Annotated in this window: 52 protein-coding genes and 1 riboswitch (2 of these 53 cut by a window edge); of the genes, 36 read left to right on the top strand and 16 right to left on the bottom strand. The window is 70.4% G+C overall.

Annotation, left to right across the window (positions count from 1 at the left end; translation table 11 throughout):
• Window positions 1–176, bottom strand: partial view of a hypothetical protein gene (locus tag ABD655_RS00785; protein ID WP_344710663.1) — the 5' end (the start) only. 367 nt of this gene lie to the left of the window's left edge; 176 of the gene's 543 nt are visible here — the first part of the coding sequence; the start codon lies at window positions 174–176; its stop codon lies beyond the left edge, outside the window.
• Window positions 177–221: 45 nt separating this feature from the next.
• On the opposite strand from ABD655_RS00785, the gene ABD655_RS00780 reads away from it, so the two are divergent.
• Both ABD655_RS00780 and ABD655_RS00775 read left to right on the top strand, forming a co-directional pair.
• Window positions 222–674, top strand: a complete 453-nt coding sequence (locus ABD655_RS00780) for a group III truncated hemoglobin (protein WP_344710661.1) — start codon at window positions 222–224, stop codon at window positions 672–674.
• Window positions 671–1,342 (top strand): helix-turn-helix transcriptional regulator, encoded by a 672-nt coding sequence (locus ABD655_RS00775; RefSeq protein WP_344710659.1) that lies wholly within the window; start codon window positions 671–673, stop codon window positions 1,340–1,342. Before ABD655_RS00780 ends, ABD655_RS00775 begins: the two co-directional genes overlap by 4 nt.
• Before the next feature lie 5 nt (window positions 1,343–1,347).
• Here ABD655_RS00775 and ABD655_RS00770 read toward each other — a convergent pair whose 3' ends face one another.
• Together ABD655_RS00770 and ABD655_RS00765 are read right to left on the bottom strand one after the other, a co-directional pair.
• Window positions 1,348–2,883 (bottom strand): peptide MFS transporter, encoded by a 1,536-nt coding sequence (locus ABD655_RS00770; protein WP_344710657.1) that lies wholly within the window; start codon window positions 2,881–2,883, stop codon window positions 1,348–1,350.
• A 20-nt stretch (window positions 2,884–2,903) separates the two neighbouring features.
• A complete protein-coding gene (locus tag ABD655_RS00765; protein WP_344715621.1) occupies window positions 2,904–4,307 on the bottom strand; it encodes an MFS transporter in 1,404 nt (467 codons plus the stop codon).
• Between the two features lie 118 nt (window positions 4,308–4,425).
• On the opposite strand from ABD655_RS00765, the gene ABD655_RS00760 reads away from it, so the two are divergent.
• The 6 genes from ABD655_RS00760 to ABD655_RS00735 all read left to right on the top strand — a co-directional run bounded on the left by ABD655_RS00760 (window position 4,426) and on the right by ABD655_RS00735 (window position 12,140).
• The gene (locus ABD655_RS00760) at window positions 4,426–5,160 is read left to right on the top strand and encodes a GNAT family N-acetyltransferase (protein ID WP_344710655.1); all 735 of its coding nucleotides are present in this window, start codon (window positions 4,426–4,428) and stop codon (window positions 5,158–5,160) included.
• Window positions 5,161–5,258: 98 nt separating this feature from the next.
• Window positions 5,259–6,170, top strand: a complete 912-nt coding sequence (locus tag ABD655_RS00755) for a cyclase family protein (protein WP_344710653.1) — start codon at window positions 5,259–5,261, stop codon at window positions 6,168–6,170.
• A 373-nt stretch (window positions 6,171–6,543) separates the two neighbouring features.
• Window positions 6,544–7,677, top strand: coding sequence for an o-succinylbenzoate synthase (menC, locus tag ABD655_RS00750; RefSeq protein WP_344710651.1), 1,134 nt, complete (start codon window positions 6,544–6,546; stop codon window positions 7,675–7,677).
• A 111-nt stretch (window positions 7,678–7,788) separates the two neighbouring features.
• Window positions 7,789–8,715, top strand: coding sequence for a putative periplasmic lipoprotein (locus ABD655_RS00745; protein ID WP_344710649.1), 927 nt, complete (start codon window positions 7,789–7,791; stop codon window positions 8,713–8,715).
• Between the two features lie 80 nt (window positions 8,716–8,795).
• Entirely contained in the window at window positions 8,796–10,628 is a 1,833-nt protein-coding gene (locus ABD655_RS00740) for a glycoside hydrolase family 15 protein (protein ID WP_344710647.1), read from the top strand.
• Window positions 10,629–10,754: 126 nt separating this feature from the next.
• Window positions 10,755–12,140: a glycine--tRNA ligase gene (locus ABD655_RS00735; protein WP_344710645.1), complete on the top strand. Its 1,386-nt coding sequence runs from the start codon at window positions 10,755–10,757 to the stop codon at window positions 12,138–12,140.
• 138 nt (window positions 12,141–12,278) lie between these two features.
• Here ABD655_RS00735 and ABD655_RS00730 read toward each other — a convergent pair whose 3' ends face one another.
• Both ABD655_RS00730 and ABD655_RS00725 read right to left on the bottom strand, forming a co-directional pair.
• Window positions 12,279–12,713, bottom strand: a complete 435-nt coding sequence (locus tag ABD655_RS00730; protein WP_344710643.1) for a DUF1801 domain-containing protein — start codon at window positions 12,711–12,713, stop codon at window positions 12,279–12,281.
• Window positions 12,713–13,291 carry an HhH-GPD-type base excision DNA repair protein gene (locus ABD655_RS00725; protein WP_344710641.1) on the bottom strand — a complete coding sequence of 193 codons (579 nt, stop codon included), beginning with the start codon at window positions 13,289–13,291 and terminating at the stop codon, window positions 12,713–12,715. The genes ABD655_RS00730 and ABD655_RS00725 overlap by 1 nt, the downstream gene beginning before the upstream one ends.
• A 232-nt stretch (window positions 13,292–13,523) precedes the next feature.
• Between ABD655_RS00725 and ABD655_RS00720 the strand changes: the two genes are divergently transcribed.
• The 11 genes from ABD655_RS00720 to ABD655_RS00670 all read left to right on the top strand — a co-directional run bounded on the left by ABD655_RS00720 (window position 13,524) and on the right by ABD655_RS00670 (window position 26,015).
• On the top strand, window positions 13,524–15,884 hold the full coding sequence (locus tag ABD655_RS00720; protein ID WP_344710639.1) for an FtsX-like permease family protein: 2,361 nt from the start codon (window positions 13,524–13,526) through the stop codon (window positions 15,882–15,884).
• Window positions 15,881–18,565: an ABC transporter permease family protein gene (locus ABD655_RS00715; protein ID WP_344710637.1), complete on the top strand. Its 2,685-nt coding sequence runs from the start codon at window positions 15,881–15,883 to the stop codon at window positions 18,563–18,565. The genes ABD655_RS00720 and ABD655_RS00715 overlap by 4 nt, the downstream gene beginning before the upstream one ends.
• Window positions 18,566–18,571: 6 nt before the next feature.
• On the top strand, window positions 18,572–19,657 hold the full coding sequence (locus ABD655_RS00710; protein WP_378720721.1) for an ABC transporter ATP-binding protein: 1,086 nt from the start codon (window positions 18,572–18,574) through the stop codon (window positions 19,655–19,657).
• Window positions 19,654–20,460 carry an ABC transporter ATP-binding protein gene (locus tag ABD655_RS00705; protein ID WP_344710633.1) on the top strand — a complete coding sequence of 269 codons (807 nt, stop codon included), beginning with the start codon at window positions 19,654–19,656 and terminating at the stop codon, window positions 20,458–20,460. Before ABD655_RS00710 ends, ABD655_RS00705 begins: the two co-directional genes overlap by 4 nt.
• Before the next feature lie 53 nt (window positions 20,461–20,513).
• On the top strand, window positions 20,514–22,052 hold the full coding sequence (locus ABD655_RS00700) for a protoporphyrinogen/coproporphyrinogen oxidase (protein WP_344710631.1): 1,539 nt from the start codon (window positions 20,514–20,516) through the stop codon (window positions 22,050–22,052).
• 132 nt (window positions 22,053–22,184) lie between these two features.
• Window positions 22,185–22,583 carry a hypothetical protein gene (locus ABD655_RS00695; RefSeq protein WP_344710629.1) on the top strand — a complete coding sequence of 133 codons (399 nt, stop codon included), beginning with the start codon at window positions 22,185–22,187 and terminating at the stop codon, window positions 22,581–22,583.
• A 1-nt stretch (window position 22,584) separates the two neighbouring features.
• Complete coding sequence (locus tag ABD655_RS00690; RefSeq protein WP_344710627.1) at window positions 22,585–22,986, top strand: phage holin family protein; 402 nt, start codon at window positions 22,585–22,587, stop codon at window positions 22,984–22,986.
• A complete protein-coding gene (locus tag ABD655_RS00685; RefSeq protein ID WP_344710625.1) occupies window positions 22,976–23,275 on the top strand; it encodes a hypothetical protein in 300 nt (99 codons plus the stop codon). The genes ABD655_RS00690 and ABD655_RS00685 overlap by 11 nt, the downstream gene beginning before the upstream one ends.
• A gap of 190 nt (window positions 23,276–23,465) precedes the next feature.
• Window positions 23,466–24,260 (top strand): uroporphyrinogen-III synthase, encoded by a 795-nt coding sequence (locus ABD655_RS00680; RefSeq protein ID WP_344710623.1) that lies wholly within the window; start codon window positions 23,466–23,468, stop codon window positions 24,258–24,260.
• A gap of 29 nt (window positions 24,261–24,289) precedes the next feature.
• Entirely contained in the window at window positions 24,290–25,273 is a 984-nt protein-coding gene (gene cofD, locus ABD655_RS00675) for a 2-phospho-L-lactate transferase (protein ID WP_344715619.1), read from the top strand.
• 1 nt (window position 25,274) lies between these two features.
• A complete protein-coding gene (locus ABD655_RS00670; RefSeq protein WP_378720717.1) occupies window positions 25,275–26,015 on the top strand; it encodes a sulfite exporter TauE/SafE family protein in 741 nt (246 codons plus the stop codon).
• On the opposite strand, the gene cofC is transcribed toward ABD655_RS00670, so the two are convergent.
• The 4 genes from cofC to cofG are packed head-to-tail and all read right to left on the bottom strand — an operon-like array spanning window position 26,000 to window position 31,588.
• The gene (gene cofC, locus ABD655_RS00665) at window positions 26,000–26,671 is read right to left on the bottom strand and encodes a 2-phospho-L-lactate guanylyltransferase (protein ID WP_344710621.1); all 672 of its coding nucleotides are present in this window, start codon (window positions 26,669–26,671) and stop codon (window positions 26,000–26,002) included. The two genes, ABD655_RS00670 and cofC, sit on opposite strands and share 16 nt — an antisense overlap.
• Complete coding sequence (fgd, locus tag ABD655_RS00660) at window positions 26,668–27,681, bottom strand: glucose-6-phosphate dehydrogenase (coenzyme-F420) (protein ID WP_344710619.1); 1,014 nt, start codon at window positions 27,679–27,681, stop codon at window positions 26,668–26,670. The genes cofC and fgd overlap by 4 nt, the downstream gene beginning before the upstream one ends.
• Complete coding sequence (locus tag ABD655_RS00655) at window positions 27,678–29,204, bottom strand: flavin-containing monooxygenase (protein WP_344710617.1); 1,527 nt, start codon at window positions 29,202–29,204, stop codon at window positions 27,678–27,680. Before ABD655_RS00655 ends, fgd begins: the two co-directional genes overlap by 4 nt.
• Window positions 29,201–31,588 carry a 7,8-didemethyl-8-hydroxy-5-deazariboflavin synthase CofG gene (gene cofG, locus ABD655_RS00650; RefSeq protein WP_378720992.1) on the bottom strand — a complete coding sequence of 796 codons (2,388 nt, stop codon included), beginning with the start codon at window positions 31,586–31,588 and terminating at the stop codon, window positions 29,201–29,203. Before cofG ends, ABD655_RS00655 begins: the two co-directional genes overlap by 4 nt.
• 142 nt (window positions 31,589–31,730) lie before the next feature.
• Between cofG and ABD655_RS00645 the strand changes: the two genes are divergently transcribed.
• On the top strand, window positions 31,731–32,192 hold the full coding sequence (locus ABD655_RS00645; protein WP_344710614.1) for a hypothetical protein: 462 nt from the start codon (window positions 31,731–31,733) through the stop codon (window positions 32,190–32,192).
• Window positions 32,193–32,221: 29 nt separating this feature from the next.
• On the opposite strand, the gene ABD655_RS00640 is transcribed toward ABD655_RS00645, so the two are convergent.
• Both ABD655_RS00640 and ABD655_RS00635 read right to left on the bottom strand, forming a co-directional pair.
• Window positions 32,222–33,046, bottom strand: coding sequence for an ABC transporter permease (locus ABD655_RS00640; protein WP_344710613.1), 825 nt, complete (start codon window positions 33,044–33,046; stop codon window positions 32,222–32,224).
• Window positions 33,043–34,662, bottom strand: coding sequence for an ATP-binding cassette domain-containing protein (locus tag ABD655_RS00635; RefSeq protein ID WP_344710612.1), 1,620 nt, complete (start codon window positions 34,660–34,662; stop codon window positions 33,043–33,045). Before ABD655_RS00635 ends, ABD655_RS00640 begins: the two co-directional genes overlap by 4 nt.
• Before the next feature lie 135 nt (window positions 34,663–34,797).
• Between ABD655_RS00635 and ABD655_RS00630 the strand changes: the two genes are divergently transcribed.
• The 6 genes from ABD655_RS00630 to ABD655_RS00605 all read left to right on the top strand — a co-directional run bounded on the left by ABD655_RS00630 (window position 34,798) and on the right by ABD655_RS00605 (window position 42,283).
• The gene (locus ABD655_RS00630; protein WP_344710611.1) at window positions 34,798–35,880 is read left to right on the top strand and encodes an enoyl-CoA hydratase/isomerase family protein; all 1,083 of its coding nucleotides are present in this window, start codon (window positions 34,798–34,800) and stop codon (window positions 35,878–35,880) included.
• Window positions 35,881–35,896: 16 nt separating this feature from the next.
• Complete coding sequence (locus ABD655_RS00625) at window positions 35,897–36,721, top strand: LssY C-terminal domain-containing protein (protein ID WP_378720991.1); 825 nt, start codon at window positions 35,897–35,899, stop codon at window positions 36,719–36,721.
• A complete protein-coding gene (locus ABD655_RS00620) occupies window positions 36,718–37,254 on the top strand; it encodes a hypothetical protein (RefSeq protein WP_344710607.1) in 537 nt (178 codons plus the stop codon). The genes ABD655_RS00625 and ABD655_RS00620 overlap by 4 nt, the downstream gene beginning before the upstream one ends.
• 147 nt (window positions 37,255–37,401) lie before the next feature.
• Window positions 37,402–38,328, top strand: a complete 927-nt coding sequence (locus tag ABD655_RS00615) for a DnaJ domain-containing protein (protein ID WP_344710605.1) — start codon at window positions 37,402–37,404, stop codon at window positions 38,326–38,328.
• 128 nt (window positions 38,329–38,456) lie between these two features.
• Entirely contained in the window at window positions 38,457–40,184 is a 1,728-nt protein-coding gene (locus ABD655_RS00610) for an ABC transporter ATP-binding protein (protein WP_344710603.1), read from the top strand.
• Window positions 40,181–42,283: an ABC transporter ATP-binding protein gene (locus ABD655_RS00605; RefSeq protein WP_344710601.1), complete on the top strand. Its 2,103-nt coding sequence runs from the start codon at window positions 40,181–40,183 to the stop codon at window positions 42,281–42,283. The genes ABD655_RS00610 and ABD655_RS00605 overlap by 4 nt, the downstream gene beginning before the upstream one ends.
• 30 nt (window positions 42,284–42,313) lie before the next feature.
• Here ABD655_RS00605 and ABD655_RS00600 read toward each other — a convergent pair whose 3' ends face one another.
• On the bottom strand, window positions 42,314–42,664 hold the full coding sequence (locus ABD655_RS00600; protein ID WP_344710599.1) for an SHOCT domain-containing protein: 351 nt from the start codon (window positions 42,662–42,664) through the stop codon (window positions 42,314–42,316).
• 10 nt (window positions 42,665–42,674) lie between these two features.
• Window positions 42,675–43,103: a DUF6325 family protein gene (locus ABD655_RS00595; protein ID WP_344710597.1), complete on the bottom strand. Its 429-nt coding sequence runs from the start codon at window positions 43,101–43,103 to the stop codon at window positions 42,675–42,677.
• Between the two features lie 238 nt (window positions 43,104–43,341).
• Between ABD655_RS00595 and ABD655_RS00590 the strand changes: the two genes are divergently transcribed.
• Window positions 43,342–43,971 (top strand): hypothetical protein, encoded by a 630-nt coding sequence (locus ABD655_RS00590; protein WP_344710595.1) that lies wholly within the window; start codon window positions 43,342–43,344, stop codon window positions 43,969–43,971.
• 1 nt (window position 43,972) lies between these two features.
• Here ABD655_RS00590 and ABD655_RS00585 read toward each other — a convergent pair whose 3' ends face one another.
• Window positions 43,973–45,415: a DUF2252 domain-containing protein gene (locus tag ABD655_RS00585; RefSeq protein ID WP_344710593.1), complete on the bottom strand. Its 1,443-nt coding sequence runs from the start codon at window positions 45,413–45,415 to the stop codon at window positions 43,973–43,975.
• A gap of 129 nt (window positions 45,416–45,544) precedes the next feature.
• Here ABD655_RS00585 and ABD655_RS00580 point away from each other — a divergent pair, with 129 nt between their 5' ends.
• The gene (locus ABD655_RS00580) at window positions 45,545–46,225 is read left to right on the top strand and encodes a hypothetical protein (protein ID WP_344710591.1); all 681 of its coding nucleotides are present in this window, start codon (window positions 45,545–45,547) and stop codon (window positions 46,223–46,225) included.
• Between the two features lie 6 nt (window positions 46,226–46,231).
• On the opposite strand, the gene ABD655_RS00575 is transcribed toward ABD655_RS00580, so the two are convergent.
• On the bottom strand, window positions 46,232–47,845 hold the full coding sequence (locus ABD655_RS00575) for a D-alanyl-D-alanine carboxypeptidase family protein (RefSeq protein ID WP_344710589.1): 1,614 nt from the start codon (window positions 47,843–47,845) through the stop codon (window positions 46,232–46,234).
• Window positions 47,846–47,885: 40 nt separating this feature from the next.
• A riboswitch (TPP riboswitch) is annotated at window positions 47,886–47,994 on the top strand.
• Here ABD655_RS00575 and ABD655_RS00570 point away from each other — a divergent pair.
• The 6 genes from ABD655_RS00570 to ABD655_RS00545 all read left to right on the top strand — a co-directional run bounded on the left by ABD655_RS00570 (window position 47,988) and on the right by ABD655_RS00545 (window position 53,788).
• Window positions 47,988–48,620 carry an ECF transporter S component gene (locus tag ABD655_RS00570; protein WP_344710587.1) on the top strand — a complete coding sequence of 211 codons (633 nt, stop codon included), beginning with the start codon at window positions 47,988–47,990 and terminating at the stop codon, window positions 48,618–48,620. It overlaps the preceding riboswitch by 7 nt.
• A 15-nt stretch (window positions 48,621–48,635) precedes the next feature.
• Window positions 48,636–50,129: an ABC transporter ATP-binding protein gene (locus ABD655_RS00565; protein WP_344710585.1), complete on the top strand. Its 1,494-nt coding sequence runs from the start codon at window positions 48,636–48,638 to the stop codon at window positions 50,127–50,129.
• Window positions 50,126–50,956, top strand: a complete 831-nt coding sequence (locus tag ABD655_RS00560) for an energy-coupling factor transporter transmembrane component T family protein (protein WP_344710583.1) — start codon at window positions 50,126–50,128, stop codon at window positions 50,954–50,956. The genes ABD655_RS00565 and ABD655_RS00560 overlap by 4 nt, the downstream gene beginning before the upstream one ends.
• A gap of 340 nt (window positions 50,957–51,296) precedes the next feature.
• Complete coding sequence (locus ABD655_RS00555) at window positions 51,297–52,076, top strand: SDR family NAD(P)-dependent oxidoreductase (protein WP_344710581.1); 780 nt, start codon at window positions 51,297–51,299, stop codon at window positions 52,074–52,076.
• 29 nt (window positions 52,077–52,105) lie between these two features.
• The gene (locus ABD655_RS00550) at window positions 52,106–52,912 is read left to right on the top strand and encodes an enoyl-CoA hydratase/isomerase family protein (RefSeq protein ID WP_344710579.1); all 807 of its coding nucleotides are present in this window, start codon (window positions 52,106–52,108) and stop codon (window positions 52,910–52,912) included.
• Window positions 52,913–52,951: 39 nt separating this feature from the next.
• Window positions 52,952–53,788 carry an SDR family oxidoreductase gene (locus tag ABD655_RS00545; protein WP_344710577.1) on the top strand — a complete coding sequence of 279 codons (837 nt, stop codon included), beginning with the start codon at window positions 52,952–52,954 and terminating at the stop codon, window positions 53,786–53,788.
• A 99-nt stretch (window positions 53,789–53,887) separates the two neighbouring features.
• Here ABD655_RS00545 and ABD655_RS00540 read toward each other — a convergent pair whose 3' ends face one another.
• A complete protein-coding gene (locus tag ABD655_RS00540; protein WP_344710575.1) occupies window positions 53,888–54,526 on the bottom strand; it encodes a LysE family translocator in 639 nt (212 codons plus the stop codon).
• Window positions 54,527–54,605: 79 nt separating this feature from the next.
• On the opposite strand from ABD655_RS00540, the gene rlmN reads away from it, so the two are divergent.
• Complete coding sequence (rlmN, locus tag ABD655_RS00535; RefSeq protein WP_344710573.1) at window positions 54,606–55,880, top strand: dual-specificity RNA methyltransferase RlmN; 1,275 nt, start codon at window positions 54,606–54,608, stop codon at window positions 55,878–55,880.
• Between the two features lie 45 nt (window positions 55,881–55,925).
• Window positions 55,926–57,308, top strand: the 5' portion of a protein-coding gene (locus tag ABD655_RS00530; protein ID WP_344710568.1) for an ABC1 kinase family protein. Its footprint extends 585 nt past the window's final position; the window shows 1,383 of its 1,968 coding nt (coding positions 1–1,383); it begins with the start codon at window positions 55,926–55,928; its stop codon lies beyond the right edge, outside the window.

Here is a 57,308-nt window from a genome sequence, read left to right as displayed (position 1 = left end):
GGACCGGTGACGGCCGCGATGAGCCCCCCGAGCACGATCAGCGAGACGCCGGTGGTGAATCCGACCTGCCGGGGACTCGGGGGTGTGACGGTGTCACGTTCCGGGCGTCGTTCCGCGTCGCCGGTGGCAGCAGAGCTTTCGCCGGCCGTCCCCGATTTCCGGATCGGGCTGCTCATGTTTTTACCGTATAAGTCTCCGGTTTAATCATCTAGAGTGGTGGCGTGCGAGATCTTGAAGGCCGGGACGATGTCTCCGCGCTGGTCGAGGCGTTCTACCACCGTGCGTTCCTGGACCCGCAGATCGGCCCGATCTTCACCGATGTCGCCAAGATGGATCTCGCGCACCACCTGCCGATCATGTGCGACTTCTGGGAGACGGTGCTGTTCCGCGCCGGCACCTACCGGCGCAATGCGCTCCAGGTGCATCTCGCACTGAACGGCCGATTTCCGTTGACCGAGCAGCACTTCGAGCGCTGGCTGGCGCTGTGGGTCTCCGCGGTGGACGAGTCGTTCGCGGGCGAGAAGGCGGAGCTGGCCAAAGTGCAGGCAACCCGTATCGCCGGGTCGATGCATCGCCGAATGAAGGGCGGGTCGGCGAGTCAGTTCGAGACGATCCGCAACCGCGGAGAATTCGAGGCCGAGTCAGCGACTCTCGGGGGTTCGGTCGCGCCGTGAGCGGACGAGGGAACGAACCCGTGGATGACGGGGCCGACGCCGCGTACTACTCGGCGCTGGCATCGCCCGCGCGCCGGCGGGTGCTGGACGCGCTGACCCGCTCGCCCGCTCCGCGGGACGCGCACGCGATCGCCGCGGAACTCGGCCTTCACGTCACGACGGTGCGCTTCCATCTGGAGCACCTCTGCGAGGCGCGCCTCGTGCGCCGCTCCGCCGATGTGCAGAAGCGGCGGGGACGGCCCCGCATGCTGTTCGCCGCGGTGGGAGATGCCACGCGCGACCGGAGCGCGCAGGAGCAGCTCATCGACACGCTCGCGACGGCGTTCGCACGTGGCGATGACGACGGCGGGCGCGGGCGGGCCGTCGAAGCGGGAAGGTCATGGGGTCGCGGGCTCGTAGGCGCGGCACCCGGTGACAGCGGAGCCGTGCTGATGGACGTGCTCGACGGGCTGGGCTTCGATCCGAGACGCGACGGCGAGATCGTCCAGCTGCGAGCCTGCCCCTTCCGCGACGCGGCGCGGCGGCACTCCGACGTGATCTGCTCGGTGCACCAGGGTCTCGTGGAGCAGATCCTCGCGGGAGATCAGGGCGATGACGACGGATCGCCGCGCGGGCGGCTGCTGCCGTTCGTGCAGCCCGACCTCTGCCTCATCGACTTGGGCGGCTGAGCCGCTCAGCGAACGCCCTTCATGAGCGCCAGCACCGGCTTCACCGCGAACAGCAGCGCGGCCCCGAGCCCGATCGCGACGAAGCCGAGGAACGTGAAGTACGGCACTTCGTTCTCGGGGTCGTAGAACTGGGCGAGCCAGCCGGCCAGCGCCGTCCCGAGCGCGACGGACAAGAAGAACAGCGCGATCATCTGCGTGTGGAACACCTTGGGCGCGAGCTTGGTGGTCACCGACAGCCCCACCGGCGAGATGAGCAGCTCGGCGATCGTGAAGACGAGCAGGATGCCGATGATCGCCAGCAGCGGCGTGCTGTTGGGCGCGCCGTTCGCCCACGGCAGGAACAGCAGGAACGCCGCCCCCATGATGATGGAGCCGAGCCCGAACTTGATCGGCGTCGACGGCTGGCGGGTGCCGAGCTTGGTCCACAGCGCGGCGAAGACGCCCGAGAGCACGATGATGAACACCGGGTTGATCGACTGGACCCATGAGACCGGCATCTCCCAGCCGAAGATCGTGCGGTCGAGGCGCTTGTCGGAGTACACGGTCAGCACGGTGAACTGCTGCTGGTACAGCGACCAGAATCCGACGCTGACGATGAACAGCGGGATGAAGCCGAAGACGCGCGACCGCTCGACGGATGTGATCCGGCGGCTGGAGAGGATCACCGCGAAGTAGGCGATGGCTGCCACGATCGTCGCGATGATCACGACACCGGCGAGGTTGTCGGCCCGGATCACCCCGACGAGCACGAGAATCACGACGACGACGACCGCCGCGATCGCGATGCCGATGACCGGACCATAGCGCGCGGGTGGCAACGGGTTGGGAACGGCACGGGATGCCGCGGGCAGCTGCTTGCGGCCGAACGAATACTGCAGCAGCCCCAGCCCCATACCGACGGCCGCGAGAGCGAAGCCCCAGTGGAATCCCCACGTCGACTGGAGCAGACCGGTCAGCAGGGGACCGAAGAACGCGCCGAGGTTGATGCCGAGATAGAACAGGGAGAAGCCGGCATCCCGTCGCGGATCATCCTCTTTGTAGAGGGTCCCGACGACCGAGGTCGCGTTGGCCTTCAGGCCGCCCGAACCGACCGCCACCAGCACGAGTCCGATGCCGAGACCCCAGTATCCGGGCACCAGCGCGAGCGCGATGTGCCCGCACATGATCACGATCGCGCTGACGAACAGCACGCGCTCCGACCCGAAGAGGCGGTCCGCGAGCCACGCGCCCAGGATGGTGGAGAGGTACACCGCCCCGCCATAGGCGCCCACGATGCCCGTGGCGATCGCCTCCGGCATCCCCAGACCGCCCTCGGCGACAGAGTAGTACATGTAGATGAGCAGGATGCCCTGCATGCCGTAGAAGCTGAACCGCTCCCACATCTCGACGCCGAACACGTGCGCCAGCGCCCAGGGCTGGCCGAAGAATCGGGTGTCGTGATCGGCACCGCCATCCGCCGCAGTGTCGACATCCGTGGTGGGCTGCGACCCGCCGTCCGGGGGGCCGACGGGGACCTGCTCGACGCCGTCGTCAGTGCTCATGGCGCCAGGCTATTCCTCACTCAGTCGCGAAGGGAGGGGTGCCGTTCCTGCGGCGCGCGTTTGGCGGGGATGAAGAGCGCGACGACGAGCGCGATGACGGCGGCCGTCCCGCCGAGGATGAACGACAGCGTGAAGCCCGTCTCGGTCGGCACCCGCGCCCCCTCGAATTCCACCGAATAGCTGGCCAGCACCGCACCGACCACCGCGGCCGCCGAGCTGGTTCCCAGCGACCGGAACAGCGCGTTCAGTCCGTTGGAGGCGCCTGTCTCGCTCTGCGGAACCGAGCGCATGATCAGCATGGGCATGGAGGCGAAGCCGAAACCGATGCCCACGCCGATCAGAAGGTTCGCGACCAGGATGTGCCACACCTCGGAGGAGAAGAGCAGGGTGAAGCCGTAGGCGATGACGATCGCGATGGCTCCGATCACCAGCAGCAGCTTCGGCCCGGTGCGGCGCGAGAGGCGACCGGCGACCGGGGAGAGCACCATCATCACGATTCCGGAGGGCATGATGATGAAGCTCGCGGCCAGAAGCGACAGTCCGAAGCCCGCGCCCGTGGCAACCGGCAGCTCCAGGATCTGCGGGTAGATGACGTTCGAGGCGAACAGCGAGAACCCCATCGCGACCGAGGCGATGTTGGTCAGCAGCACCGCCGGGCGCGCGGCGACGCGCAGATCCAGCAGCGGTTCCGGGATGCGCAGCTCGAACCACCCCCACGCCAGCAGGACGACGAGCCCGCCGAGACCCGTGGCGAGTGTGGCGGGGGATCCCCAGCCCCATTCGTTGCCCCGTGAGATCGCGAGCAGGATGCCGATCAGACCGACCGCGAGTCCGGCGGCGCCGATGAAGTCGAAGCGACCCGCGGTGCGCAGCACGCTCACCGGCACGATCCACAGGACGAGCACGAAGACGAGGGTGCCGAGGCCGGCCGCGAACCAGAAGAGCAGATGCCAGTCGCTGCGCTCCGTGATCAGTGCGCTGATCGGCAGGCCGAGGGCCCCGCCGACGCCGAGGGTCGCGCTGATCAGCGCGATCGCCGAGTCGACCCGCTTCTCGTGCAGCACGTCGCGGAGGATCGCGATGCCGAGCGGGATGACGCCGGTGACGGCGCCCTGGAGTGCGCGACCGATGATGACGCCGACGATTCCGGTCGACAGGGCGGCGATGACCGAGCCGGTGATCATCACGGCCATCAGCACCAGGACGATCCGCCGTTTGCCGTACATGTCGCCCAGTCGTCCGGCGATCGGGGTGATCACGGCCGCGGCGAGCAGGGTCGAGGTGACCACCCACGCGGTGTCCTCGCGGCTCGCGTTCAGCAGCTCGGGCAGTCGCGCCTGGATCGGCACGACCAGTGTGAACATGAACGAGGAGCACAGGCCGGCAACGGCCAGGACCGCGACGATGGCCCCCTGCCGGGGCATTCGGGTGAGGCGCCTGCGGTCGTCCTCATCCGATCTCATCACTTCAGGCTATCCGCGCACGGGCGGACCCCGGACCGCCGGCCTCCCGCGGACGCATCGCGCGCGGCAGACTGAGCCCATGGCACACGACGATCGGGACACGGCATCCGAACCTCTCCCGCCTGGCATCGAGATCCGGCCGCTCGAGACGATCGCGCAGATCCAGGAGGCCGAGGTCGTCCTGCGCCGAGTGTGGGCGGGCGATCGTGATGCGATGCCGCCGAACCTCATCCGTGCGCTGGAGCACTCCGGCAACTACGTGGTCGGCCTCTATGACGGTGAGCGGATGGTGGGGGCATCCATCGCCTTCTTCGCGGCGCCGGCGTCGCGCTCGATGCACTCCCACATCACCGGCGTGCTTCCCGGGCTGCAGAGCCAGGGCCTCGGCCGCGTACTGAAGCGTCATCAGCGCCAGTGGGCGTTGGAGCATGACGTCGGTCACATCACCTGGACCTTCGATCCGCTCGTCGCGCGCAACGCGCACTTCAACCTGCGGGTCCTCGGCGCACGCGTGACGGAGTATCTGGTCGATCACTACGGACCCATGGACGACGAAGTCAACCGGGGCGACGAGACCGACCGGCTCATGGTGTCGTGGGCGCTCGCCGCACCGCCCGTTCCGACGCCGCCCGACGAGCACGTCGTCGCAACGGTGGCGGTGCCGCGCGACATCGAGACGATGCGCCGTGAGGCGCCGACGGATGCCGCGGTCTGGCGTATCCGCACCCGCGACGGGTTTCTGGCCCGGCTGGGCGAGGGACTCGTTGTGGGCGGCTTCGACGACGCGCGCGGGTACCTGTTCGTGCGACGGTAGGCGCGCGGTCGGGCGCGCACTGCCACACGCCGGCGCACGACTGCCGACCTCGGCGGAATCCGTGGCACGCGGCATCCCGGCTCCCTATGCTGACCCGCATGCCCGACTACCGCGCCCACTTCGACTTCGACATCCGCTTCGCCAATGGGGGTGGACTGCGCGGTGAGGGATTCCGACTCGATGTGTCGTCGGCCGACATCTCGTCGGACGACCTCGAGTTGCTGCTCGTCTCGCACCTGGGTCTTGCCCTCGTCGGTTCGGTCGCGATCAGCGACGTGCGGATCGTGGAAGAGCCGCACCGCGGCAGCCGGGGCGTGGAGGCGGTCGATCCTCACCGGCCGCATCGCATCGTCGACCTCAGCCACCCGATCCGCGCCGGCCTCGTGACGTACCCCGGCCTGCCCGCCCCGACCATCACCCCGCACCTGACACGCGAGGATTCACGCGCGAAGTACGCGCCCGGCACGGAATTCGCGATGGACATCCTCACGATGATCGGCAACACGGGCACGTACCTCGACAGTCCCTTCCATCGCTACGCCGGCGGCACCGACCTCGCCGGACTCGAGCTGTCGAGCCTCGTGGGGCTGCGGGCGGAGGTCTTCCACCTCGAGGACGCGTGGGATGCCGCGAACCGGGGCATCCGGCCCGAGATGCTCGCCGACCGCGACGTGCGGGGCGCCGCGGTGCTGCTGCACACCGGCTGGGATCGCTGGTTCGGGCAGCCGGAGTACGGCTCCGGAGCTCCGTTCCTGACCGGCGAGGGCGCGCAGTGGCTCGTCGAGGCGGGCGCCGCGCTGGTCGGGATCGACTCGGTCAACATCGACGACACCGAGTCGGGCGGCGAGCGTCCGGCGCATTCGCTGCTGCTCGGTGCGGGGGTGCACGTGGTCGAGCACCTCACGAACCTCGGCGAGGTGCCCGCACGTGGCGCCCGATTCACCGCCGCCCCGCCCGCCGTCGAGGGGTTCGGGACATTTCCCGTGCGGGCGTTCGCCGAGATCGGGTGACGGGGCGTTCGCCGAGATCGGGTGACGGGGCGTTCGTTCCCGAGGGTGTGGTCACTCCTGAGGGCCGGGGGCCGCCAGATCGCCCTCAGGGGTGACCAGCCCCTCAGCACGCAACCGCGCCATGCGCTGCTCGATCCGTTCGGCTGAGCATGTATCTGGGCGGCGGGCCCCCACTCTTCGCTGGAGAAGTCGCGTTGACGCGGCGCAGAGGAGGCAGAGATGCGTGGATACATCGGCAGGGTCGCGGAAGCGCTCCATCGCCGCTTTCCGCGCAGGCAGCAGCCGCGTCGTCGTCGCGCGACATTCGTCCCGGTCCGTCGCGACGCCGCGTTCGCCCCCTGATCCGCACGGGCGCCCGCACTACCCTGGGCGCATGCCCATCGCCCGACCCGCTGCCACCGTCACGCTCGAGGGTTTCGAGCTCCGCGTCCTGCAGATCCCGCTCGTCTCACCGTTCACGACCTCGTTCGGCACCGAGACCGTGCGCGAGGTCATCATCGTCCGCGCGCTCGCGGCCGGCGGCGAAGGATGGGGCGAGATCGTCACGGGTGCGGCGCCGCTGTACTCGAGCGAGTACACGCAGGGAGCCTGGGACGCCGCGCTGCGCTGGCTGATCCCCGCGCTTCTGGACCGGCACACGCTGGCACCCGAAGAGGTGGCCGGCGTGCTCGGCCCGTTCATCGGACACCGGATGGCCAAGGCCGGCATCGAACTCGCGGTGCTGGATGCGGCGCTGCGCAGCGAGGGGCGGGCGTTCGGCGAGTACCTCGGCGCCGTGCGGGATCGGGTTCCGTCGGGGGTGTCGGTGGGAATCCAGCGCGACCCGGTCGCGCTCGTCGAGGTCGTCCGCGGATACCTCGATGAGGGGTACGTGCGCATCAAGATCAAGATCAAACCGGGCCGCGATGTCGCCGAGACCGCTGCGGTGCGGGACGCGTTCGGCCCGATCCCGCTGCAGGTCGACGCGAACTCGGCCTACACGCTGGCCGATGTCGACACCCTCGCCGAGTTGGACCGCTTCGATCTGCTCCTGATCGAGCAGCCGCTGCAGGAGGACGACCTCGTCGATCATGCGACACTGGCCCGGCATCTGCGGACCCCGGTGTGCTTGGACGAGTCGATCGTGTCCGAGAAGGCCGCCGTCGACGCGCTCGCTCTGGGCGCGGCATCCGTCATCAACATCAAGGCCGGACGGGTGGGTGGCTACCTCGAGGCGGTGCGCATCCACGACCTGTGCCTGGATGCCGGCATCCCGGTGTGGTGCGGCGGCATGCTGGAGACCGGGATCGGGCGGGCCGCGAACGCGGCGCTCGCCGCGCTGCCGGGTTTCACGCTTCCCGGCGACGTGTCGGCCTCGAACCGCTTCTACGCGCGCGACATCGTGACCGAGCCGGCGGTGCTCGAGGACGGACACGTTCGCGTGCCGACCGGCGCGGGTCTCGGCGTCGAGATCGACCCGGTCGCGCTGGAGGACTTCACGGTGCTGCGCGAGGTCGTGCGGCGGTAGGTCGCGCCGTGCGTGCCTCCCCATCCTGTTCGCTTGCCCTGGATGTACACGCAGAGCCGGATTCGGTGTACATCTGGGGCAAGTGAACCGAAGGGGAGAAGGGCGGACGGGATGCCGCGACACGTCGTGCGCGCGGACGGGATGCCGCGACACGTCGTGCGCGCGGACGGCGTGCGTCGATGCGGCCTGAGTGCGGCATCCGTCGTCGCGCTCGTCCTGCTCGCGGGCTGCACCCAGACGGCGAGCCCGGACGCCACCGCGCCGGCGGGCCTTCCGGCGGGCGTCACGGTGCAGCTCGTGCAGCTGCGATCCGACGTCGCGGCGCGGCAGGCGCAGGTCCAGGTGCGCAACGACGCCGACGAGGATCTGACGGTCGGGGCGGTCGCGGTGCTCGACCCGCGCTTCACCACCCCGGCCGCGCGCGTGCTGAACCGCGACTCGCTCGTGCGCGCCGGAGCAACCGTCGACATCCGCGTCCAGCTCCCGGCGGTGGAGTGCACAGCGCCCGACGACGCTGACAGCACCGTGCAGTTCGCGTACTCCACCGCGGGCACCGACGCCCAGGCCGAGGCGCCGATCGACGACCCGCTCGACTTCCTCGGCCCGCTCCACGAGCGGGAGTGCCGGGCGGAGGCGGTGTCGGATGCCGCGTCCCTCAGTCTCGCGTCCTTCACCCCGTCACCCGCGGGCCGACCCGCGGATCTCGTGCTCGAGATCGCGCCCACCGGCCGCGGCGCGGTGGAGGTCGTCGGCATCCAGACGACCAACCTGCTGACGTTCGCGGCGACCCCGGGCAGCACCGCCGATACGTTCCCGCTCGGCGTCTCGGTCGCCGCGGCGTCCGCACCGATCGAAGTGCATCTTCCGCTCGTGCCGCTGCGCTGCGACCCGCACGCGGTGCAGGAGGACAAGCGCGGGACGATCTTCACCGTCGAGGTCGAACTCGACGGCGAGCCCGGGCAGATCGAACTGGCCGCGCCGGAGGACATGCGCGGTGCCATCCTCACCTGGGTCGCCGACTGGTGCGGATTCGGGTGAGCCGGCCGGCGCAACCCGGTCGACACGCATAGGTGCGCCCGACCGGCCGGGATGCCACGATGGGCGGGGAGAGGGGACTCATGGCCGAGTATCCGAACATCGCGGACCACGGGCTGATCGGCGACCTTCAGACCGCAGCCCTGATCGACACCCAGGGCACCATCGACTGGTTCTGCGCGCCACGGTTCGACTCGCCGAGCATCTTCGGGTCGCTGCTGGACGCGGACCGCGGCGGCTTCTGCCGTATCCGGCCGGCGACCGACGACTACGTCACGCGTCAGCTGTACCTGCCCGACACCGCGATCCTGGTCACCCGCTTCCTCACCGAGGAGGGCGTCGGCGAGGTGATCGACTTCATGCCCATCGCCGGCGACGAGGCGACCGACCGGCATCGCATCGCGCGCCTGATCAACGTCGTCCGCGGCACGATGTCATTCGAGGGCGAGATCCAACCCCGCTTCGACTACGGCCGTGCCGCGCACACCGCGGCGGCCTCGCCCGACAACGGGATCAAGTTCACGGGCGGCGATCAGTCGTTGACGGTGCACCGTGTGGGCGACGTGATCACGCACGACGGACAGCGCGCCGGCCGGATCGAGCTGTCCGGCGACGGCCTGAAGATGTACGGCACCCTGTCGGCCGGCGACAGCACCGGCGTGATCCTCGAGACCGGCGGCGCCGAGCCGTTGCGGGTTCAGGTCGAGGAGCTGCAGGCGATGTTCCTGGAGACCACCCGCTTCTGGCGCGACTGGAGCAACCGCTCCACCTACCGGGGCCGGTGGCGCGAGATGGTCAACCGGTCCGCGATCACGCTCAAGCTGCTCACGTACGCGCCCAGCGGCGCGCTCGTGGCGGCGCCGACGGCGGGCCTGCCCGAGCAGATCGGCGGCGAGCGCAATTGGGACTATCGCTACACGTGGATCCGTGACGCGTCGTTCTCGGTCCATGCCCTCCTCGGCCTCGGCTACGAGGCGGAGGCGGAGGCGTTCGTCTCGTGGCTGACCGATCGCGTCCAGGAGAGCGCAGGCGACGAGTCCGGGCCACTGAAGGTCATGTATCGCGTCGACGGCTCGTCCGATCTCGTCGAAGAGCGGCTGGACAGCCTGGGCGGGTATCGGGGCTCGGCGCCGGTGCGCATCGGCAACGGCGCCGCCGACCAGCTGCAGCTGGACATCTACGGCGAGGCGATGGACTCGATCCAGCTCGCCGCCGAGCACGGCCTTCAGCTGCCCCACGTCGGCTGGACCGAGGTCGGGCGCATGCTGGACTGGGTCTGCGACAACTGGGACCGCCCGGAGGAAGGGGTGTGGGAGACCCGCGGCGGCGCCCAGAAGTTCACCTTCGGTCGCTTCATGTGCTGGGTGGCGCTGGACCGCGGCATCCGTCTGGCCGAAGCCGGCGGCCGGCCGGCCGACATCCCTCGCTGGCGCGCGCAGCGGGACGCGATCTACACGCAGGTCATGACGAAGGCGTGGGATGCCGAGCGCGGCGCGTTCGTGCAGCACCAGGAGACGACGGTGCTGGATGCGTCGGTCCTGGTGATGCCGGTGATGGGCTTCATCTCGCCGCGCGACCCGATGTGGCTCTCGACGCTGCGCGCGATCGACGAGGAGCTCGTCTCGGACAGCCTCGTCTACCGGTACGACCCCGCCGCCTCGCCCGACGGCCTGCGCGGATCCGAGGGCACCTTCACCCTGTGCTCGTTCTGGTACGTGGATGCGCTGGCCCGTTCCGGACGCCTCGAGGAGGCACAGCTGACGTTCGAGAAGATGCTCACCTACGCCAATCACCTGGGGCTGTACGCCGAGGAGATCGGACTGACCGGCGAGCAGCTGGGAAACTTCCCGCAGGCATTCAGCCACCTGTCGTTGATCAACGCGGCAGTGAACCTCGATCACCAGCTCGATCGCTAGGATTGACGGATGCCGCGCTGCACCCACTGACGCGCGGCCCCATACCTGCGGCATGCCGGCGTACGCCCGTTTTCATGCGTCGCGCCCTCGCGAATCCGCACCCCGCACCCGACCATTGGAGCCACCGTGGCCGAGCAGTCCCGCCTCGACAAGGTCATCGCCCTCGCCCGTCACCGGGGGTTCGTCTTCCAGGCCGGCGAGATCTACGGCGGATCCCGCTCGGCATGGGATTACGGCCCACTCGGCACGGAGTTGAAGGAGAACATCCGCCGCCAGTGGTGGCAGACGTTCGTGCGCGGCCGCGGCGACATGGTGGGCCTGGACTCCTCGGTCATCCTGCCCAAGCGCGTGTGGGAGGCATCCGGGCACGTCGCGACCTTCACCGATCCCCTCGTGGAATGCCTCAACTGCCACCGCCGGTTCCGCGCCGACAACCTCATCGAGGACTTCGAGGCGCGCAAGGGCCGCAAGGCCGAGAACGGCCTGGCCGACATCCCCTGCCCGAACTGCGGCGTGAAGGGTCAGTACACCGAGCCGAAGGCCTTCTCGGGTCTGATGAAAACCTACCTCGGCGTCGTGGACGACGAGTCGGGCCTGAACTACCTGCGACCCGAGACGGCGCAGGGCATCTTCGTGAACTTCTCCAACGTCGTCACCGCGGCCCGCAAGAAGCCCCCGTTCGGCGTCGGTCAGGTCGGCAAGGCGTTCCGCAACGAGATCACACCGGGCAACTTCATCTTCCGCACGCGTGAGTTCGAGCAGATGGAGATCGAGTACTTCGTTCCCCCCGCCGAGGCGCAGGAGTGGTTCGAGCACTGGGTCGAGGCGTGCTGGGACTGGTTCGTCGAGCTGGGCATCGATCCGGCGCACATGCGCCGTTACGACGTGCCGAAGGACGAACGCGCGCATTACTCGGCCGGCACGATCGACGTCGAGTACGAGTTCGGGTTCCCCGGCAAGCAGTGGGGCGAGCTCATGGGCATCGCCAACCGCACCGACTACGACCTGAAGAGCCACTCCGAGGCGTCCGGCCAGAGTCTCTCCTACTTCGACCAGGCCAGCGGTGAGCGCTACACGCCCTACGTGATCGAGCCGTCCTTCGGCCTGACCCGCGCCATGATGGCGTTCCTCGTCGACGCGTACCGCGAAGAGGAGGTGCCCAACGCCAAGGGGGGCACCGACACCCGCACCGTGCTGAAGCTCGACCCGCGCCTGGCGCCGGTCAAGGTCGCGGTGCTTCCGCTCTCACGCAACGAGCAGCTCTCGCCCATCGCCCGCGAGGTGGCGGCGGACCTGCGCGGTGAATGGAACGTCGACTTCGACGACGCCGGCGCGATCGGTCGCCGCTACCGCCGCCAGGACGAGATCGGCACCCCGTTCTGCGTCACCATCGACTTCGACTCGCTCGAGGACCGCGCGGTCACCGTGCGCGATCGCGACACGATGGCGCAGGAGCGTGTGCCGCTCGAGGGGCTGCACGCGTACCTGGCGGAGCGGCTCAACGGCGCCTGATACAGCCGTGCGCCCCCGTCGCGGGGTGCTCCGCAGTCAGAAGCCGCGGGTTGCGCGGGCGGAGAGGTCGCAGAAACGGGCTGCGGAACGGCGATCGAAGGCGTCTACGGTGGGATCCGCCGCGACCGTGCGCACGGTTCAGGATGCCGCGGGTCCGCCTTCCCGGGCACGCTGCGTGTAGACGCCCGCCGTGGCGCTGCGGTACGAATCCGCGATGACGCCGCGGAGCACGTCGAGGTCGACGGCTTCGAGATCCTTGATGTAGACGCAGACCAGACCCGTCGTATGAGGCCCGAGCCGCTCGAGCGCGTCCTGGTGCGCGGCCACCCCGTCCGGAAGGTAGATCGTGGTCGCCGCCTTGCGCGGCGCGAAGCCCGCCGCGCCCGCGTCGCCCTCGCGACCGGACTCGTACCGGTAGTGGTACGTGCCGAATCCGATGATGGTGCCCCACAGCACCGGCTCGTGACCGGTGACGTCGCGCATCACCGCCACCAGGGTCTCGGCATCCCGCCGGCGCTTCGCCGGAGCGACCTGTGCGATGAAAGCCTCGACGTCGCCACCGGTCGGCTGCATCACTGGTCCTTCAGAGCCTTCGCGGCCGCCTTCATCGCGCGCTTGTGCTCGCGCACCTTGGTGAGCGACTCGGTGGACGTGATGTCGGCGACGCTGCGGAACGACCCCTCCTCACCGTACGCACCGGCGGCCTCGCGCCATCCGGCACCCGTGTACCCGTACTGCTTGCCCAGCAGCGCCAGGAAGATCCTGGCCTTCTGCTCCCCGAACCCGGGGAGGGCCTTCAGCCGCCGCAGCACCTCCGGGCCGTCAGGGTCGCCCCGGGTCCAGATCGCCGCCGCATCTCCGTCCCACTCCTGCTGGATGGCTGCGCTCAGGGCCTGGACGCGCGCGGCCATCGAACCGGGAAAGCGATGGACCGCGGGAGTCTGCGTGAACACCTCGACGAGCCTCTCGGGGTCGTAGCCGGCGAGGGTCGCGGCATCCACCGCTCCGATCCGCTGCTGGATCTTGAGCGGGCCGGCGAAAGCGGTCTCCATCGGCACCTGCTGATCGAGGAGCATGCCGATGAGCAGGGCAAGCGGGTCGTCGGTGAGCAGGCCGTCGGCGGTCGCGTCGCCGGTGATGTGGAGCGTCATCCCGCCAGTCTCCCACCGTCCGACGCGCTCGAACCAGTCGGTTCGACGCCTCCGGCCGGGGCGCGCGTGCGGGCGTTGTGCGGCGGGAAACGAGGACTTTCGGTACGTTCTGCCAGGGGGGTGCGCTCGCAAGTAGGCGAAGTGTGCAGTTTCGTCTTTGCGGGAGCGCTCCCATGGGTTACGGTATTCCTAAATTGTTGCAGTGCCCCACATACCCGCGGAGGACCGAGCCGTGCCCGATCGTTCCGCACTGTCGTCTGCGCGGCTGTTCGCATCCCGCGCCCGGGCACGAGTCGGCCTGCTCGTCAGCGCCGCGATCACCGTCGCCGTCGCCGTCGCGACGGTGGGCCTGGTACTGGCCTGGCTGGCACGCCCTGTCACGGCGTTCACCACCCCACCCCCGGGGGTCAGTGCCGACGAGGTCGCCACGCAGATCGAGGTCGGCGTGGTGGCCCTCGCGTCCGCCGCGCCTGCGCTGGTCGTGCTGGTCGCCCTGCTGGCGGGCACCGCGGTGGCGCAGCTGGCCCGGCTCATCGCAGCGGCACGCGAGCACGAGACCGCCGCACTCCAGGCGCGCGGTCAGTCTCGTGCGCAGCGTTGGATCACGGATGCCGGCGAAGGAGTGACGGTCGCGGCATCCGGCGCCGTCGCCGGGGTCTCACTCGCCGCGGCGAGCGCGACGGTCGCGGGCATCGAGCCGCGCGCCCTGCTTGCGCAGTGGCCGTGGGCGCTGGGAACGGCCGTCCTGCTCGCCGCGATCTTCACCGTCGCACTGCGGCGGGGAGAGGGGCGTCCCGCCACGCGCGCGGCTCCGGCCACGACCGCGGTGCTGGTCCTGGTCGTGCTCCTGGCGGCGGTGCTCGTGGTGTGGCAGCTGCCCCTCGCCCGCGGGGCGGGCTTCGATCCCATCGTGGCGATCGCCCCGGCGGTGACGCTGCTTGCCGGAGCGATCGCCGCGCTCGCCGTGTTCGGCATCCTTGCCGTGGGATGGTCGCGGCCGGCGGCCGCCGCCCCGGGCGTCGCTCCCGGGTACCCGGCACGGCAGGTGGCGCGACGCCTCCCGATCTACGCCGCGGCGGTCCTGCTCGTGGCTCTCACCGTCGCGCAGTCCGTGTTCGCGTCCGCATACGGTGCGACCTGGCAGGCGATGTCGAGCGAGTCGGCCGCGTTGCGCTCCGGAGCCGACCTGCGTGTCGACACGCCGCCTGATCCGGTCACTCCCGGCGACATCGCCGCCGCCGCAGCGATCGAGGGGGTGGATGCGGCCTCGCCCGCGCTGGTGAGCGCGGTCAAGGTGGGTGCGACCACGGCAGAGCTGACGGCGGCGCCGCAGTCGGCGATCGGTCCGGTCGTCACGGCCGCGGGCGGCATCATCGACAAGCAGACCCTGTCGGCGGTCAGCTCGGTCGAGGGGGCGGTCAGCGCGAATCCGCTTCCCCTCGGGCAGGACGCGACGGGCATCCGCATCCTCGCCGACCTCTCGGCACCTTCGGTCTCACCGCCGATCACGGTCTCCGTGATTCTGATCGACGCGACCGGGGCTCCGATCACCGTCCCGTTCGAGCCCGCCGTCCGCGTGACCGACGGCGGCACGGCGACCCCGGCGGCCGAGATCGCGCTCCCGCCCGGAACAGCGCCGTGGCGACTGCTGGCCGTCGTCGCCAGCGGCGGGGCGATCGTCTCGGGGGGCACCGCCACCGTCACGATCCGCGAGCTGGCCGCCGTGGGCGGCGCCGCGCTCGATGTGACCGGCGAGGTCGTCCTCGACAAGCGCACGCCCACCGCGGTGATGTGGCTGGCCGACGGCGGAGCCCTGGCGCGCGGCGAGGAGGCGCCGCCTCTTGCGGTGGCAGTGACGCCGGCGTTCGCGGAACGCATCGGCTTGACCCTCGGGGGCGTTTTCGAGTTCCGCTACGACGGGTCGGGTCGGCGCGGTGTCGCGGTCATCTCGAGGTTCACGGATGCCGTCCCCGGAGTCCGCACGATCATCGCCGCGTTCGCACCCATGGAGAACCTCCTCGTGTCACAGCTGCAGCGCGGCGCGCTGATCGTGCCGCCGAACTCGATCTGGGCGGCAGGTCCGGCATCCGCCGACGAGTTCAGCGCCGTCTTCGACGACCGCCGTGTCGAGACGTCGCGGCCCGGGATCGCCGCCGGAATCGTCGGGGCACTCGTGCCCGGGTGGTGGATAGCGACGGCCGGTGCGGCGCTCCTGTCGCTGATCGCCGCGTTCGCGATCGTGCAGACACTCGCGATCTCCCGCCGTCGGGAGCTCGGTGTCCTGCGCGCTCTGGGGGTCCCTCCCCGGCAGCAGGCGGCGATGCGCGCCGGCGAACTCGGCGGCGTGGCCGCGACCGCTCTCGTGCTCGGCGTGGGTGCGGGCGCGCTGGTCTCGTGGCTCATCGTTCCCGCCCTCGTGCGGGCGGTCACTCCTGGCGTCCTGCCGCTGGCCGGTGGTGTGTCCGTTGATATCGTCCCCCTGGCCGCCGCGGTCGGGCTGCTGCTGGGGGGCCTTGCGCTGATCGTGGTCGCGGAAGCATTCGGAGTCGCCCGCGGCGCGCGTGCGACGATCCCGGGAGAGGAATCCCGATGAGCCGTCGCGTCACGACGCGGTCCTTGATCGCGCACCACCTTCGCTTGCATGCGGGCAGCGGGGTGCTGGTCGGTCTGCTCGTGTTCCTCCTGGCGCTGCTGGCGACGGGCGCCCCGATGGTGCTCGGTCAACTGGGCGATGCGACGCTGCGGGACCGATTGGACCACACGTCCTCGCCGATCCGGGATGTCGGGTCGGAGGTCGCGGGGGTGCCGCAGATCCCGGCGAACGGGGGCAGTACGACCCCGGAGATCTGGAGCGACTTCCTCGGCGCGCTGGAGGACATTCGCACCACGACCCTGCCGCCGCTTCCCGAGGTGCTGAAGCCGGCCGAGGTCGTCAGTCGCACCGAGGGCGAGACCCTCCTCGGGTCCTACTCTCGCGTCCTGGAGCTGGCGCTCGCGTTCGACCCCGGCTACCGGGATCGGATCGACATCGTCGACGGGCGGCTGCCCGAGCCGGCGGCCCCCGCAGGGGCGATCGAGATCGTCCTGTCGGTCCGCTCGGCCGAGGAGATGTTCTGGCCCGTCGGAGAGACGCGGACCGTCGTCGGCCTCGCCGGCCCGAAGGACTACCTGCTCACCGGGGTGTTCGAGCCGCGCGAGCCGAGGGCCGACTACTGGCCGCACGTGCCCTCCGTGGTCATCCCGCAGATCTTCTGGGAGGGCGACGGGCCGATATTCGTGACCGGGACGGCCTACGTCGATCCCGCCCTGCTGGGGCTGGCGGGCGAATTCCGCGGCGGCGCGTCGACACGCACGTGGTTCCCGGTGACTGCGGGATCCGTGCAGTCGGACGACGCCGAGCAGGTGGCTGCGGCGCTGCGCAAGCTCACCGCGGTCTCGCACTCCGTGGGCACGGCCTCCGCCGGCCCGGGAATCCTGGGCCTCAGGTACGAAGCGGATGTCGCCGACGAGATCGAGATCGCCCTCGCGCAGCAGAACGCCACCCTCAGCGTCATCACGATGCTGTTCGCCGGTCCGGTGGGCGTCGCGGCGGCCGTGCTGCTGCTCGGGTGTCGGCTGATCCTCGAAGGGCGCCGCGCGAGCGTGCGTCTTCTCTCGGCGCGCGGCGCGTCTGCCGGCCAGCTCCGCGGCGTCCTCGGCGTCGAAGGGGCCGTCTCCGGTGTCCTGCCCGCGATCCTCGGCGCAGCGGCCGCTTCGGTAGGCGTCCTGCTGATCAGCGGAGCCGTGCCCGCGCCGATCGGATTCGTCCCCGCCGCGCTCATCGCGCTCGCACCGGTGGGCATCCTGATGACGCTGGCACCCTCGGCCGCCGATCGACCGGCCCGCGCCGATCTCGGGCGGCGGGCCTCGCGTGTTCGCCTTCTCGGAGAAGGGCTGGTCGCCGCGCTCGCGGCCGCGGCGCTCATCCTGCTGTTGATCCGCGGTTACAGCGACCGGGTCGACCTGCTGCTCGCGGCCACCCCGCTGCTTCTCGCGCTCGTCGCGTGTCTGCTCACGCTGCGGCTGTATCCGCTGCCGTTGCGCGTGGTCTTCTCACGGGCCCGCGCCCGTGCGGGGCTCGATGCGTTCCTCGGTGCCGCTCGCGCCCTGCGTGAGCCGCGGACGGGCCTGACCCCGGTGCTGGCCCTCGTGGTCGGTGTCTCGGTGGCGGTCTCCAGCGCCGTGCTCCTCTCGGTCCTCGATGTCGGGGTCGCCGATGCGGCCCGCGCGCAGATCGGCGCCGACGTGCGCATCACCGGTGGGCTGTTCAACGACGAGAAGCTCGATCGCATCGCCGAGATCGATGGCGTCGCGGGCGTGACCGGGATCTCGGGCGCGACACCCGCGACCCTGGACATCGCGGGTCTCACAGGCGGCACGTCCGTGTTCGTCGTCGACTCGGAGGCGTTGCGCACCGTGCAGGGTGACGGGCCGGGGATGCTGCCCCCCGACGTCTCGCTGGTGGGGGCGGCCGGTGCGCCGGTGCCGCTGCTGTCGTCGAGCGGCACCGCCGAAGAGATCGGCTCTGTCGACGAGGTCGGACTCGGAGGGGTGGCTGCGGAGGTCGTCGGTGTCAGCCGTGGTCCGGTGCCGATCGGCGAACGCGAGGACTGGGTCGCCATCGACCAGTCGTACGCCGCCGATACGCTCGGCCGGGACCCCAACGACCGCACGGTCCTGGTTCGCCTCGACGACGGGGTGGGCGGCCGTGACGTGGAGGCGCAGCTGCGGAAGGTGCTCGGCAGTACGCCGCGGATCGACACCGCCGTCGACGCGGCCGCGCGCGTCCGCTCGGGTCCGTCCGTGCAGGGCGTGCGGTGGGCGCTCCTGGTGGCGACCGCGCTCGCCGCGCTGCTGAGCGCACTGGCGATCGTGATGACCCTGGCTCTGGCCGCCGGCCCCCGTGCCCACACGCTCGCGCTGCTGCGCACGCTCGGGGCGCCGTCGCGCTCGGCCTCGTCCCTGTCGCTGTGGGAGATCGGTCCCCCGGCCACGGCGGCGGTCATCGGCGGAACGGTGTTCGGGGCGCTGGTGCCGCTCGTCGTGATGGCCGGTGTCGACCTGAGTCCGTTCACCGGGTCGACGTTGCCACCGGGCTACGCGCTCGACCCCGCGATTCTGGCGCGCACCCTGGGCGGCTTCGTCGTGGCCGCGGCGGCGCTGACCGCACTGGCTCTGTTCATTTCACGCAGGGTTCGCGCGGCCGCCGTGCTGCGCATCGAAGAGGAAGGATGATCGGCCATGGTCCGACAGGCTCTCTCACAGGGTGACGCGGTGTCTGATGTCGACATCCTGTGCACCGACCTGGTGCGCATCTTCAAGGTGCCGTCCAGTCGCGGTCCGGGCATCGAAGTGCAAGCGCTGCAAGGCCTGAACCTCCGGGTCGATCCGGGCGAGCTGGTCGCCGTGGTGGGCGCATCCGGATCGGGCAAGTCGACGCTCCTGTCGATCCTGTCCAGCCTGGATCAGCCCACTGCCGGCGTGGCACGGGTCGCCGGGCACGACCTGCTCACGATGAAGGAGAAGGAGCGGGTGGCGTTCCGCCGCCGCAGCGTCGGCTTCATCTGGCAGCAGACCTCGCGCAACCTCCTGCCGTACCTGACGGGCAGCGAGAACGTGGCGGCCGCCCTTGCCATCACCGGGGACGTGAAAGGTGCCGCGCGACGCGCCCGGGTGGCCGGGCTGCTCGATCTGCTCGAGGTGTCGCACTGTGCGGAGCGGCGCCCTGCGGAGATGTCCGGCGGTGAGCAGCAGCGCGTGGCGATCGCCGTCGGCATCGCGAACAGTCCGCGGGTGCTGCTGGCGGACGAGCCGACCGGTGAGCTCGACGACACGACGAGCGTGCACGTCCTCGAAGCGATGCGCTCGGTCAATCGCGAGCTGGGGGTGACGACCCTGATCGTCACACACGACCCCAGCGTCTCCGAGCACGTCGCCCGCACGGTGCAGATCCGCGACGGACGCACCTCGACCGAGGTGCTGCGCTCGACGCGTCTGGACGAACACGGCGCCGAGCATCAGATCGCCGAGGAGTACGCGGTCGTCGACCGCGTCGGCCGACTGCAGCTGCCCGACGACTTCGTATCGGCGTTGGACCTGCGCGACCGCGTGCGCCTGGCGCTGGAGGCAGACCACGTCGGAGTCTGGCCCGGATCCGGAACTGCGGCCGCGTCTCCGACCGCTGAGGCTGTCGACGCGTCGCCGGCGCCGGAGTTCGACGCCTCGGCGAGCTCGGGGACCGGGCCAGTAGGCGCGGGCGCGTCCGACGCACGGGTCGCGGCGAGCGGCCCCGTGGTCGCAGGCGCCGGAAGGGAGGACCTGGCATGACCCTGGCGCTGCGCGGCGAGAAGCTCAGCCGCACCTTCTCATCACCCGCCGGCGACGTGCGCGCGTGCGTCGACGTCGACATCCAGGTCGCCCCGGGTGAGCTGGTCGTCGTGCGCGGCGCGTCCGGCGCCGGCAAGACCACGCTGCTCAACCTGCTCGGCGGGCTGGACCGACCGACGTCGGGCCGGGTGTGGATCGGCGGTGTCGAGGCCACCACGCTGGACGAGGAGTCCCTCGCCCTGCTGCGCCGTGAACAGCTCGGGTTCGTCTTCCAGTCCTTCGGGCTCATCCCCATCCTCTCCGCCGCCGAGAACGTGGAACTCCCGCTGCGCATCGCGCGCACCGCGCCCGCCGAGCGGGACGAGCGCGTGGCTGAAGCACTGCGACTGGTGGGACTCGCCGATCACGCGGCCCAGCGCCCGGGCGAGCTCTCCGGCGGCCAGCAGCAGCGCGTGGGCATCGCCCGGGCGATCGCCGCGCGCCCGCACGTGTTGATCGCGGACGAACCCACCGGGCAGCTCGACTCGCGCACCGCGACGACGGTGATGGACCTCATCGGCGAACTCGTGCACACGCGCGGGATCGCCGCGGTCGTCTCGACCCACGACCCCCTCCTGGTGCAGCGCGCCGACCGGGTGATCGAGCTGCACGACGGTCGCATCACGTCCGAGTCCGTCGGGACGGATGCCGCGGCATCCGTCCCTGTCCCGCTCGCCTCCGGGAACGGCGGTCCGCCGATCACGCGCGCCGAGGCCCGTGCGGCGCGGGCGTTGATGCCGGCTCGAGACGAGGTCACGAGCTAGCTCCTGCGTCGTCCGGCTCGGGTGTACCGCGCTCGCGGTGCGAGGATGAACGGGTGGAGAACCAGCCTGAGACGCTCGACGAACTCGCCGCCCATGCGCAGCGCACGCACGTCGTCGTCGTCGGCGGCGGGATCGGCGGGCTGGTCGCGGCGCTCTCGTGCGCGAAGATCGGGATGCGCGTCACGCTGGTCGAGGCATCCGAGCGGCTCGGCGGGGCGCTTCGCACGACCGAGGTCGGCGGTGTCCGGGTGGACCTCGGCGCGGAAGGCTACGCGACGCGCGGCGGTGCGGTGCGGAGCCTCGTCGACGAGCTCGGCCTGGCGGGTGCGGTCGCGCCGGTCGCGCCGCGGGCGGAATGGATCGCCGGACTGACCACCGGCAGCGCGCCGCTTCCGGCCGAGACACTGCTCGGCATTCCGGAGAACCCGTGGGACGAACGCGTCCGACAGATCATCGGGTGGCGCGGCACGTGGCGGGCCTACGTGGACCGTCTGCGGCCTCCGCTGACCATCGGACAGGAGCGCAGCCTCGGCAGGCTGGTGCGCACGCGGATGGGCGCGGCCGTGCTCGAACGGCTCGTCGCCCCGCTCAGTCTCGGTGCGTTCGCGATCCACCCGGACGACGTCGACGTGCAGATCGCCGCTCCCGGTCTGAGCAGCGCCCTCACCCGCACCGGATCGCTCGCCGGTGCGGTCGCGCAGGTGCGAGCGGCCGCGGCCGGCGAGACGAACGACCGATTCGAGGGCATCGACGGCGGGATGTCGCGCCTGGTCGACGCCCTGCACGAACGCCTGACAGAGCTGGGTGCGCGGGTGGTGCTGGACGCCCCGGTGGACGCGCTCGCCGCCGGCGACGACGGGCGATGGGCCGTCGTCCTGGACACGGATGACACCGCGGATGCACACACCGACGCCGTGCCGCGCGACGCCGTGGATGAGGAGATTCCCGGGCGTACCGAAGGGGCGATCCGCATCGACCCCGCGGACGCGGTGATCGTCGCGGCGGGCGTGACCGAATCGCATCGACTGCTCTCCCCATCCGTTCCGGCACTCGTCCCCACGCCGGGCACCGACCTCGAGGTCGTCACCCTCGTGCTGTCCGCCGCCGCTCGCGCAGACGCACCTCCGCGCACCGCGGTGTACCCGGTGCCCGGGTCGGCTCGGGCGGCCGCGGTGTCTGACTCGACGGCGCGGTGGGGATGGATGCGTCGCGCCGCCGGTGCCGAGGTGCGGGTCCTGAAGGTCACCTTCGGCGGCCCCGACACGTCCCCGGCGACCGCTGGTCTCGACCACCCCGCCGCGGCCGCGCTGGCGTTGGCCGAGGCATCCGCTCTGCTGGGTGAGCCACTGGATGCCGGGCACCTGCTCGGGTCGCATCGTGCGCGCTACACCCAACCGCCCCCGGTCTCGGCGCTGGGCCGCCGCGACGCGGCAGACGCCGCGCGGGCCGCGATCCACGCCGTTCCCGGGCTCGCTGTCGTGGGCGCCGCGATCGCCGGAACGGGCATCGCGCAGGTCGTGCCGGACGCGATCGCGGCGGCGGAGCGCGTACGACGCGTCGCCCTGTGGGGGAGCGGCGACGAACGGGCGTGATCGGTTCGTCGCCGTCCCACGCACCGGTTGCGCCTAGCACAGGGTCGGCCCTAAGGCCACCGGATGCCGGGACCGGCATACGGCGTTACCCTGGGTGCAGACCCAATGGCCCATCGAGCGTGAGGAGACCCCATGAGGGGCAAAGTCGGACTCGTCATCGGACTCGCGGCGGGCTACGTGCTCGGCACCCGCGCCGGCCGTGAGCGTTACGAGCAGATCAAGACGCAGGTAGAGAAGGTGTGGAACCTGGACCCCGTGCAGGAACAGGTCGGCAAGGTCAAGGACTTCGCCAAGTCGACGGCGATGGCTCTGCCCAGCACGCTCTGGGACAGCGCTGTCAAGGTCACGAAGGCGGCGTCCTCGAAGGGGACGACCCCGGGGCAGCGGCTGGACGCCGCACTCAAGACCAGCAAGGAGCAGGCCGACGACGTGAGCGCCGCCGCGAAGAAGTCCGCCGACGCCGTGAAGGACGCTGCCGAGGAGACCTTCGAGGACATCTCGGAAGCCGTCGGCGAGCGCAACGGAGCCTGACGTGACCACTCCTCGCGGATTCCGCGACCGGTCCGAAGACAGCCTGTTCACACTGGTCGGCGAGGTTCCGGAGCTCGTCCGCAACCTCGTCGTCGCCGAGGTCGACTCCGCCAAGGCGTGGGTGCGGCGCACGTCCAAGGACGCCGGGATCGGCGCCGGCTGGATCGTCGCGGCCCTGTTCTTCCTGTTCTGGTCGATCGCCGCACTCGGCGCATTCGTCATCATCGGGCTGTCCTCGTGGTGGCCGGCCTGGCTGTCGGCGCTTGTCGTCTTCGTGGCGCTGGTCCTGGTGGCGGTGCTGCTGGCACTGCTGGGCATCCTGCGCTTCCGCCGGGTCGCTCGATCCCAGAACCCTGTCCAGTCGGTCGTTCATGACGTCAAGGAGGTGCGCGATGAGCTCTAGCTCACCCGTTCCCGTCGCCCGCACCCCGGTTCCGATGCCGCGCACCGCCGTCGCGCTCGGTATCGCAGACCCCGTCGAGCAGGCACGGGCCGAGCTCAAAGCGGCCCTCGCCGCGATCGAGGAGAAGGCCAACGTTCCGCGTCGCGTGGCGAAGGTCACCGATCGCGCGATCACACAGGCCCGAGCGTTCGCGCGCAGAAATCGCACCGGAGCCACGGCGGCCGTCGTCGCCGGCGCCGCGACCGTCGGCCTGATCGTCTGGGCCGCGGTGCGCGCTTACACCCGGTGAGCAGACCCACGCCCGCCCCGCGGCCTCCGCGATAAGCGCGAGTGCGCGACGCGGGGGTATGCTCGACTGTCAGGCAGTGCAATGGTGCGGATGCTGCCGACGGCGCGAATCCGGTGCGCACGGATTCGAAGTTGCTCGTCGGCTGCTCGAACGTTGGGGCGGCTGACCTAGTTCCACGAGAGTCCATCCCATGAACCACGCCCCCCAGATGCCCAAGCCCCTCGCGGGCTGGCGCGTGCTCGTGCCCCGCGGTGGACCGTGGGGCGATGGCGTCGCCGCGAACCTGCGTCACCAGGGCGCGGTCCCGGTCGTCGCACCGCTGATCAACTTCGCGCCCACCAACGACCAGGCCACCCTCGACCAGGCGCTCGCCGACCTCGAGGCCGGCGCGTTCGACTGGCTGACCGTGACGAGCGCGACCACTGTCGACGTCCTCTTCGCGCACCGCGCCACGATCCCCGCATCGACCAAGGTCGCCGCGGTGGGCGAGACGACGGCCGCCGCGTTGCAGGCCGTCGGCTACCGGGTCGATCTGGTTCCCGAGCGCGACAACTCCGCCGCGGGAATGGCCGAGCAGATGATCGCGCTCGAACCCGAGCCGCGGGACATCCTCACTCTCCGCAGCGAGATCGCCAAGCCCGTGCTCACACGCCTGCTCATCGAAGCCGGTCACCGCGTGCGCAGCGTGGTCGCCTACCGCACGGTGGGGGTTCCGGTCACGGAGCGCATCGCCGAGGACGTTCGCAACGGCCGCATCAACGCGATCCTCGTCACCAGTGGATCGGTCGCGGAGCAGGTGCACCTGCAGTTCCCCGAGATCCCCGCGTCGACCGTCATCGCCGCGATCGGCCCCCGCACCGCCAAGGACGCACGGCGGGCGGGTCTGTCCGTCGACGTGATCGCCGCGTCGCAGACGGTGGACGCGCTCATCGACGCGGTCTCGCGCTTCACCCTCCCGCACGCCGCGGACGAATTCGCGCCTTGAGCCCGAGCCCCGCGACGGGTGGTGCCGCCATGCCCCGCGTCGTCGTGCTGGCCGGAGGCGTCGGCGGATCACGCTTCGCGCTGGGCGTGCGTGAAGCACTGCGGCGCAGAGCGGATGCCGCGGCCCCCGCACCCGCCGCATCGTTCACCATCATCGTCAACACCGGCGATGATCTGTGGCTGTCCGGAGTCCGCCTGCAGCCCGACGTCGACTCGCTCCTGTACGCGCTGGCCGGCGTGAACGACACGGAGCGCGGCTGGGGCCGGGCGGGCGACACCGAACGCGTCAACCACGAGCTGCAGGAGTGGGGGGCGGGCTGGCCGTGGTTCACCCTGGGCGACCTCGATCTGGGCACCCATCTCGCGCGGACCGGGTGGCTGCGCGAGGGTCGGACGCCGACCCAGGTGATCGAGCGGATGTCCCGGCGGTGGCCGCTCGGAGCCCGGCTGCTGCCGATGACCGACGCCGAGGTGGACACGCAGGTCGCCCTCCGCGACGGGACGTCGATGCATTTCCAGGAGTGGTGGACCCGGTATCGCGCGACGCGGGAGTCGATCCGGTTCGACGCACCGGGGATCGACGCGTCGCGCCCCGCACCAGGGGTGCTCGAAGCGATCGCCGAGGCGGACGTCGTGCTGATCGCCCCGTCGAATCCGGTGGTGTCGATCGGGCCGATCCTGGCCGTCCCGGGCATCCGCGAGGCGCTGCGTGCCACCGCTGCCGTGGTCGTCGGGGTGTCGCCCATCATCGGCGGCCGTGTCGTGCGCGGCATGGCCGACGTCTGCCTTCGGGCGATCGGCGTCGAGACGTCCGCGTCCGCGGTGGCAGCGCACTACGGCGCCCGGTCCGCGGACGGACTTCTGGACGCGTGGCTGATAGGTGAGGAGGATGCCGCATCCGCCGCCGGCGTCTCCGCCCTCGGCATCCGCACCGCCGTGGTGCCGCTGTGGATGAACGACGTCTCGTCCTCGGCCGCCCTCGCCGAGGCGGCACTGGCGACGGCTGATCTCTGACGTGGCGGAACTGACGTGGTTCGCATGGACGCTTCTGGGGGTCGCCGCACTCATCGTGGGACTGTCGAAGACGGCCGTGCCGGGCTCCAACACGATCGCCGTCGCGATCTTCGCGGCCATCCTGCCGGCGCGGGAGTCGACCGGCACCCTGCTGCTGCTTCTGATCGTCGCCGACGTCTTCGCCGTCCTGACCTACCGGCGGCACACCAACTGGCGGGCGCTGCTGCGCCTGGCGCCGGCGGTGGTCGTCGGGATCCTGGTGGGCGTCCTCTTCCTCGCCGTCGCGAACGACGAGTGGGTCAAACGGACGATCGGCGTCCTGCTGCTGGCAGTGATCGCGATCACGCTGTTGCGCAGACGCATGCGCGCACCGGTCGATGACGCGGGCCCGCACCGCGTCGCCGCCGCGACATACGGCGCCCTGGGCGGCTTCACCACGATGGTCGCCAACGCCGCAGGACCCGTGATGTCGATGTACTTCCTCGCGTCGAGGTTCCCGGTGAAGGAATTCCTGGGTACCGCCGCGTGGTTCTTCGCCATCGTGAACCTCGCGAAGCTGCCGTTCTCGATCGGCCTGGGCCTGATCACCGTGCCCGGCCTGCTGATCGACCTGGTCCTCGTGCCCCTGGTCGTTGTCGGGGCGCTGTTCGGGCGACGGCTGGCGGGGCGGCTGAACCAGGTCCTCTTCGAGCGGCTGGTGATCACCTTCACCATCGTCGGCGCGATCTACCTGCTGGTCTGAGCCGCGAGCACCCGCGCCGTCCGCGGTCCGACGCCGAGGGCCGCCGCGGCCTCCAGTTGGGCGGCGGTGTCGACGTCGCGGCGCAGGGTCGATGCAGCGGCGATATCGAGGGGCAGGCAGCCCAGCTCGAGGTGACGCGCGAACGAGTCGGTGCCGAACGCCGTCCGCAGCGCGATGCCGCGGCGTGCCGTCACAAGCGTCGTCCCGGTTCCCTCGGCGTCGGCGGCGACACCCCGGTCGATCCCGGATGCCGCGGTCAGGGCGGCCTGCAGATCTTCGGGCCGCAGCGCCGGCAGGTCTCCCAGCAGCGCCGCCCGCGGCATCCCGTCGCCCGCCGCCGCAGCGCCGACCGCGATCGCGGCGTCGATGCCGCGGGCGGTGGACGTGCCGTCGTCTTCGGAGACGAAGCGGAGTCCAGGGATGTCGAACGCGAGGGCGACCAGGGCGCCGTCGTCGGTGACCACGAACACCTGGGCGACCGCCGCGCAGGCAGCCGCCGCCGCGATGGTGTCCAGGGCGATCGCGCGGGCGAGGGTCACGCGGTCGGCCCCGGGCAGGTCCAGCCGCGACTTGCCGATCGCGGTGGGCTTGACCGGGATGAGGACCGCCCAGCCGTTCGGGGCCTCAGCCCCTCTCAGGCGCTGAGCTGTTGTCACACTCCGAACCGTGCGCGCAGCCGTGGCAGGATCTCGGCGCCGTACGTCCGTAGGAACTCCTCCTGGTCATGCCCCGGGTCGTGGAAGACGAGGTGGCGGAAGCCCAGGTCGACGTAGCGGGCGATGCTCTCGACGTGCTCATCGGGGTCGCTGGACACGATGAAACGCGATGCCGCCCGCTCGATGGGCAACTGCTCGCCGAGACGCTGCATCTCGAGCGGATCGTCGACGCCCATCTTCTCCTCCGGGCTCAGCGCGAGGGGCGCCCAGAAGCGCGTCTTCTCCAGGGCGACAGCCGGATCGGGGTGGTACGAGACCTTCACTTCCATGAGCGTGTCGATCGCGTCCGCGGCGCGTCCGGCCTTCTCCAGCCCTTCCCGCAGCGCGGGCATCAGGGTGTCCGAGTAGAGGCTCGGCGCCTTGCCGGACGTCGTGATGAAGCCGTCGGCGATGCGCCCGGCCAGTCGCGTCGCCGCGGGTCCTGCGGCGCCGATGTAGATGGGAACGGGCTCGTCGAGCTTGTCGTAGATCGTGATGTTCCGGGTCGTGTAATAGGTGCCCTCGAAGGTGACGCGCTCCTCGGACCAGAGCCGGCGGATGAGGGTGATCGCCTCTTTGAGCCGCTGGAAGCGCTCCGGCGGGTCCGGCCACGGGAAGCCGAGATTGGCCTCGTTCAGTGCCTCGCCGGTGCCCACGCCCAGGATCACGCGACCCGGGTACATCACCCCGAGGGTTGCGAAGTCCTGCGCGACCACCGTCGGGTTGTACCGGAAGGTCGGCGTCAGAACGGAGGTGCCGAACGCGATCCGTGAGGTGCGCGCGCCGAGCGCGCCCAGCCAGGGGATGGATGCCGGGGCGTGGCCGCCCTCGTGCAGCCAGGGCTGCAGATGATCCGAGACGAACACCGAGTCGAAGCCCATCTCCTCGGCGAGCACCGCGAAGTCCAGCAGCTCGTTCGGTCCGAACTGCTCGGCCGAGGCCTTGTACCCGAAGCGGAGGGGGAAGGTCATGATGCTCCTCTCGGCACACCCTGCACGGGCGTGCCATTCGTGTCGGTGCGGGTGGGCTGCGCGGCGGCAAGGAACTCCGAGCCGTCGGCGCGGGCGAGCCGGTCGTGGAACGCGTCCACCGTCCCGGGCCACAGCAGGGTCAGCCGTCCCGAGCGGTCATCGACGTACCAATTGCGGCATCCGCCCGCAATCCACGGCGTCGTGCGGGCAGCGGCGGCGATCTCGTCGGTGTACGCCCGCTCCGCGGCCGGTGCGACCCGGAGCACGCCCTCGGCGATCGCATCGCGCGCGGTCAGGGCGCGCACGGCGTAGGCGGCCTGCTCCTCGATCATCAGGACCGACGAGTTGTGGCCGAGCGAAGCGTTCGGGCCGTTGAGGACGAACATGTTCGGAAAGCCGCTGACCACGGTCGAGCCGAACGAGGTCATACCCGCCGACCAGTGCTCCGCGAGCGCCACCCCGTCCTCGCCGCGAACGAGATCGGCGTACGGCTGCCGGGTGGAGGCGAAGCCGGTGGCGAGCACCAGCACGTCGGCCTCGTGAACCGTGCCGTCCGCGGAGGTGAGCGACCGCCCGTCCACCGACGCCAGAGCGGAGGGCTCCAGTGTCACGCGATCGCCCGAGACCGCCGGATAGAAGTCGTCCGAGAGCAGCACCCGCTTGCACCCGAAGGTGTAGTCGGGGGTGAGGGCCGCGCGCAGCGCGGGGTCGGCGACCTGACCGTGCAGATGCGCGAGGGCACTCGCGCGCGCAGCGGCGGATGCCGCGGCATCCCCCGAGCGTGAGGCGAATCGCGCCTCGCCCTCGGCGTACAGGTCTGCGCGCAGGCGGGCGAGCGCGTCGGGGTGCTCCGCGAACCGGCGGCGGTCCTCGTCGCTGTAGTCGGCGGCGCCGCGCGGCACGATCCATGCCGGCGTGCGCTGGAACAGGGCGACGTGCGCGGCGACGCGCGCGAGTTCGGGCAGCACCTGGATCGCGCTCGCTCCGGTGCCGACGAGGGCAACGCGCGCGCCGTCCAGATCGGCGGCGTGGTTCCACCGCGATGAGTGGAACAGGGAGCCGGGGAAGGTCTCGAGACCGGCGATGTCGGGGATGGACGGCTCGGTCAGGCGCCCGCAGGCGAGCACGAGCACCTCCGCCTCGATCGTGCCGGCGGAGTCGCCGCCGGTCTCGATGAGCCAGACGGATGCCGCGGCATCCCATTCCGCCGACAGGACGGGGGAGCGCAACCGCAGCCGATCGCCGAGGTTCTCGCGCTCGGCGACGGTTTCGAGGTAGCCGCGGATCTCTTCGCCGCGCGCGAAGACTCCCGACCAATTCGGGTTCGGGTGGTCCTGGAAGCCGTACAGGTGCGAGGGCACATCGCACGCGACGCCGGGATACGTGTTGTCACGCCACGTGCCGCCGACCGAGGCGGCCCGCTCGAGGACGACGAAGTCCGCTCGGCCGGCTCTGCGCAGCGCGATCGCCATTCCCAGTCCGCCGAAGCCGGCGCCGACGATCGCCACCTCGACGCGTGTCATGAGGTCTCCGGCCCCTGAGCTTGGCGGAGGGGCGGCTCTCGGTAGTCCGTCGCGCGTCGGCGGAAGGGACGGAAGAGGCGCGCGGCGATGCGCGCGGCATCCGCCACCGGCAGTTCGAGTCCGTGCTCGATGCCGGTCTCGGGCAGCACGCGTCCGTCCAGGAGCGTCCCGCCGAGGTCGTCGCCACCGGACTGCAGCAGGATCGCGGCGGCGTCGCGCCCGACGCGGGTCCACGGGATCTGCACGTGCGGGATGCTGCCGCTGAGCAGCAGGCGCGAGACGGCGACCATCGCACGGTGCTCGTCGAGCGGTGCGCGCCCCGGCACGAGCGGGACGCCGCCCTCGCGCGCGCCGCCGGTGCCGGGCAGCGGGATCGGCACGAACTCGGTGAAACCGCCGGTCTGGTCCTGGATCTCGCGCAGTCGGCGGAGGTGGGCGATGCGCTCTTCCGCCGTCTCGACGTGGCCGTAGAACAGCACCGACGTCGAGCGGAATCCGGCGCGGTGCGCTGCCGTGATGGCCTCGACCCACCGGTCGATCTCGAGGTCGCCGGGCGCGACCAGTGCGCGCACGCGTTCGCTCAGGACCTTCACGCCCGTGCCGGGGACGGTGTCGACCCCGGCGTCACGGAGCGCGGCCAGCGCGCCGTCCAGCCCGAGCCCGCCGCGGTCGGCGAGGTCCAGAACGTCCTGCGGGCGGTAGGCGTGCAGATGCATTCCCGGCGTCGCGGCTTTGATCGCACGGGCGATGTCGAGGTAGGCGGTGGCCGGCTGCGAGGGCTCGAGTCGGCCCTGCACGCACAGTTCGGTGGCGCCGAGATCCCAGGCGTCCGTCGCGATGGCGGCGACGTCGTCGAGGCTGAAGGTCGCCCGCTCGCCCGTCGGGGTGGAGCGGAACCCGGTCGAGGTGAGGTTGCGGTTCACGACGAGACTCACCGCTTCACCGACGGTGTACCGGCGGACATCGTCCGCGGTGGCGGTGAGGACGTCGAGGTCGGCGTCGTCCGCTCGCAGCAGCGCGACCCATTCGGCATCGTCGAGGCCGAGGGGGTCTGCCGCGGCGCGCTCGGCCAGTCGTTTCACCCCGGCGCGCGGTGAAACCGGCGGGACGGAACGGCCGGCAGGGGCGGCGTGCGGCGCCTCGGGTGCCGGATATCCCCGAGTTTTGACCACCTGCGCCGCGGCAAGGCCCGAAACAGGGTCCGCGAGGTCAGCCACGGCGGTGTGCAGGGCCGGATCGATCCACGTCGCGGCGTCGCGCACGTACTCGGGGTGGGCGGTGAGGCGCTCACGCAGCTCGAATCCCAGGTCGGCGGTGCGCTCGGCGAGATCGGACAGATGCGGCCACGGTCGTTCCGGGTTGACGTGGTCGGCCGTCAGCGGCGAGACGCCGCCCCAGTCGTCCGCGCCAGCCTGCAGCAGCAGCTCGAACTCGGCCGGATCCGACAGGTTCGGCGGCACCTGGACGCGCATGTGCGGACCGAGCACGAGTCGCGCGACGGCGACCGCCGCGACGTACTCCAGGACGGAGGCATCCGGGGCGGCCTGCATCGCCGTGCGGGGCTTCGCGCGGAAGTTCTGCACGATCACCTCCTGCACGTGGCCCCGCCCGTCGACCATGTGGCGTTCGTGCGCGTCGCGGATCGCGACGATCGACTCCGCGCGATCGCGCAGCGTCTCGCCGATGCCGATCAGCACGCCCGTCGTGAACGGGATCCGCAGGCGCCCGGCGTCCTCGATCACGGCCAGGCGCAGCGCCGGGTCCTTGTCGGGGGAGCCGTAGTGCACCTGTCCCGGCTGCTCGAACAGCGCCCGCGACGTCGTCTCGAGCATCATCCCCATCGAGGGGGCGGTGGGGCGCAGCGTCCGCAGCTCATCGGCCGACATCACACCCGGATTGAGGTGCGCGAGCAGGCCGGTCTCGGCCGTGATCAGTCGCGCCATCGCCCCCACGTAGTCGAGAGTGGACGTGTAGCCGTGCTCGTCCAGCCAGGCGCGCGCTTCGGGCCAGCGGTCCTCGGGCCTGTCTCCGAGGGTCAGGAGGGCCTCTTTGCAGCCCAGCGCGGCACCCTGGCGCGCGACCGTGAGCACCTGCTCGGGCGACATGTACGCGGGCTTGTGGAGCTTGAGCAGCTGAGCGGGCGTGTCGACGAAGACGCAGTAGTGGCAGCGATCCCGGCACAGCGTGGTGAGCGGGATGAACACCTTGCGCGAGTACGTGATCACCCCGGCCCGACCGGATGCCGCAAGACCGGCATCCCGCGCGGCGCCGGCAAGCTGCAGCATCTGTTCGAACTGCGGCCCCTCGGTGCGCAGCAGCGCGTCGGCGTCGCCGACCTCGAGGCGTTGGCCGGAGGCGGCTCGGCTCAGCGCGCCGCGGATCATCGATCCATCGACGGCTCGAGCCGGTTCCAGCAGGGTCACCGTCCCAGTCTCGCACCGCCGGGGCGGACGGGGCGGCGCGATCGTTGTCCGTCTGTAAGCAAAACGCCTGACCCGCGCGCGGGCGCGCTGGCAGACTAGTGGCATGGTCACCCTCCTGCTCGACTCCACCCAGCTGGAGATCGTGCTGTCGGGCGTCGAGCGGGCGCTGGCATTCCGCAAGGGGAATGTGGCGATCGAACGGTCCACCATCTCCAAAGTCCAGCTCACCGATGACGCGTGGACGTGGCTTCGAGGAGTCCCCAGTCCCGGTACCCACGTTCGTGGCGTTCTGGCGATGGGCACGTGGAAGTCCGCCGGTGGTGACGACTTCGCGATCATCCGCAGGCGGCGTCCGAGTGTCGTGATCGACCTGAATGGCCACCCCGACTACTCCCGCATCATCCTGACGACCCGGAACGGACTTCAGCTCGTCCAGGCGTTGCGACTCGACGTCGACACCGAAGCGGTGGATGTCGTGGACCTGGCGACCGGCGCCATTCCGGTTCTGCCTGCACCTGCCAAGAAGCCGCGGGCCGCCAAGCCGAAGCCCGCCGCCGCGGTCTGACCGGCGGCGACGTCCTCGCGCGCCCCGCCTCAGGTGACGTCGCGCCGCCAGCTGAACAGATGCCCGAGTGCCAGCAGGACGACCGCGTAGGCGAGCAGGACAAGGCCGCCGATCCACCACGCCAGCGACTCCTGTGCGGGCATCCCCGGCGCCCCCGCTGTTGTGAACAGGCTCGCTCCGACGAGCGCGTCACTGGCCGCTCCGGGTAGGAAGCGCGTGATGTCGCTCAGACCGTCGACGAAGCCGGCCGCGGCCCGCCCGACGGGCTCGAGGAACTGCGTGAACACCAGCACGCCGACGATAGCGCCCACCTGATTGCGGACCAGGGCGCCGACGCCGATGCCGACGAGCACCCACAGCATGAACGCCAGGATCATGCGGCCGAACAGCGCCCACGTGTCGCCCGAGGAGAAATCGGTCTCCAGGCCGTACGCCGCCAGGAACGCGGCCGAGGGGATCACCGAGGACGCGACGCCGATCACACCCAGGACCAGGCCCAGGACGACACCGACCAGGATCTTCGCCCACAGCACGAGTCCGCGCTTGGGTGTGGCGAGGAACGTCGGGGTGAGCGTCTTGTGGCGGAACTCGGTCGTGACCATCAGCGTTCCGATGAGGAGCGGGAAGACGTAGCCGATCGCGGTCGCCGCGCTGTACAGCGTCGCCGACAGCCCCTCGGCCGGCAGAGACGGGCCCTCGCCGGGGAGCGAACCGGTCGCCGCCGCCGAGAACACGAATCCCAGCACGGTCGCGGTGAAGCCGACGTAGGCGACCAGGACGATCGCGAGGATCCACCAGATCGACGTGGTGAACTGCTTGGTGGCCTCGGAGCGTGTCGCGTTCGCCAGGCTCATCGCCGCTCACCCCCCTCGTCGGTGTGGTCTTCGACGGCATCGGTTGATGCCGCGTCCGGCGTGTCCTCGGCGGCCGCCGTGCTCGGTGCCCGAGAGGCGGCGCGCTCGGCCTTCTGCTCGGCAGCGAAGCTGGAGAAGAAGGCGTCGGCCTCGACATCCGCCTCGGTCTTGACGTAGTTCTCCCACGGGCGTTCGATGACGCCGGACTCGTCGGCCAGTTCCGGCTCGCTCAGCGGACGTTCGATGTCGGGTGCCTCGGAACTGAACACCCCGGAGGCGACCGCCACGTCGGTGTCGAACCCGGCGGCGACGGTGTCGGGCCGCCGGTCCTCGCCACTGGACAGCTCCGCATCGATGGCGCCGAGCGCTTCGACGTCCGGGTCGGCATCGAGCGCGAGGCCGTCGGCGTAGGCGTCGGTCTCGGGGTCGCCGGCGTCGAAGGGGACGATGTCGATGACGCCCGTGCTGGCGACGGCGTAGGTGGCGGGCGCCGGTGGTGCCGGAGCGTCATCCGCGTCATCCGCATCGTCGTCAGGGGCGTCGGGGGCACGCTCGATCGCCGTTGCGACCCCCGCCGGAGCGACCCCCATCCCCGCCGGAGCGACCTCTTCCGTTGCCCGGACGGGGTGAGCGGCTGCCTCGGTGTCGGCATCCGCTCCCGCGATGGGCGTCAACGCCGCGACCGCGCCGAACGTCCCGCTGGACGCTGCGGTCGGGTGCACGCGGGCTCCGCTGACCAGGTCGAGGAAGACCTCCTCGAGGGCGGGTCCGCGGCGCTGCAACGAGGACAGCGCGACGCCGGCGGATGCCGCGATCTCACCGACCGCGACGGGGTCCAGTCCGCGGACGGTGAGCCCGGAGCGGAGAAGCTCGAACGAGGCGCCTTCGGCCTCGACAGCGGCGACCAGTGCCGCGCGGTCGGGTGCGTCCACGACGGTGGCGAATTCGCTGGGGTCGGCCAGGTCCTCGAGCGCGCCCTGATAGACGAGGCGGCCCTGGGCGATGATCAGCACCGAATCAACGGTCTGCTGCACCTCCGCGAGCAGGTGCGATGAGACCAGGACCGTACGACCCTCCTGGGCGAGGCTGCGCAAGAAGCCGCGCATCCACTTGATCCCCTCGGGATCCAGGCCGTTGGCCGGCTCGTCGAGCACGAGTACGCCGGGATCGCCGAGCAGGGCATAAGCGAGCCCGAGCCGCTGCCGCATGCCCAGGGAGAATCCGCCGACCTTGCGGCCGCCGACGTCGCCGAGTCCGACGACGCCGAGCGCCTCGTCGACCCGCGCCGTGGACAGCCCGGCCGCTTGCGCGTAGACCTTCAGATGGTTCGCGGCCGTTCGGCCGGGGTGGAAGCTGGATGCCTCGAGCACCGCGCCGACGCTCTGCAACGGCTCGCGCAGCGCGGCATACGGAACGCCGCCGATCATCGCCGTGCCGCCCGTGGGCCGGACCAGGCCGAGCAGGATCCGCAGGGTCGTGGTCTTGCCGGCGCCGTTGGGCCCCAGGAATCCGGTGACCACCCCGGGCTCGACGCGGGCGGAGAGGTCGGCGACCGCGGTCACAGCACCGAAACGCTTGGTGATCCCGGAGAACTCCAGCACCTGTCCTTCGGGCATGCGAACCTCTCGTCGTCGGTCAGTCGTCCTCTATCCTGTCGGAAACCGTGGGTCCTCGCACGAACCGGGCTCCGGTACCGCGATCCCCGGATCCCACGGCGAGGCCTCGCGCCCCCGGGCGGTAACGTTGCGATCGTGACCGACCCTGCCCTGCCGACCGAGGCGCCCGTGCTCGTGCGAGCGTCCGGCGGCCTCGGCCATCTCACCCTGAACCGTCCGCGCGCCATGAACGCGCTGAACCTGGGCATGATCGGTGACCTCGCCGCCGCCCTGGACGACTGGGAGCACGACCCCGACATCGACACCGTGCTGCTGGACGGGGCCGGCGACCGCGGTCTGTGCGCCGGCGGTGACGTCCGCGCACTCTACGAGCAGATCCGCTCCGGCGATCCCGACGGGGCCGGCCGGTTCTTCCGGGCCGAATACGCTCTGAACGCGCGGATCGCCGAGTACCCGAAGCCGATCGTCGTCTTCGCGGACGGCGTCACGATGGGCGGCGGCATCGGCTTGGCCGGCCATGCCGCGCTCCGCATCGTCACCGAGCGGTCGAGGCTCGCGATGCCGGAGACCAGGATCGGCTTCACGCCCGACGTCGGCGGCACGTGGCTGCTCGCCCACGCCCCCGGACGCCTCGGCGAGTTCCTCGCGCTGACCGGGACGACGATGGATGCCGCGGACGCCATCGCCGTCGGCCTCGCCGACCACTTCGTGCCCTCGGCCGACCTCCCCGCTCTGCGCGATGCGCTGCGGAGCGGGGCGGGAACGGCGCAGGAACGCGTCGCCCGGTTCCTGACGGCCGACATGGGCGATGGGACGCCCGCGGTGTCCGCCCTCGAGCGCAGCCGCGACTGGATCGACGACGCCTTCTCGGCGGCGACGGTCGCGGACATCGTCGACGCGCTGCGGGCGAGACCCGAAGCCGCGGCATCCGACACCGCGGCGCTTCTGGGCGAGTTGTCGCCCACCGGTCTCGCGGTGACCCTCGACGCGGTGCGTCGCGCCCGCGACCTGCCGGACCTGCGCGCCGCCCTCGCCCAGGAGTACGGGCTGGTCATGTGGTTCGCGACCTCGCAGCCCGATCTTGTGGAGGGCATCCGCGCGCAGCTGGTCGACAAGGACCGCGCACCGCGCTGGCAGCCGGGGACGATCGAAGAGCTGGCTCCGGATGCCGCGGCATCCGCCCTCGCCTATCGGCCGCGGATCGCACTCTGGAGCTAGGGGGACGAGCGTGAAGGTGAAGAAGCCCCGGCCCGGCCGGTACTCCCTCGGCATCGCCGTGGACTGGTTCTTCTTCGTCTTCGCCGGCGTCGCAGCGGTGTGGCTGGCCTTCCTGAGCTTCACCGAGTCATTCAAGGTCGGCTGGTGGGGCATCGTCTTCGCCATCGCGTTCTGGGGGCTGCTGGCCTACCTCGTGCTGCCGCGCCTGCACCGCATCCTCACCGCGATCTACGTGCCCGACTACTTCATCGGTCGGGCGCGCACGAGCGACGGGCTGCTCGGCGACCCGGTCAACCTCGCCTTCCTCGGCGACCGGGCCGAGATCGAACGCGCGATGGACGAAGCGGCGTGGACCAGAGCCGACCCGGTCACGCTCGCCTCGTCCTGGCGGATCGTGACCTCCACGCTGGCCCGCCGCAGCTACCACCAGGCCCCGGTGAGCCCGCTGTTCCTGTTCGGACGCCAGCAGGACTTCGCGTATCAGCAGGAAGTGGACGGCAATCCCGCGCAGCGTCACCACGTCCGGTTCTGGCGGTGCCCGGAAGGCTGGCTCCTGCCGGGCGGGCGTCGCGTCGACTGGGTCGCGGCGGGCACCTTCGACACCAGCGTCGGACTCTCGCTGTTCACGCTTCAGATCACGCATCGCATCGACGCCGACACCGACGTCGAGCGCGACCACATCGTCGCGACGGTGACCGCGGCCGATCCGAGGGTGAGCGTGGATGTGATCAAGGACTTCTCGACGGGCTACCACGCGCGAAACGGCGGAGGCGATTCGATCCGCACCGACGGAGACCTCCCGATCATCGATGTGCGAGCCCTGGCGGAGGTGACCAGGTGACCGCGCCGCAGCCCGTTCCCGGCGCTGCCCCCGAGAAGCGGCCCGCCTTCGAACCTGCGGAGCAGCTGCTCAAGCCCACCGGCTACGACCCGGGGATGCGGCGTCCGACCGCGACGATCGCGGGATTCGTGCTGGTGCTGTTCCGGGTGATCGCCGGCATCCTCGTGCTCGTCGCCCTCATCGCAGGGTGGGACGGGATCGCCGACCAGCTGGACATCTGGGACGGCGGCGGAGCGCTGACGCCGGAGATTCAGCAGCTCACACTGTGGATCGTGGTCGGCTTCGGCGCGGCGGTGCTCGCGGTGGACGCGCTGCTGGCGTACCTGATCTACCGCGGCCTGAACTGGCCGCGCGTCCTGGTGATGCTGATCTCGGCGCTGTCGATCTCGACGGCCTTCACCGCGTGGTGGGCCCAGGGGCAGGAGGTCACGATCCAGGGCACCTTCGTATCGCTGAGCCTGGACATCCTGATCCTGCTCGCCCTGTCGAGCCGGAGCGCGGCCGCGTACGCGCGACGCAACGAGCGCCGCTGAGGCGCCTGCCGCAACGCGGGGTGCCGGGCTCGCGCCTCGTGATCGCGCGAAAGGGGATCCTCGCGATCTCTCGGTGATCGCGGCCCGTGGTGGTGTGCAGCGATTAGCCTGTATCCGGCCGCGTGCGCGGCCAGGGGAGGGGTCCGCGTGTTCGACAGCCCGCTGTCCGCGTCGGCCTACGACGTGCTCGGCGTCGAGCCCACGACCGACGAGGACTCGCTGCGGCGCGCGTACCGGCTGCGGCTTCGCCAGACCCACCCGGACACCGGTGGGGATGCCGCGGTCTTCGTCCAGGTGCAGCGGGCGTGGGAGCTCGTGGGCACCTCCGCCGCGCGGGCGGCGTACGACCGCGGGCACGGCTTCGCCGACGCCCCCGCTCCGGAATGGGCGGGATGGCGCGCGCCCGCGCGCCCCGCGGACACGAGGCCGAAGGCGCGCTCGCACGGGCAGCCGGGCGGATGGCGCAGGGAGCGATACCTCACCCTGATCCGTGAGTGGGCCGGCCGGGGCGTGACGATCGACGATCCGTACGACCCGGCGCTGGTGCGGTCGGCGCCGCGGGATCTGCGTCGCATGCTGGCCGACGCGCTCGCCGAGGAGGCCACCGCGCGCGTGGTCTCCGAACTCGGCATGGGGTACACGGTGTGGCACGACGTGGCCGCCCCGGTCCGCGGCGGGACGGGAGATGACAAGCTCGATCACATCGTGCTGAGTCCTTCGGGACTGTACGCCGTGCTGTCCGAGGACTTCGGCGGTCCGGTGGGCGTTCGGCGAGGCGAGCTCACCGGTGACGGGGTACCCGGCACTCCGGTCGCCGACCTGCTGGCGCGCATGCGCGTCCTCGCGCGGGCGGCCGGTGTCCGGTTCGGCGGCGCCGTCATCGTGCTGCCCGACGACGACCTGGTCCAGGCGGTCACCGACCTCGGCCGAGTGCGCGGAACTCCGGTCGTGCTCGTCGCCCGCGGTGCGCTCTCGAACGTGCTCCGCCAGGGCGTGCCCGGTGCGCGTTCGATCGGTGGCAACGAGATCTTCGACATCCGCACACGACTGCAGCAGGCCGTCCGGTTCGTCTGAGGTTCCCACTGCCGTTCCGCCCTCAGCGTACGGAGCGGCGCAGGGGGTGAGCGTGTCGCAAGTTCGTGGCAGGGTAGACCGGTGGCGCCGCCCCGCCACCTTTCTCTCGACTTTCATTCGGAGATCTCGTGCTCGGCAAACTCCTCTTCCGCTATCTGAAGCAGTATCGCTGGCTCCTGCTCGGCGTCCTGATCTTCCAGTTCATCGCAGCCATGGCATCCCTGTACCTGCCGCGGTTGAACGCCGACATCATCGATCAAGGCGTCGCGCGCGGCGACACCGCCTACATCTGGTCCACCGGCACGTTCATGCTGGTCATCTCGCTCGGCCAGATCGTCGCGTCGATCATCGCCACCTACTTCGCCGCGCGTGCGGCGATGGCGGCGGGTCGCGACATCAGGCTCGATGTCTATGAGAAGGTCAGCGGCTTCTCCGAGCGCGAGGTGTCGAAGTTCGGTCCCGGTTCGCTGATCACCCGCAACACGAACGACGTGCAGCAGGTGCAGATGCTCGCGATGATGGGCGCCACGATGCTCGTCACGGCGCCGCTGCTCGCGATCGGCGGCATCATCATGGCGCTTCAGCAGGACGTCGGGCTGAGCTGGTTGATCGCCGTGTCCGTGCCCCTCCTGCTGCTTTTCGTCCTGCTCATCATCAGCCGCATGGTGCCGCTCTTCCGCAGCTTCCAGAAGAAGCTGGACGCCGTCAACCGGGTCATGCGCGAGCAGCTCACCGGCGTGCGGGTCGTGCGCGCCTTCGTCCGGGAGGACATCGAAGCGGAGCGCTTCGCCGTCGCGAACACCGACATCATGGTGGTCGGCCGCAAGGTCGGGTCCTTGTTCGTGCTGCTCTTCCCGGTGGCCATGCTGGTGCTGAACGTCACCGTGATCGGCGTGATCTGGTTCGGGGCGATCCAGGTCGATGCCGGCACGGTGGAGATCGGAACGCTTTTCGCCTTCATGGCGTACGTCGGTCAGATCCTGATGGGCGTGCTCATGGCGAGCTTCATGACGATCATGATCCCGCGCGCGGCGGTCTCGGCGGAGCGCATCGGCGAGGTGCTCGCCAGCGAATCGACACTCACCCGCGCCGCCAGCCCGGTCACCGCATTCCCCACGCCCGGCACCGTCGCCTTCGACGACGTCGAGTTCACCTACCCCGGGGCGGAATCGCCTGTCCTGCAGGGCATCACGTTCGAGGCGGAGCGGGGTCAGACGGTGGCGATCGTCGGCTCGACCGGATCGGGTAAGACGACGCTCGTCTCGCTCATCCCGCGGCTGTTCGATGTGACCGGCGGGGCGGCGCGCGTCGGCGGAGTGGACGTGCGGGAGGCCGACCTGGATTACCTGTGGAAGGGCATCGGGCTGGTGCCGCAACGACCGTTCCTGTTCTCCGGCACCGTCGCGTCCAACCTCCGCTTCGGGCGTGAAGAGGCGACCGACGAAGACCTGTGGAAGGCTCTCGAGATCGCGCAGGGCAAGGATTTCGTCGAGGAGATGGAGGGGCAGCTGAACGCCCGCATCGCCCAGGGCGGGACGAACGTGTCCGGTGGTCAGCGCCAGCGCCTCGCGATCGCCCGGGCGATCGTGCATCAGCCCGACATCCTCATCTTCGACGACTCGTTCTCCGCGCTGGACCTGTCCACCGACGCCCGACTGAGACAGGCGCTGTGGCGGGAGCTGCCCGCGGTCACCAAGATCGTCGTCGCCCAGCGCGTGTCCACGATCACGGATGCGGATCGCATCGTCGTGCTCGAGGACGGCCGCATGGTCGGCGTGGGGACGCACGACGAGCTCCTGGAGACCAGCGCTACCTACCGGGAGATCGTCGAGTCGCAGCTGGGGGTGGAGGTATGAGCACTCCGGACACCCTCACCGAGGAAGAGCGCCTCGAACTCGAGCTCGCTGAGCAGGCCCGTCAGACGTCGGGAGACTGGGACAGCGTCAAGCCCGGCAAGGCGGCCGACTTCGGCAAGAGCTTCGGGCGATTGATCGGGCTGCTCCGTCCGCACGCGCTCGCGTTCGTCCTCGTATCGATCCTCGGAGCGATCGGCGTCTTCCTCGCCGTCATCGCACCCAAGATCCTCGGCGAGGCGACGAACATCATCTTCGAGGGTGTCGCCTCGAACGCCCTCGCCGCCCAGTTCCCGGACGGCACCTCGCAGGCGGTGGTCGTCGACGCACTCACCTCCGCCGGTCAGACCGATCTGGCGAACATGATCGGTGCGATGAACGACTTCACCGTCGGCACCGGCGTGGACTTCGAAGCCCTGCGGATGGTCATCGTCGCGGTGCTCGCGATCTACGTCGCCTCGTCGTTCCTGAGCTGGGTCCAGGGCTACGTGATCAACATCATCATGGTGCGAACGATGTGGCGTCTGCGCGAATCCGTCGAGACGAAGATCAACCGGCTGCCGTTGTCGTACTTCGACAAGGTGCAGCGGGGCGAGCTGATCTCACGGGTCACCAACGACATCGACAACATCACCCAGACGATGCAGCAGTCCCTCTCCAGCGTCGTCACATCGGTGCTGACCGTGATCGGCGTGCTGATCATGATGTTCTCGATCTCCTGGCAGCTGGCCCTGGTCGCGCTGGTGTCGCTGCCGCTCATGGCGGTGATCTTCGGTGTGATCGGACCGCGCTCGCAGAAGGCGTTCGGCATGCAGTGGCGCAAGGTCGGGCGTCTCAACGCCCGCGTCGAGGAGTCCTTCTCGGGTCACGCGCTCGTGAAGGTCTTCGGTCGCGAGGCCGACTCGCTCGAGAAGTTCCAGGCCGAGAACGAGGAGCTGTACCAGTCCAGCTTCAAGGCCCAGTTCCTCTCGGGCATCATCATGCCCGGCATGATGTTCGTCGGAAACCTCACCTATGTCGGCATCGCCGTCCTCGGCGGGCTCATGGTCGCGAACGGACAACTGCGGCTCGGTGACGTACAGGCGTTCATCCAGTACTCGCAGCAGTTCACGCAGCCGCTCTCACAGCTGGGCGGTATGGCCGCCGTCATCCAGTCGGGCACCGCCTCGGCCGAGCGGGTCTTCGACCTGCTCGACGCCGAGGAGCAGGAACCGGACGCCCCCGACGCGCCCGCGCCGGTCGACGGCGACGGCGTCATCGAGTTCCAGAACGTGCGCTTCTCCTACTCGCCCGAGCAGCCGCTGATCACCGACCTCTCGTTCCGGGTCGAACCCGGCCAGACCGTCGCGATCGTCGGTCCGACCGGCGCCGGCAAGACGACGCTGGTCAACCTCATCATGAGGTTCTACGAACTCGACGGCGGCCGCATCCTGCTGGACGGTCAGGACATCGCGGCCCTCACCCGCGACGATGTCCGATCCCGCACCGGCATGGTGCTGCAGGATCCGTGGCTGTTCGCCGGGACGATCCGCGAGAACATCCGCTACGGCCGCGACGCGGCGACCGACGAAGAGATCGTCGAGGCCGCGACCGCGACCAGGGTCGACCGCTTCGTGCACTCGCTCCCGGACGGCTATGACACGGTCCTGGATGAGGAGGCCTCGAACGTCTCCGCCGGTGAGAAGCAGCTCATCACGATCGCCCGTGCGTTCGTCTCGCAGCCGTCCGTGCTGATCCTCGATGAAGCGACCTCCTCGGTCGACACCCGCACCGAGCTGCTCCTGCAGCACGCGATGGCGGCGCTTCGCGAAGGGCGCACGTCGTTCGTCATCGCCCACCGGCTCTCCACGATCCGCGACGCCGACCTGATCCTGGTGATGGAGCACGGCGACATCGTCGAGAAGGGCACCCACGAGGAGCTCATCGCCGCGCAGGGCGCGTACTGGCGGCTGTACCAGTCGCAGTTCGAGCAGGCAGCGACCGACCTGGACGCGCAACCGGATCAGACCGGGACGGTCCCGGTAACGGCGGATGCCGCCCACGCACTGCCCGTGACGACGGATGCCGCGTCCGAAGGCGCCGCGGAGATCACGTCGACGTAGCCCGGCTCTCCGTTGCGCGTGGATCCGTGATCAGCCGAGGAGCTTCGCCTTCGCGGCGGTGAACTCGGCGTCGGTCAGGATGCCGGCATCCTTCAACGACCCCAGCTTCTGCAATTCGGCCACCAGGTCGACCCCGCCCGCGGGCGCCGGCGCGGCCGCAGGTGCGGGCTGCGCATATTGCGCCGCGGCCGCCTGCGCCGCCGCGTCGACCTGCGCCTGCTGCTGAGCGGCTTCGTACTGCTGCTGATCCTGCTGAGTCTGCGCCTTCTCCTGCTGGTGCCGCTGCACGCTCCCGCTCACGGCGGTCGCGGTTCCGGCCACCACGGCGGTGCGCGCGGCCATGCCGATCAGACCAGGACGACCCATTCTGCGAATTGGCATCTTCTTCTCCTCAGTTCATTTCCGCGGCCTCGAGGACCGCGTTGACGACGGGGGCGGGAATGCGCTCGGCACGCAGAACCACCCCGCCGGATGTTGCGAGCCGTTCGGTGAGCGTGCGTGCATACGCCAGTTCCAGGGCGACGAGCGCCGCCGATGCCCCCGGCGGGATCAGTTCGGCGAGTTCCTCGATGTCCTCGTCCCCGGTGATTCCCGCAGCGAGGAACTCGATCTCGCCAAGGCCGTACTCCGCCGACTCTTCTTCGATCTCCGTCACCGTCACATCGCCGTCCAGCGATTTCGTCACCAGGACGAAATCGAGCAGTCGCACCAGCCCGTTCTCGATGAGGTCCAGCAAGGCGCTCATCACGCCGGGCGACGGACGTTCGCCCTCGAAACCGACGAGATAGAGCTCGACCGGACCGAACGTGAATTCTGTCATCAGGTTTCCTTTCCTCGGGTCCCGGCATCCGCGATGCCGTCTCCAGCCCGTGCGACCGGACGGCGATCGATGCCGTCGCGATCGCCGGAAACACGTCGACCGTGCGCACGATCGACCTCATCGCGAGCGCTTGCACTGCGATCGTGGCACCCGCACCCGCTCCCAGCAAGAGGTTCGGCTACGCGACCCCGACGAAGGGGACTGACCCCGCGGCGGCTCCTGCCATACCCTTGCCGTCATGGAGGCGGAACCCGCCCGGCCGACCCGTCGCGTCAACGAGTCCCACGAACTCGTGGCGATCATCCTGCTGTCGCTGGTTGCCGTGCTGACCGCGTGGTGCGGCTTCGAATCCGCCAAGTGGGGCGGCGACTCGTCGGTGGCTTTCAGCGAGGCGTCCGCGGCGCGCATCGAGGCGTCCGACTTCGACAGCCAGGCGCGGGATGCCCGCAGCATCGATCTCGCGATCTACGCGCAGTGGGTGCTGGCCGAGGTGAACGGCGAACCTGAGCTCGCCGCCTACATCCAGGACCGCTTCTCACCCGAGTTCGCCGTCGCCTTCGACGCGTGGGAAGCCGACGGCCGCAAGGAGCGCGGCCCGTTCGTGATGCCGGAGTACGTGCCGCCGGGGACGACGGAAGGCAAGAAGGCCACGGCGCGGGCCGGCGCGCTGCAAGCCGACGCGCTTGATTTCAACGACAAGGGCGACAACTACTCGCTGATGACCGTGCTGTTCGCCCTGGTGCTGTTCCTGGCCGCGATCGCACAGCGCGGGATCTCGCTGCTGGCCGCGCGCATCGTTCTCGGGGTGGCCGGGGCGATCGCACTGACGGGTCTGGTGGTGCTGTTCACCTTCCCCATCCGACTCTGACTCAGAGCCCGTGCACCGCCCGCAGGCGCCCGTCCGCGACGGCGGCGGTGAAGGCCTGGTAGTCGGCCTCGTTCTGATCCGCATAGGCCTCGGCGAAGGCCGCGATCGACTCCTCGAAGGCGTCGGACTTGCCGAGATACGCCGCGATCTCGACGCGGTCCCCGGATCTGCCGTGCGCGCGCGCGAGGGTCTCACCGCAGATCCACGCGTACAACAGGGTCCCGCGCGGGACGGCCTTCTCGGCATCCAGTGAGCCCTTCCAGTCGTGCAGCTGCCGAACGTAGAAGTCGCGCTCGATCCGTCCTTCGCCCCGGACCCGCTGCCAGCCGAGGAAGATGTCGCTGGATGCCTGCATGAGGCGTTGCCCGCGCACGACGCGCTCGCCTTGATTGTCGTACTCGCACGGCTCGAGGAACCGCTCCAGGACAGAGGCCTGAGCCTCCTTCGCCTGCAGGAACAGCGGATCGAGTTCGTCCCGCCCGCGCATCAGCACGATCCACGCGCGGGTGCCGACGCTGCCGACTCCGACCACCTTCCGCGCCATGTGCACGTACGTGTACTCGGACAGGGGATGCCGCGCGGATGCGAACAGGGTGTTCCGGTAGGACGCGAGGATCTCTCGCGCCGCTTTCTCGGGATCGTCGATGTCGGTGTCGTCGAGGAGGTCTTCGACCGGGACGATCAGCGGCGGGTCTCCGATGATCCGCATCTGCCCGCCATCCGTGGTCACGAGCTTCGCGAAGGCCTGCATGCTGTCCTTCGTGAGCGCCTTCGCGACGACGGCATCGAAGGTCTTGACCTGCCGTTTCGCTGCGCGTTCCGCCTGCCGCTCGTCGTGCAGCCACGCCTGCATGGTGTCGACGTCGAGGTGGTCGTACCACGCGTCCAGGACCGTCGACTCGGCCGCCGCCAGCATCCGTTCCCGGTATGCCCGCCCGGCGGCGAGGATGATCGCGCGGCGATCCTTATCGTCGAAGCCGCGATGCCGCCCCGCGATCTCGAAGCTGGCGACGAGGCGCTTCACGTCCCATTCGAACGGCCCGGGGTGCGTCTCGTCGAAGTCGTTGATGTCGAAGACGAGATGGCGCTCGGCGCTGCCGAAGAGTCCGAAGTTCGACAGGTGCGCGTCACCGCACAGCTGGACGGTCAGGCCGCTGTTCGGCGTCGTGGCGAGGTCGGCTGCCATGAGGAGCGCCGCACCCCGGTAGAAGGTGAAGGGCGAGACCATCATGCGACCGTGGCGCACCGGCACGAGGTCCGGCACGCGCGAGGTCGCCTGTTCTTCGAGCAGCGACACCGGGTCGGCACGATCTGCGGGCGGCGACCAGACCGCGTGGCTGGTGCGAGGGGTTCGGATGCGCGCGGCCCTGCCGAAGGCGCGTCGGCCGTCGAAATCGGACGGCGCCGGCGGTGTCATCGTCGTGGACTGAGCCTGATCGGACATGCTCTTCTCCCCTGATCGTTGCGCCCGCAACGAGGGCGCCCTCGGAGTGTTGCGCACAGTCTGTCACTCGGAGGCGCGGAGGAATACTGTCTAGCTCACGGCAGCGGGATGCCGTCGGAGGGGGTTCGTATGTCCGGAAGAGGGTCGACCGAACGCCGCCCGCTGAGCTCGCCTCGCGCGGCCGCGATCGCCGGTGTGCTGTTCGCGGTGCTGTTCACGGCGGCGCTGGTGCTCATGCGATCGGCTCTCCCAGAAACGCTCTCGGGCGACCCCGATTGGCTTGATCAGGCCGCCGCGACGCGCATCAGCATCGGGCTCGGACTGGTGCCGTTCGCCGGCATCGCATTCCTCTGGTTCATGGGAGTCGTCCGCGACCGGTTCAAGGAGTCCGAGGACCAGTTGTTCTCCTCCGTGTTCATCGGCAGCGGCCTCCTGTTCCTGGCGATGGTGTTCGTCTCAGCGGCGATCGCGGGTGGGATCGTGGCAACGGTGCCGTTCTTCAGCGATGCGGGCACGCGGGCTGAGATCACGACGTTCGGTCGTGCGCTCATGCTGCAGGTCAGCAACATCTATGCGCTGCGCATGGCCGGGGTGCTGCTGATCTCGTTGGCCACGATGTGGCTGCGCACCGGCGTCATGCCGCGGTGGCTCGCGTTCGTGACGTACGCGGTCGCCGTCGTCCTGCTCGTCGTGACGACGCTCAGCCTCTGGGTCACGCTCATCTTTCCCGCGTGGGTCCTCGCCGTGAGCGTGCTGATCCTCGTGCAGAACTACCGGCGCGGCACGGCAGTGCGCGCCGCATCGGGCTGACAGCGGTCAGTTCAGCCCGAACAGATCGAGCGGGTGGGTGAGCCGCCACCACGGGCTCGGCGGCTCGATGTCGGCTGCGAGCCCGAGCGTGGTGCTGGTCGAATCCAGCGGACCGCGAACCGCGAGGGTCCCGACGCTCGCACCCTTCTCGCGTGCGTCGCCGAGGGCGACGTCCGTCGTGACGGCGCCGATCGAACCGTTCCAGAGGATGACGCTCGCGTCGTCCTCGGTCACGATGGCGACGTTCTCGCCCCACTCGGTGGTCACGTGCCCGACGACCGTGCCTTTCACCACCGAAGGAGTCGGCTGCAGCGCGAGTTCGACCTCGGAGTACAGCGTCCGCGACACGGCGAGACGGACGTCGTCGTCGGGCTGGCCCAGGACGGCACTGTAGACGCGCACGGTGGTCTCGCCGACGACGATGTCCTTCGCGGAGAGCAGGTTGAACGAGTCGAGCGAGCCCGTCTTGATGCCCACCACTCCGGGATCGGCGAGCAGTCCATTGGTGTTCGCCACGAGCCCGGCGCCGGGCAGTTCGACCGCCGGCTTCGCGACGATTTCGGCGATCACCGGATGCGCCATCGCCCGCTGCGCCAGCGCGATGAGCGCGTCCGGGCTGGCGGCATTGCCCGGATCCAGTCCCGTCGGTTCCACGACGGTGACGCCCGGGACGCCGTGGGCTCTCAACCACCCGTTCGCGGCACGGGCGAACACTGCGTCGGTGGGCCAGAGGGTGCTGGCCAGCCGGTCGGCGTAGTTGTTGGCAGAGCCGATGAGCATGCCCTCGAGCATCTGGTACTGCGTGAGCGAGCCGCCGACCGGGACATCCAGCGCCGACTCGCCGTTCTCGCGGTAGCCCCAGTACGCGCTGCTGTCTCTCGCGGTGAAGCGGAAGTCCGGGCCCTGCTCGCCGAGGGCGAGCGGCATCTCATCGAGCACGAGGAGGGCCGTCACGACCTTCGTGATGCTCGCGATGGGTGCGGGCTCGACGGTGGAGGTGGCGAGCCCGTCGATGCCCGCAACGGACACCGAGGCGCTTCCGGCTGCGGGCCAGCTGAGCACGGCGGCGGGCGCCGCGAGCGGTTGGATCTGGGCGGCCTCGACCGTCGGTGACACGGCGTGCAGCGGCCACAACAGCGTTGTTCCGGAGTACGCGCCGAGCAGAAGCGCGATGATCGCGATCGGCACCAGGACGCCGGCACGCCACAGCGAGCGGCGCGGCACGTCCGCGAGCAGCTCCGGCTCGACGGCGAGATACGGGGATGCCGGTACGGCGAGAGTCCGGGCAGCGGGAGGTGTGAGGGCGAGGGTCCGTTCGTCCACCCAGCCGAACGCGACCCGCCTGCTCGTCCGGGACGGGGCGGTCCGGCGCGGGGACGCGCTCGTGGGGCCGATCTCCGATCCGGCCGCGACGGCCGTCGACGCGCCGACCGCGGGAGCCGGCGTGGACGAGGCTCCGGGAGTGGCTGCGGTCACCTGGGCCAGAGCGCCGGACACCGCGACGGTCTGCGGTTCGGCCGCGTCGAGTGAGCCGTTCCCGTATCGCGCGTCGGCGCGCTGCGCCTGCGCCGCACGGCGTGCGGAACGTCGCGTAGGCGTGGCGTCGTCATCCGGAGTCACCCGCCCAAATTACCCCCTGTCGCGCCGGGCTATAGACTCGTTCCGTCAACACGGGAGTCCGGTGTGCCGGGCTGAGAGGAAGCGAACACGCTTCGACCGTCGAACCTGATCTGGGTCATGCCAGCGCAGGAAGGAGATCTACATGAGCACCACCACGTCCTCATCTCGTCCCACACGCCGCGGTTTCTCGGGAATCGTCTGGCGGTGGCGGGTCGTCGACATCGTCGTCGCCAGCGTCATCGCCGTCGCCTGCTCACTGGTGTTCCTGCTCTGGAACGTGGGCTATGAGGCGCCCAGCGCGCTTCTGAAGCCCCTGTTGCCCGGTGTGCAGGGACTGCTCGCCGGGCCATGGTTGGTCGCCGGTGTGCTCGGCGCGCTCATCATCCGCAAACCGGGAGCGGCTCTGTACACGGAAGTCGTCGCTTCGGTCATCTCGGCGCTCATCGGCAACCAGTGGGGACCTCTGACGATCGCCTCCGGGCTGGTGCAGGGCCTGGGTGCCGAACTGGTCTTCCTGCTGTTCGCCTATGCCGTCTGGCGACTGCCGGTGGCGATCCTCGCCGGAGCCGGAGCGGGTTTCGCGTGCGGCATCAACGACCGCATCCTCTGGTATGCCGGCGCCGACACCACCTTCACGATCGTGTACATCGTCGCGACCACGATCTCGGGCGCGCTGATCGCCGGCGCCGGCTCGTGGTTCGTCGCCCGCGGACTGGCGGCCACGGGCGCCCTGGGGCGATTCGCCTCGGGTCGCGAAACAACGCGGCGCGTCTAGCGTGTCGCCGCTCACGTGACCGCCGGGGTCGGCGTCGCCCGACCCGCGGCGATCGAGGCTCACGGGTGGGGCTGGCGCTACGCGACGCGCCTGCGGTGGGCGCTCCAGGACGTGTCGTTCCGGATCGCCCCGGGCGAGCACGTCCTCCTGCTGGGAGCATCCGGTTCGGGCAAGTCGACTCTGCTGCATGCGCTCGCGGGCGTGCTCGGCGGTGACGACGAGGGCGAGCAGACGGGGGAGCTGACACTGGCGGGCGAGGCGGCGGCGCGGGTGCGCGGCCGCGCCGGTATGGTCCTGCAGGATCCGGACAGCCAGGCCATCCTCGCCCGCGTCGGTGACGATGTCGCGTTCGGCTGCGAGAACCTGGGCGTGCCGCGCTCCGAGATCTGGCCGAGGGTGCGTGCGGCGCTCGACGCGGTGGGGCTGGACGTCCCGCTGGACCGATCGACCTCGGCGCTTTCGGGCGGGCAGAAGCAGCGACTCGCGCTGGCCGGGGTCCTCGCCATGCAGCCCGGCGTGATCCTGCTGGATGAGCCGACCGCCAACCTCGATCCGGCCGGAGTCGTCGAGGTGCGCGACGCGGTGCGCCGCGCGCTGGATGCGACCGGCGCGACGCTCGTGGTGGTCGAGCACCGGCTGGATGTCTGGCTGCCGCTCGTCGACCGCGTCCTCGTCCTGGGCGGTTCCGCCTCCGGTCAGCAGGGGGTCCTCGCGGACGGCTCGCCCGATGAGGTCCTCCGGACGCGCGGGCGGGAGCTCGCCGCCGGCGGGGTGTGGGTGCCCGGCATCCCCCCGGCGTTCCCACCGCCCCCGGCGCACAGCCCCGGACCCACGCTCCTGACCGCGGCGTCGCTCACCGTCTCCCGCGTGCGCGGCACTCCGGTCACGGGTCCCCTCGACCTGCGTGTGAACGCGGGCGAGGTGCTCGGCATCGTCGGTCCGAACGGTGCGGGCAAGTCCACCCTCGGGCTGACGCTCGCGGGACTCATCCCACCCGAAGCCGGCCGCGTGTCGGCATCCGCACGGCTGTCGGCGGGGATGAGGGGCGATCCCATCGCGTGGCCCTCGCGCGGTCTGCTCACCCGAATCGGGACGGTCTTCCAAGATCCCGAGCATCAGCTGCTGACCACGACCGTCCGCGCCGAGCTCGAGGTGGGTCCCCGTGCGCTCGGGCTGCCGGCGGCCGAGACCGCCGCGCGCGTCGACGAGCTGCTGGAGCGCCTGCGTCTCGCGCCGCTCGCGGACGCGAACCCGTACACGCTGTCCGGCGGTGAGAAGCGGCGGCTGACGGTCGCCGCGATGCTCGCGACGCGTCCGCAGGTCCTCGTGCTGGATGAGCCGACCTTCGGCCAGGATGCTGTGACCTGGGCCGAGCTCGTCGCCATCATCGCGGGGCTGCGCGATGGCACCGACCGCGAAGGCGGCGCCGCAGTGGTCGCGATCACGCACGACCAGACCGTGCTCGACGCGCTGCGCGCGCGGCGGCTCGCGGTGGGAGCAACGCAGTGACGCGGGTGGATACCCCCGTGCGGCGGGGACCGATCGCGGCTCTGAATCCGGTGGCCAAGCTGGGCGCGGCGCTGCTGATCGCACTGCCCCTCGTGCTGACGATCGACCCGGTCTCGGCCGCCGTCGCGCTCGTGCTGGAGCTGCCGCTGCTGCTGGCGGCTGGGCTGCGCTGGCGCGAGTTCTGGCTGCGCACCGTCCCGATCTGGATCGCCGCCCCTCTCGCGGGCGTCACGATCGCGCTCTACGGGGCGACCAGCGGCGAGGTCTACGCCGAGTGGTTCGTGGTCCGCATCAGCGAAGGCTCGCTGATGCTCGCCCTCGCCACCTTCTTCCGCGTGCTGGCGATCGGACTGCCCGCGGTCGTGCTCTTCGTCACCGTGGATCCCACGGATCTGGCGGACGGCCTCGCTCAGCTGCTGAAGCTCCCGGCACGGTTCGTACTGGGAGCCCTCGCGGGCATGCGGCTTCTCGGGCTGCTGACCGACGACTGGCGCGCGCTCGCCCTCGCCCGACGCGCCCGCGGGGTCGCGGACACCGGGCGCGTGCGCAGGGTCGTCGGAATGGCGTTCGCGCTGTTCGTCCTCTCGATCCGGCGGGGATCGACGTTGGCGACGGCGATGGAGGCCCGCGGGTTCGGGGGGGACGGCTCACGGACGTGGGCGCGCGAGTCCCGGTTCGGGGGGGACGGCTCACGGACGTGGGCGCGCGAGTCCCGGTTCGGCTGGCGAGAGTGGATGCTGCTGGCCGCCGGTGCCGCGATCTCCGCGACCGCGGTGACGGTCGCCGTGCGAACCGGGGCGTGGAACTTCATCCTCGGGCCGGTGTAGCGACCTCAGGTCGCGTTCGGCCGCTCGCGGCAGTACGCGAGGCGGACATGATCGGGCGCGATGCCGTACGCGTCGATGAGGGCGCTTTCCACCCCGGCCCGTGGTTCCACTCGTGCTCATCGCCGCCATGATCATGTGGTCCAGCGGTGACCCGCCATCCTTGCGCGTGGCACGCGCCTCTGCCGCCCGGGGCGACGGCCTTGCGCCCGGCGACCGCCGGGCCGTGCGGGTAGCCTGGTCGTGCGGCCAGCCCCCTCGATCCACCTGTGGCGGAACTCGGTCCCACGTATGCTGGAACTCAGTGCCGGGTTCGACGCGCGGCAGGTTCGAAGGAGAACACATGGACATCACCGGCGCCTCCGCCCTCGTGACCGGCGGCGCGAGCGGCCTGGGGCTCGCGACGGCTCGTCGCCTGACCGCGGCCGGTGCGACGGTCACGATCATCGATCTGCCCACCTCGGCAGGCGCCGACGTCGCCGCCGAGCTCGGGGGCGCCTTCGCGGCGGCCGATGTCGCGGATCCTGGCCAGGTCGCCGCAGCGGTGCAGGTGGCCGCGGCCGCGGGGCCGTTGCGCGTCGTGGTCAACTGCGCGGGGATCGCGCCTCCCGCGAAGGTGCTCGACCGGGACGGGAATCCCTCGCCCCTGGACGCGTTCGAGCGCATCATCCGCGTCAACCTGATCGGCACGTACAACGTGATCGCGCAGGCATCCGCCGTGATGGCCCGTTCCGAGCCCGTCGGCGCGGCGGTCGGTGCCGGTTCCGGCGACCGCGGCGTCATCATCAACACCGCCAGCGTCGCCGCGTTCGACGGCCAGATCGGGCAGCCTGCGTATTCCGCGAGCAAGGGCGGCGTGCACGCCATGACCCTCCCGATCGCGCGGGAGATGGCGCGGTACGGCATCCGCGTGCTCACGATCGCGCCCGGAATCATGGAGACACCCATGCTGGCGGGGCTGCCGCAGGCGGCACAGGACTCCCTCGGCGAGCAGGTGCCCCACCCTCAGCGGCTCGGACGCCCCGACGAGTACGCGCACCTGGTGATGGCGATCGTCGAGAACGACTATCTCAACGGCGAGACCATCCGCTTGGATGGCGCGATCCGCATGGCACCCCGATGATCCGCACGGCACCCAGCCAAGGAGCCCCCATGTCCGAACCCATCCTGTTCTCCGTCGTCGACGGTCTCGGCCGCATCACCCTCAACCGCCCCGCGAGACTGAACGCCTTCGACGAGGCGACCGCACGGTCGTGGGAGCGGATCACCGCCGAGGCTGTCGCCCGCGACGATGTCGGGGCGATCCTGCTGGATGCCGAAGGGCCCTCCTTCTGCGCGGGCGGCGACGTCCTCTCGATGGCCGCGGGCGGGCTCTCCGCAGCCGGCATCGCCGAGCTGGCCGGCGTCATCAACCGCGGCATCCTGTCGTTGACCGAATCCTCCACGCCCGTCGTCGCGGCCGCGCAGGGCACCACTGCCGGGGGTGGTCTCGGCATCCTCCTCGCCTCCGACTACGCGATCGTCGGCGAGGATTCCCGCATCGGGAGCCTGTACGCGAACATGGGGCTCACCCCCGACCTGTCCGTCACGGCCCACCTGGGTCGGGCCGTCGGACAGCGCCGCGCACTGCAGCTCGTGCTGCAGAATCGCCTGCTCAGCGCCGCCGAAGCGGTGGAGTGGGGTCTGGTGGCGGAGGCCGTCGCACCCGACCAGGTGCGAGCCCGCGCCGAGGCCGTCGCCCGCTTCTGGCTGGCCGGCGCGACGGCCGCCTACGGGCAGGCGAAGCGCCTGGTCCGAGCCGCACCCGAACGCACCGTCGTCGAGCAGCTCGAGGACGAGGCCCGCACGATCGGGGCCGCGCTGGAAACGGCCGAAGCCCAAGCGCGCGTCGCAGCGTTCGCCGCGGCATCCCGCACTCCGCGTGACTCGGCCCAGGCAACGAAGACTGCAGGACGCTGAGGCACCGCGCCCCAGCTCTCCGACCGGAAGGACTCCCCGATGACAGACAAGCCCCTCGCAGGCAAGACCATCCTGATGTCCGGCGGCAGCCGCGGCATCGGTCTCGCGATCGCGCTGCGTGCCGCCGGCGACGGCGCCAACATCGCACTGCTGGCCAAGACCGACTCACCGCACCCGAAGCTGGAGGGCACCGTCCACTCGGCGGCGGAGCAGATCCGGGCAGCGGGGGGCAATGCGCTGCCGATCGTCGGCGACGTGCGCAACGACGATGACATCACCGAGGCGGTGCTCAAGACCCAGGGCGAGTTCGGCGGCATCGACATCGTGGTGAACAACGCGAGCGTCATCGATCTGTCGCGGTCGCTCGAACTCACCGCGAAGAAGTACGACCTGATGCAGGACGTCAACGTGCGCGGCACCTTCATGCTGTCGCAGGCGGCCGTTCCGATGCTGCGCGATGCCGAGAACCCGCACATCCTCTCGCTCTCGCCGCCGCTGAACCTGGACCCGAAGTGGCTCGGCGCGCACACGGGCTACACCCTCGCCAAATACGGCATGACCATGGTGACGCTCGGGTTCGCCGCGGAGTTCTCGAAGGACGGGATCGCGGCCAACACGCTCTGGCCGCGGACGACGATCGCGACCGCGGCGGTGCAGAATCTGCTCGGCGGCGATCTGGTGATGGCCGCGAGCCGCACACCGCAGATCTACGCGGATGCGGCCTATCAGGTGCTCATCCGCCCGGCAGGCGAGTGCACCGGGCAGACCCTCATCGTCGAGGACGTGCTGACGGATGCCGGGATCACCGACTTCGCGCCGTACGCGGCGGTACCCGGCACTCCCGACGCCCGCCTGTTCCCCGACATCTTCCTGTAGCCCACCCTTCTGACCGCGAGACCGGATAGACGCCACGAGACGGGGGTGAACGCACTCTGTCTCGCGGCGTCTATCCAGTCTCGCGGCCGCGGGCGCGGCTCAGTGCTCGTTGCCGGTGAGCAGCAGGATGCCGCCGAGGCCGATCATGAGCCCGCCGCCGGTGGCCGACAGGGCCGCGATGCGCTTCGGCGACTTGCCGAACCAGGAACGGGCGGCCGACGCCGCGAGCGCCCACACCGCGTCTGAGAGAAGGGCGATCACGAAGAAGATGAGCCCGAGCTCGAGCATCTGCAGCGGCACCGAGCCGGACTGAAGGTCGACGAACTGCGGCAGCACGGCGACGAAGAATGCGATGGTCTTCGGGTTGGTGATGCCCACCACGAAACCCTCGCCGAGCTGTCGCCAGTGCGAGCGCGGCAACGCGCCCGCCGTTGCCGCCGCTGCGGCGCGGTTGCGGTGCCGGATCGCCTGCACTCCGAGGAACATCAGGTACAGCGCACCGGCGATCTTGACGATCGTGAACAGGATCACGGACTGCGCGACGAGTCCGCCGACGCCGAGTGCGACCAGTCCGATGACCGGCAGGAGCCCGAGCGCGTTGCCGAGCACGCTCAGCAGCCCGCCGATGCGCCCGAGCGCGAGGGCGCGTCCGATCGTGAACAGCACGCTCGGGCCGGGGATCACGATGAGCACGATCGAGGCGACGACGAAGGCGGCGAGACTGTCCGGCGGAACCACATCCACACGATAGCCGTCCACCCGCGCCCGGCGGGCTGTCCGCCAGCCGTTGCGCAGGTGGGTCGCCTACCCTGGGACCATGACCGCCACGCCCGAGACCCCCATTCGTCAGGCGCGTCCGGCGACGGCTGCGGCCGGCGCTGTAACCCAGGTGCGGCCGAAGACCGAAGGCTGGTCGCAGAAGAAGGACGCCACCGGCCGCCCCCTCCTGCAGTTCGCCAGTCCCAAGCGCGGCAAGCCCCCGGTGCACCTCGCCGATCTGACGCCCGAAGAGCGTGTGGCCAAGGTGCAGGAGCTCGGGATGCCGGGGTTCCGCGCCAAGCAGCTCGAGACGCACTACTTCACGCACTGGACCCACGACCCTGCCGCCATGAGCGACCTGCCCGCCGCCGGCCGCGAAGAGTTCGTCCACGGGATGCTGCCTCCACTGCTGACGGAGGTGCGACGGCTCGAGACCGACCGTGGCGACACCATCAAATTCCTGTGGAAGCTGCACGACGGCGCGCTGGTGGAGTCGGTGCTCATGCGCTACCCGGGACGCATCACGCTGTGCGTCTCGTCCCAGGCGGGGTGCGGCATGAACTGCCCGTTCTGCGCGACCGGCCAGGCAGGCCTCACGCGCAACATGTCGGCGGCCGAGATCGTCGAGCAGATCGTGCGCGCGAACCGGCTCATCGCCGACGGGGGACTGGGCGGCAAGAAGAAGGACGACCACTCCGCCGAGCGGGTCAGCAACATCGTGTTCATGGGCATGGGCGAGCCGCTGGCCAACTACGCGCGCGTGATGCAGGCCGTGCGCGTCATGACCGACAAGAAGCACGGGCTCGGGATGAGTGCGCGGGGCATCACCGTGTCGACGGTCGGGCTCGTGCCGGCGATCATCAAGCTTGCGAACGAGGACATCCCGGTGACGTTCGCGCTCTCGCTGCACGCGCCCGATGACACGTTGCGGGACGAGCTGATCCCGGTCAACTCCCGCTGGAAGGTCGACGAGGCGCTGGACGCGGCGCGCAACTACTTCGACAAGACCGGTCGGCGCGTGTCGATCGAATACGCGCTGATCAAGGACATGAACGATCACGGATGGCGCGCCGACCTGCTGGCCGAGAAGCTCAACGCGCGCGGCCGGGGCTGGGTCCACGTGAATCCGATCCCGCTCAACCCGACGCCGGGCTCGATCTGGACCGCGTCCGAGGTCAGCGTGCAGAACGAGTTCGTCCGCCGGCTCAACGATGCCGGAATCCCGACGACCCTCCGCGACACCCGTGGCAAGGAGATCGACGGCGCGTGCGGACAGCTGGTCGCCACGACCGAGGATCAGGCCGCCGCCGCGGTCACACCCGCCGAGGACTGACGAACAAGGGCGCGCGAGCGCCCGAGTCCTGACAGAATCTCAGGCATGCCCGCCTGGCTCGCATTTGCGCTGGTAGCGCTCGCGTTCGCCGCCGCCGCCACCTGGGTGTCGCGCCGACTGCTCGACACACCCGTCGGCTGGGTGCGCTGCCTGGTGGCCTCGCTCGTCGTGTTCTCGCTGAGCATCCCACTGGTGTTCTGGATGCTGGAGCAGTCGCACGTCTACGCGGACGGGAAGTTCCTCGTCGCGTGGCCGATCGTCGCCGTCATCTCGGCGCTCATCCTCGGCTGGGTGTTCGCGATCGTTGTGGCCGTCATCGTCGTGAGCGAGTTCCTGGTGCCCACTCGGCCGATGCGCAATCCGATCGCGGTGATCCGCGATGCGATTCGGCGCCGCGATCGGGCCAGGCGCTACGCGCAGATCCTCGTCATCGCCTCGCGCCACGGGATCGGGCTGTACCAGAACCGCGCCAGGGGCTACAGCGACGAGTTGCCGGAGGCGCTCGTCCGCGCGCTCAATGAGGCAGGAGTGACCTTCGTCAAGCTGGGTCAGGTGCTCTCCTCACGCGAGGACGTGCTGCCGCCGCAGTTCATCAAGGCGCTGTCCACGCTGCAGATGGACTCCACACCGATCCCGTGGGCCGAGGCAGAAGCCGCGATCCGCCAGGAACTCCGCCGTCCCCTGGAAGAGGTGTTCGCCGAGGTCGATCAGACGCCGATCGCGGCGGCATCCGTTGCTCAGGTTCACGCCGCGACGCTCCTGAACGGGGCGCGGGTCGTGATCAAGATCCAGCGTCCGCGTGCCCGCGCGCAGGTGACGACCGATCTCGACATCCTCGAGCGATTGGCCGCCGACGCGGAGCGGCGCACCGAGTGGGCACGAGACTATGGTGCGCGCGCGCTGGCCGCAGAGTTCGCGCGGGCTCTGCGCGAAGAGCTCGACTACCGCGTCGAGGCGGCCAACACCGAGATGATCCGCGGCGCGATCGAGCGATCGCACTCCCCGACGCTGAACATCCCCACTGTGTACCGCGATCTGTCCACATCCCGGATGCTGGTGCTGGAGCGAGCGGACGGCATCCCCTTCGGCCGGCTCACGCCGGACGCGCTGCCGCCCGAAGCCGCGCACCGCGTCGTCGAAGGCGTGGTGGACTCGGTCTTCGAGCAGATCGCCGTGCGCGGGGTGTTCCATGCCGATCTGCATGCGGGCAATCTGATCCTCGCGCGGGACGGGACGGTCACGTTGATCGACTTCGGCGCGATCGGCATCATCGAGCGCAGCGTGCGCAGGCTTCTTGCCCCGCTCCTGGTCGCGATCGCGAACGACGACGACGTGTCGACCACCGATATCATCCTGCTGCTCTGCGCACCGGTGTCCGGAGGAAGCGTCGAGCAGACCATTCTGCAGCATGACATCGGGGCCATCCTG

The sequence above is a fragment of the Microbacterium terregens genome (assembly GCF_039534975.1).
GTDB classification, from domain to species: Bacteria; Actinomycetota; Actinomycetes; order Actinomycetales; family Microbacteriaceae; genus Microbacterium; species Microbacterium terregens.
The sequence above is the reverse complement of the archived record's forward strand: the minus strand, read 5'-3'. Positions and strand labels throughout refer to the sequence as shown.

Bases quoted from the DNA above. Each gene is read 5' to 3' on its own strand.
- ABD655_RS00770 (WP_344710657.1), bottom strand. From the start codon at position 2,883: ATGAGCACTGACGACGGCGTCGAGCAGGTCCCCGTCGGCCCCCCGGAC.
- ABD655_RS00765 (WP_344715621.1), bottom strand. From the start codon at position 4,307: ATGCCCCGGCAGGGGGCCATCGTCGCGGTCCTGGCCGTTGCCGGCCTG.
- ABD655_RS00760 (WP_344710655.1), top strand. From the start codon at position 4,426: ATGGCACACGACGATCGGGACACGGCATCCGAACCTCTCCCGCCTGGC.
- ABD655_RS00755 (WP_344710653.1), top strand. From the start codon at position 5,259: ATGCCCGACTACCGCGCCCACTTCGACTTCGACATCCGCTTCGCCAAT.
- menC (WP_344710651.1), top strand. From the start codon at position 6,544: ATGCCCATCGCCCGACCCGCTGCCACCGTCACGCTCGAGGGTTTCGAG.
- ABD655_RS00745 (WP_344710649.1), top strand. From the start codon at position 7,789: ATGCCGCGACACGTCGTGCGCGCGGACGGGATGCCGCGACACGTCGTG.
- ABD655_RS00740 (WP_344710647.1), top strand. From the start codon at position 8,796: ATGGCCGAGTATCCGAACATCGCGGACCACGGGCTGATCGGCGACCTT.
- ABD655_RS00730 (WP_344710643.1), bottom strand. From the start codon at position 12,713: ATGCAGCCGACCGGTGGCGACGTCGAGGCTTTCATCGCACAGGTCGCT.
- ABD655_RS00725 (WP_344710641.1), bottom strand. From the start codon at position 13,291: ATGACGCTCCACATCACCGGCGACGCGACCGCCGACGGCCTGCTCACC.
- ABD655_RS00715 (WP_344710637.1), top strand. From the start codon at position 15,881: ATGAGCCGTCGCGTCACGACGCGGTCCTTGATCGCGCACCACCTTCGC.
- ABD655_RS00710 (WP_378720721.1), top strand. From the start codon at position 18,572: ATGGTCCGACAGGCTCTCTCACAGGGTGACGCGGTGTCTGATGTCGAC.
- ABD655_RS00705 (WP_344710633.1), top strand. From the start codon at position 19,654: ATGACCCTGGCGCTGCGCGGCGAGAAGCTCAGCCGCACCTTCTCATCA.
- ABD655_RS00695 (WP_344710629.1), top strand. From the start codon at position 22,185: ATGAGGGGCAAAGTCGGACTCGTCATCGGACTCGCGGCGGGCTACGTG.
- ABD655_RS00685 (WP_344710625.1), top strand. From the start codon at position 22,976: ATGAGCTCTAGCTCACCCGTTCCCGTCGCCCGCACCCCGGTTCCGATG.
- ABD655_RS00680 (WP_344710623.1), top strand. From the start codon at position 23,466: ATGAACCACGCCCCCCAGATGCCCAAGCCCCTCGCGGGCTGGCGCGTG.
- cofD (WP_344715619.1), top strand. From the start codon at position 24,290: ATGCCCCGCGTCGTCGTGCTGGCCGGAGGCGTCGGCGGATCACGCTTC.
- fgd (WP_344710619.1), bottom strand. From the start codon at position 27,681: ATGACCTTCCCCCTCCGCTTCGGGTACAAGGCCTCGGCCGAGCAGTTC.
- ABD655_RS00655 (WP_344710617.1), bottom strand. From the start codon at position 29,204: ATGACACGCGTCGAGGTGGCGATCGTCGGCGCCGGCTTCGGCGGACTG.
- cofG (WP_378720992.1), bottom strand. From the start codon at position 31,588: ATGATCCGCGGCGCGCTGAGCCGAGCCGCCTCCGGCCAACGCCTCGAG.
- ABD655_RS00645 (WP_344710614.1), top strand. From the start codon at position 31,731: ATGGTCACCCTCCTGCTCGACTCCACCCAGCTGGAGATCGTGCTGTCG.
- ABD655_RS00640 (WP_344710613.1), bottom strand. From the start codon at position 33,046: ATGAGCCTGGCGAACGCGACACGCTCCGAGGCCACCAAGCAGTTCACC.
- ABD655_RS00635 (WP_344710612.1), bottom strand. From the start codon at position 34,662: ATGCCCGAAGGACAGGTGCTGGAGTTCTCCGGGATCACCAAGCGTTTC.
- ABD655_RS00605 (WP_344710601.1), top strand. From the start codon at position 40,181: ATGAGCACTCCGGACACCCTCACCGAGGAAGAGCGCCTCGAACTCGAG.
- ABD655_RS00600 (WP_344710599.1), bottom strand. From the start codon at position 42,664: ATGCCAATTCGCAGAATGGGTCGTCCTGGTCTGATCGGCATGGCCGCG.
- ABD655_RS00595 (WP_344710597.1), bottom strand. From the start codon at position 43,103: ATGACAGAATTCACGTTCGGTCCGGTCGAGCTCTATCTCGTCGGTTTC.
- ABD655_RS00590 (WP_344710595.1), top strand. From the start codon at position 43,342: ATGGAGGCGGAACCCGCCCGGCCGACCCGTCGCGTCAACGAGTCCCAC.
- ABD655_RS00585 (WP_344710593.1), bottom strand. From the start codon at position 45,415: ATGTCCGATCAGGCTCAGTCCACGACGATGACACCGCCGGCGCCGTCC.
- ABD655_RS00580 (WP_344710591.1), top strand. From the start codon at position 45,545: ATGTCCGGAAGAGGGTCGACCGAACGCCGCCCGCTGAGCTCGCCTCGC.
- ABD655_RS00570 (WP_344710587.1), top strand. From the start codon at position 47,988: ATGAGCACCACCACGTCCTCATCTCGTCCCACACGCCGCGGTTTCTCG.
- ABD655_RS00555 (WP_344710581.1), top strand. From the start codon at position 51,297: ATGGACATCACCGGCGCCTCCGCCCTCGTGACCGGCGGCGCGAGCGGC.
- ABD655_RS00550 (WP_344710579.1), top strand. From the start codon at position 52,106: ATGTCCGAACCCATCCTGTTCTCCGTCGTCGACGGTCTCGGCCGCATC.
- ABD655_RS00545 (WP_344710577.1), top strand. From the start codon at position 52,952: ATGACAGACAAGCCCCTCGCAGGCAAGACCATCCTGATGTCCGGCGGC.
- rlmN (WP_344710573.1), top strand. From the start codon at position 54,606: ATGACCGCCACGCCCGAGACCCCCATTCGTCAGGCGCGTCCGGCGACG.